Consider the following 46,064-nt stretch of genomic DNA (forward strand, 5'->3'; position numbering starts at 1 on the left):
CCGGCGTGCTCGGCCACCAGCTGCGCCGGATCGCGCCCGCGGATGCCGTCGAGACTGACGCGCACCAGCCGGTCCGCCTGCTCGACGAGATCGCGCACCGTCGCGGCCATGCGGCGGTTCCCCGACGCCTCGGCCAGCGCGATGTGGAAGGCGCGGTTCTCCGCGATGAAATCGGCGCCGTCGTCCGCGGTGCGGTAGGCGTCGAGCGCGGCGAGGACGGCATCGGGCGCGCTGGCCGCCGCCTCGGCCGCGCAGGCCGGCTCGAGGGCGAGGCGCATGCGCAGCAGATCCCGCGCATCGGCGACCGAAATGGCGTTGATCTGATATCCCTGCCGCGCGTGAACCGTCACGAGCCGCTCGCGCTCCAGGCGCAGCAGCGCCTCGCGGACCGGCTGGCGGCTGACGGCGTAGCGCTGCGCCAGTTCCTGCTCGCGCACCTCGGCGCCGGGCCGCAGGATGCAGGCCAGGATGTCGGCGCGAATCGCCGCGTAGATGTTGTCGCGAAGCAGCACGGATATCCCCGCTCGATCGACACATGCTGCCATTCGTGAAATATCACGTCAACCGGATTGCGGCTGAACGCGCCGAATGCGACAGCCTTATGAAACGGTCCGGCCGAGGCAACGGGGAGGTCAGGGATGCAGGCGCTGTTCGCGGACAAGCAGGTGGCGATGACCGCATCGGGCGAGGGGCCGCCCCTGGTCCTGCTGCACTCCCTCCTCGCCGATGCCACCAGCTTCGATCCGGTCGTCACCGCGCTCGGCCGCGACTTCCGGGTCCTGGTTCCCGAACTCCCCGGCTTCGGCCATTCGGCACCCGCCCCGGGCGGCCTCGAAGCGGTCGCCGACCGGGTCGCCGCGGCGGTGCGCGAGGCCACGGGGGGGCGGCCGGCGGCCGGGCTCGGCAACGGTTATGGCGGCTTCGTGCTGCTGCTCTGCGCCCTGCGCCACCCGACGCTGTTCGAGCGCCTCGTCTTCGCGGATTGCGGGGCCTGCTTCTCCGAGCCGGGCCGCGAGGCGTTCCGCGGCATGGCGCGCGTGGCGGCCGAGAAGGGGCTGCCGGCGATCGCCGATACGGCCATGCGCCGCCTGTTCGCGCCCGCGTTCCAGGCCGCCCATCCCGCCCTGATGGCCGAGCGGCGGGCTGCCTTCCTCCGGACCGATCTCGCCGTCTTCCAGGCTGCGTGCGCGGCCCTGGCGGGGCTCGATCTCCGGGCGCGTCTCTCCGAGATCCGTGTGCCGGCGCTCGTGCTGGTCGGCGAACATGACGAGGCCACGCCGCCCGCCATGGCACGCGAACTCGCCGCCGGTCTCTCGAACGCCCGGTTCGTCCTGCTTCCGGACTGCGCGCACGTCCCGCAGCTGCAGAGGCCCGAGATCTTCGAGGCGGAGGTCGCCGCCTTCCTTCAGCCGCAGGTTCAGCCGCTGGTTGAGCCGCATGCCGTGAGCTGAGGCCGCGTTGGCCGGCCCCGCGAGCGGTCACGCAGCGCCGGTCCGTGCCGAGCCCGGTCAGGGCCGGATCCCGGCGCGGACCGGCGCTTGACGCTGGGATACCAAGCGTGCCTCCTGGCCTGAACAATAATCTTTCGCGGAGGACGGTCTGCCATGGCGTTGAACCGGTGCTGCCTGATCTCAGCCGCGATCAGCCTGGCCGCCCTGGCGTGGCCCGCCCTGGCCGAGCCGCTCCACGTCAAGGTCGGCGTCCTCAACGACATGTCGGGCGTCTACGCGGATACCGGCGGCAAGGGCTCCGTCGTCGCCGCCCAGATGGCGGTCGAGGATTTTGCCAAGACCAACCCGGACATCCAGGTCGAGATCGTCTCGGCCGACCACCAGAACAAGCCGGATGTCGGCGCTGCGATCGCCCGCCAATGGTACGACCGCGACGGCGTGGACGCGATCCTCGACGTGCCGACCTCCTCGGTGGCGCTGGCGGTGAGCCAAGTCACCCGCGAGAAGAACAGGATCTTCATCGATTCGGGGGCCGGGACCACGGAACTCACCGGCAAGCAATGCTCGCCGAACACGATTCAATGGACCTACGACACCTACGCCCTGGCGCACGGCACGGCCGGCGCCATGCTGAAGCGCGGGGGCGACACGTGGTACTTCCTCACGGCCGACTATGCCTTCGGCCTCTCGCTGCAGAACGAGGCCACGGCGGTGGTCGACAAGGGCGGCGGCCGGGTCCTGGGCGCCGCCCGGGTCCCATTCCCCGCCACCGATTTCTCCTCGTTCCTCCTGCAGGCGCAGGCTTCGGGCGCGAAGGTGGTGGGTCTGGCCAATGCGGGCGGCGATACGGTCAACGCCGTCAAGCAGGCGCACGAGTTCGGCCTGACCGACGGTGGCCAGAAGCTCGCCGCCCTGCTGATCTACGCCGTCGACGTCCACGCGATCGGTCTGCAGACCGCGCAGGGGCTGGTGCTCACGGAATCGTTCTACTGGGATCTCAACCCGGGGACGCGGGCCTTCTCCGAGCGGTTCTACAAGCGCAACGGCAACAGCATGCCGACGATGAACCATGCCGGCGTGTATGCCGGTCTCCTGCACTACCTGAAGGCCGTCGCGGCGACGAAATCGACGGACCCGCAGGCGACGATGGCCTGGATGAAGGCCAACCCGACGGACGATCCGCTGTTCGGCAAGGGGATTGTCCGGGCGGATGGGCGCAAGACCCACCCGATGTACCTGTTCGAGGTGAAGGCGCCGTCCGACTCGAAGGGCCCGTGGGACCTCTACAAGCTCCTCGACACGATCCCCGCCGACCAGGCTTTCCGCCCCCTGGCCGACGGCGGCTGCCCGCTCGTGGGCAAGCCGTAGGGACGGGGCCGCGGGCACAGGATCGACCGACATGATGCGCGATCTCACCGGGCAGGTCGCCTGGGTCACAGGGGCCGGATCCGGCATCGGCCAGGCGGCCGCTCTGGTCCTGGCGCGGGCCGGGATGCGCGTCGCGCTCACGGGGCGGGGACGGGACAACCTCGAGTCCACGGCGGATCTCGTCCGCGCGGCGGGCGGCGAGGCGCTGGTCGCGCCTGCCGACATGGGCATGGCCGACGCCGTGCAGCGTGCCTGGGAGGCCGTTCACGGCGGCCTCGGACGCTGCGACGTGCTGGTGAACGCGGCGGGCCTCAACGTGCCGCAACGGGGCTGGAGCGAGATCACGCCGTCGGGCATCGACGCGGTTGTCGGTGCCAACCTCAACGGCCCCTTCTACGCATCCCGGGCGGTGCTGCCGACGATGCGCGCCCAGGGGGGCGGCCTGATCATCCACATCTCCTCGTGGGCCGGCCGTTACGTGTCCAAGCTGACGGGACCCGCGTATTCCGCGGCCAAGCACGGGCTTGTGGCGCTGTCGGAGAGCCTGAACCAAGAGGAATGCGGACACGGCATCCGCTCCTGCTGCATCTGTCCCGGCGAGGTCGCGACGCCCCTCCTCGAGAAGCGGCCGGTGCCTGTGACGGCGCAAGACCGCGGGCGGATGCTGCAGGTGGAGGATCTCGGCGAGACGATCCTGTTCGTCGCCCGCCTGCCGAACTCCGTCTGCATCAACGAGATCCTGATCAGTCCCACGTGGAACCGCGGCTATCTCGAAGGCATCAAGCTCTGAGCGATCGAACTGAGGATTTGCGAGCAGAATCCCGGGGCGCGCGGGCTGACCGGGGCGGGGTGGCGAGCCTGCGCCGAACCGATCCTGACGGATCAGCACGATCCAAGCGGATGATTGGTCGATCCTGAGCGCGACTTTGGCCATTGACCTGTTCCAGCGGATCGTGTGGCGCCATCCAGCCCCGAAAGGGAGCACCGTGCTACCCGAGCTTCAGCCGCGACATGGTGCTGAGGTTTCCGCATGCCCGCCTCGCGTTCGCCGAAGGTCGGCGGGGCGCGGAGGATTTGACGCGCCGCACGCGGGTTCGCCGATCATGCAGCAACGCGATTCGGTGCAGCTTCGGCGCTCGGGCCCGCCATCCCGTCACGACCGGCACCATGGAGGCGGGCGGGTCCCCCAGGAACCGCCGGGACGTGTTGATCCAGCGCAAGGCCTCCCGAGCCGGGCCAGAGTCATCTCGGAGGTTGGAACGGACGGGAACGGACATGACGACGGCGGCCGTGGACTTGCCCGGGACGAAACGACCGGCGTATGCGGCATGGCTGCCGGGCCTGCGCGGATGGTTGGCCCTCCTGCCTCTGGCCGGTCTCTGCGCCGGCGTCGCCGCGCAGGCCTTCGGCCGGGTGGACATCGCCGCGGCGGCCTGGACCCTCGCGACGCTGGCGGTCCTCGGGGTCCTGATGATCCAGGTCGTGACGAGCCTGGCGAAGGGAGACGTCGGCCTCGACCTCGTCGCCCTGCTCTCGATGGGCGGCGCGCTCGCCCTGTCGCAGCCGCTGGCCGGTGCCGTCATCGCGCTGATGTATGCGGGCGGCCAGTCGCTGGAGGCGTACGCGTCCGGCCGCGCCGGTCGGGCGATGACGGCGCTGGTCGCGCGCCAGCCGCGCACCGCCATGCGCGAGGACGGCGGCGTGCTGACGGAGGTGCCACTCGCGGCGCTGGTCCCGGGGGACCGCATCCTGGTGCGCGTCGGCGACGTCGTGCCGGTGGACGGACGGGTCGCCGGGGGCCGCGCCGTGCTCGACCGTTCGAGCCTCACCGGCGAGGCGCTGCCCGTCACCGCCCGCGCGAACGAGCCCGTGCTGAGCGGGACCGTGAACGCGGGCACGCCGTTCACGCTGGTCACGGAGCGGCCCGCGGCGGAGAGCACGTATGCCGGGATCGTCCGCCTCGTGGAGGCGGCACAGGCCCGGAAGGCGCCGATGGCCCGCTTGGCGGACCGGTACGGGCTCGCCTTCCTCGTGCTGACGCTGCTGCTGGCCGGGGGCGCCTGGCTCGCCACCGGCGACCCGCTCCGGGCGCTGGCCGTGCTGGTCGTCGCCACCCCCTGCCCGCTGATCCTGGCGGTCCCCGTCGCCCTCGTCTCCGGCCTCTCCCGCGCGGCCGGCATCGGCGTGCTGATCAAGGGCGGCGGCGCCCTGGAGATGCTGGCCAAGGTGCGCGTGCTGGTCATCGACAAGACCGGCACGCTCACCCACGGCAACGCCCGGTTGACCTCCGCGCGCACCCTCGGCGCCCGCGACGAAGGCGAGGTCCTGCGGCTCGCGGCGTCCCTCGAACAGGCCTCCGGCCACCCGCTGGCCCGGGCCTTGATCGAGGAGGCGGCCCGGCGCGGCCTGCCACTCGCGCAACCGGGGGGCGTCGAGGAAATGCCCGGGGAAGGCGTGTCCGGCTCGGTGGAGGGGCGCTCGGTCGCCGTCGGGGGGCCGCATCTCATGCAGATTCATGGAATCGGCTTCCCGGCACCGGTCGAGCCAGGAAGCATCGCAGCGGTCACGTCGACGGTGCTGGTCGCCATCGACGGCGCCCCGGCCGCCGTGTTGGCGTTCGCCGATCCGCTGCGGGCGGACGGCGGGAACGCGCTCCTGGAACTGCGCGCGTGCGGCATCGAGCGTGTGGTGCTCGCGACCGGGGACCGACGGGCCGTCGCGGAGGCGCTCGTCACCGGGCTGCCGGTCGACACGGTCGTCGCCGACCTCGATCCAGTGGCCAAGACCGAGACCGTCGCGGCCGAGCGACGCAACGGACCGGTGATGATGGTCGGCGACGGGGTCAACGACGCGCCCGCCCTGGCGGCCGCCGATCTCGGCGTGGCCCTCGGTGCCCGGGGCGCGGCGGCGGCAGCCGAGGCGGCCGACATCGTCCTGCTGGTCGACAGCCTGGCGCCCCTGCCACGGGCCATCCGCATCGCCAACCGGACCCGCACCATCGCGCTCCAGAGCGTGTGGGTCGGCCTCGGCCTCTCGCTGGCCGGCATGGTCGCGGCGGCGCTGGGACACCTCTCGCCCCTGCAGGGAGCGCTCCTCCAGGAAGCCATCGACGTCGCCGTGATCTTCAACGCCATGCGCGCGCTCGGCGGCGCCGGTGACGGGCGCGCGCACGACGCGTCGACTGCCCCGGACCTTCCGTAAGGCCCGCGGAGCGGCACCGTCGGGCTTGCGCTGGATCAAGGTCGGTCGATCCGCCCCGGGCCAGGCTTCCCGCGCCGGGACCGGCGCACGGTGGAGGTGGCCATGGACTTCGCGAACATCCTCGTTTCCGCCGACCTCGGCGACGCGGCACCGGACCGGGTGCGTCTGGCCGCAGGGTTGGCGCGACGCTTCGCGGCGACCCTCACGGGCGCGTCGGCCCATCAGGTGCCGGCCCCCATCCTGGTCCGCGACGTCTACGACGCCGCCCGGCAGGAAGAGCGCAACGAGGCGCTGGTCCGCGAGATCCTCGAACAGGCCCACGCCATGTTCGAGCGCAGCGCCGGGGAGGAGATCCGCACGGGGTGGCAGGCCGCCCTCGCCGGGCCGATCACGCATCTCGTCGAACAGGCGCGCGCCGCCGACCTCGTCGTCGTGGGCCGACGCGGGCGGGGCGACGCCGACCCAGGTCCGCTGGGCGTGCCGCCCGGGCCGGTTCTGATGGAGGCGGGCCGGCCCGTCCTCGTCGTGCCGCCCCGGCTCGTGCATTTACATGCGGCCCGCATCGTCGTGGCCTGGAAGGACGGCCCGGAGGCGCGGCGGGCCGTATCGGCGGTGCTTCCCTTCCTTCACGGTGCCGACGAGGTCGCGGTCGTGACGGTCGGAGGCGACGGGCGGCACGAAGGGACGAAGGCCGTGGCCGGTCATCTCGCGCGGCACGGCGCGCATGTCACGACCCACCTCCTGGAGGCGACCGGCAGCGACGGCGGCGAGATCCTCGACTTCGCCCTGCGGCAGGACGCAGACCTCATCGTCATGGGCGCCTACGGCCATTCGCGCCTGCGGGAATGGATCTTCGGGGGCGTCACGCGCGAGGTCCTCGAACGCGCGCAGGTCTGTTGCCTGATGTGCCACTGATGCGCTGGTCCCCCGCCATCCTCAGGGTATCGGCGCCGATCATCCTGGCCCTCGCCGCACCGGAGGCCTCGGCCTCCCCGGCGGACCGCGGCCTGGCGTTCGCCCGGGCGCATTGCGGGCGCTGCCACGCGGTCGGCCCGACGCAGACCAGCCCGATGCGCGAGGCGCCGTCCTTCCGCAGTCTCGCCGACCACCTCCCCGTCGGCGACCTCGCCGATGTGCTTGTGGAGGGCGTCGACCGCCGGCATCCCGCCATGCCCGACTTTCGGCTCGCCCCCGCCGATGCCGCCGACCTGACGGCCTGTCTCGAAGGTCTGCGCCATGGATGGCGCCCATAACAGAGGCCGCCGCGGATGCGGTCCGCGGCGGTCTCGATGACGGCGTGCACCTCACTCGACGAAGCCCCAGCCAGCCTCCAGCGCGGCGCGCTCCTCGTCGTTCAGCGGCCCCGGCCATTCGATCCTGTTCGGCGCCTGCACCGGGGGTGGTGCCTCATCGGTCTTCGACCGCGCCGCAGCCGGCTCGGACAGACGACCGCGTCGTCGCGACCGCAATGCCGGGTCGGGCGCGACACTCCGTCGAGGATCTCGCTCGGTCATCGTCAGCCTCCCGGAATCAGCGGGACAGGAGCAGGGGTGCCGGGCTGCCCCGCAGGAAAGAGCGCGTCACGCCACCGAAGAAGTATTCGCGGATCGGGGAGTGCCGGTAGGCGCCCATCACGATCATGTCCGCCCGGAACAGTCCGGCCTGGGCGCGCAACGTGTCGGCGACGCTCTCCCCCCGCGGCAGGTCGTTGACGCTGACGTTGACCCCATGCCGGGCGAGATGGGGCGCGAACTCGGCGCCCGGCACCGCCTCATGGATCTCCGCCTCGGTGCCGACCGAGACGATCTCGACCGACTCGGCCGAACGCAGGAACGGCAAGGCGTCGTTGGCCGCCCGGGCTGCCTGCGCGCTGCCGTCCCAGGCGACGATGATCCGCCGTGCCGCGAAGGCGTCGTGTCCCGGCGGGACGGCGATGACCGGCCGGCCGCTGTGGAACAGCGCCTTCTCGATCATCTCGCGATCGAGGTCGTAGGTCCTGGGGCCGATGTCCAGGACCGTCAGATCGTGCAGGCGCGCACGGGCGGCGAGTCGGTTCACGATCTCCGGATAGGGCAGGCTCGGCGCCTCGGTCGTGCAGACCACGCCGGCCTGCGCGGCATCCCCGGCCGAGCGCTCGGCGACGGAGCGGGCCAGGGCGTCGAGCCGGCGGTCCACGACCGAGACGCCTTCGTAGTCGAACTCGCCGAGCCAGGCGTCGTCGCCCGAGAGCCGCCACGAGGCCGATTGGACGGTGAGGTGGGCGCCTGCGGCCTTGGCCAAGGTCAGGCCGTAGCCGATGGCCGACGAGGCCTCCTCGCGCTCGCCTTCCACGGCGGTCCCGACGAGGACGTCGCGGATGCCCGCGAGGGGCGAAGGGCTGGGTCTGGACATGGGAGTTCTCCGGATTGAGCCGACGCGAAGGTTCCTCCCATCGTGGCGGCACCGCGTTGATCCACCTCAAGCGGCTCCGGCGACGCGGTATCGGTGCCGGCTCGGGCCGAAGAATTACGCGGCGTCGGCCGCGGATACGCACCGGCGGCTGTTCCCCGTAGCGGAATCGCGGTAATGACCGGATTGCGATTCAGACGCCCCACGGGCGACACAGGCGAGATCCATGACGGCCGCGCGCAGGACCTTTCCGGGTGCGCTCGATGACGGACCCCGTCGACATGCCCAGCGCCGACCATTGGCGTGACGTCACGCAGGCGAACGACGAGCTTCGGAAGACCCTCGACGAGGTCGGCATCTGCGTCTGGTCGCTGGACATCCCGACCGGACGGGCCACCGTCTCGCCGACCTGCGCGCGCCTGTTCGGGGTGCCGCCCGAGCGGCTGACCACCTTCGCCGACTCGCAGGCCCTGGTGCACCCAGACGACCGGCAGGCCCGGGCGGACGCAATCCAGCGGGCATTGCGGGATGGCGGAAGCTACGAGGTCGATTACCGCGTCGTGCGGCCCGACGGGCACGTCTGCTGGCTGCGCTCGCGCGGGCAGGTGAGCCTCGACGCGGACGGCCGTCCGGCGCGCCATCGCGGGGTCGTCCTGAGCATCGACGCGCAGAAGCGGGCCGAGGAGGACATCCGGGCGCGCGAGGCGCACCTGCGCTCGATCCTCGACACCGTGCCGGAGGCCATGGTCGTCATCGACGAGGCGGGCCTGATCCACTCGTTCAGCGCCGCGGCCGAGCGGCTGTTCGGCTATGCGGCCCCCGAGGCGGTCGGGCGGAACGTCCGCATCCTGATGCCCGAGCCGATGCAGGGCGAGCACGACGGCTACCTCGAACGCTACCGCCGAACCCGCGAGCGACGCATCATCGGCACCAACCGGGTCGTGACCGGCCGGAGGCGGGACGGCTCCACCTTCCCGATGGAGCTCGCCATCGGCGAGATGCGCTCGGGCGAGCAGGTGTACTTCACCGGTTTCATCAACGACCTCACGGAGCACCAGCGCACCCAGGCCCGCCTCCAGGAGCTCCAGTCCGAGCTCGCCCACGTCTCCCGGCTGAGTGCGATGGGCGAGATGGCCTCCGCACTCGCACACGAACTGAACCAGCCGCTCGGCGCCATCGCGAACTACACCAAGGGTTGCCGCCGCCTGCTGGCACGCCCTGGTCCCGAGGCCATCGCCAAGACGGTGGAGGTCCTCGACAGGGCCGCCGAGCAGGCGCTGCGGGCCGGCCAGATCATCCGGCGCCTGCGCGAGTTCGTTGCCCGCGGCGAAACCGAAAGGCGAGTCGAGCCGGTCGCGAGGCTGATCGACGAGGCTTGCGCGCTGGCGCTGGTCGGGGCTCGCGAGCACGGCATCGTCGCGCGTGTCGCCGTGGACCCGCAGGCCGGCTCCGTCCTCGCCGACCGGGTGCAGGTGCAGCAGGTCCTGGTGAACCTGCTGCGCAACGCCCGGGAAGCCATGCAGCAGGGCGACAGGCGCGAGCTGACCGTGGAGGCGAGACCCCTCGGCCGGGAGACGGTCGAGATCACCGTGTCTGATACCGGTCCCGGCATCGCCGCGGAGGTCGCCGACAGGCTGTTCCACCCCTTCGTCACCACGAAGCGAAGCGGCATGGGCGTCGGGCTCTCAATCTGTCGCACCATCGTCGAGGCGCATGGCGGGCACCTCGACGTCGAACGCAACGGCGTCGGTGGAGCCACCTTCCGGCTGACGCTCCAGGCCGCGCACGAGGGAGACCCGCCCGATGGCAACTGACCTCGTGCACGTCGTGGACGATGACCTCGCCATGCGGGACTCCCTCGGCTTCCTGCTCGGGACCGGGGGGTTCGAGGTGCGGCTCTACGAAGCCGGAGCGGACCTGCTCGACGCGCTGTCGAAGCCGGCCGCCGGATGCGTCCTGACCGACATCCGCATGCCCGGCATCGACGGTTTGGAACTGCTGCGCCGCTTGCGGACAGCCGGGCATACCCTGCCGGTAGTCATGATGACGGGGCACGGGGACGTGCCGCTCGCGGTCGAGGCGATGAAGCTCGGCGCCTGCGACTTCATCGAGAAGCCGTTCGACGACGAGGCGCTCATCCAGGCGCTCAGGTCGGCCTTGGAGCGCGGCGGGGCCGCAGGAGCGGTCGACCCGACGCTGCGGGAGTTCGTGCGACGGGTCGGAACCCTGAGCGAGCGCGAGCGGCAGGTCCTGGACCACCTCGTCGCCGGCCGCACCAGCAAGGAGATCGGTCGGACGCTCGACATCAGCCCGCGCACGGTCGAGATCTATCGCGCAAAGCTCATGGCCAAGACACGCGCGGAGAACCTTCAGGAATTGGTGCGCTGGTCGGTGCTGGCCGGGCTCGCCTGACGCGGGCTTGAGGCAGGTCAAGGCGAGCGCCCGATCCGCGAGCGCATGGTGGCCTCCACTGCGAGCCAAACCGAACGGCGACCGCCATGCCATCGGCCCCTCAGAGCCTGATCTACGTCGTGGACGACGACCCGGCCGTCCTGCACTCCACGCGCTTCCTGATCGAGTGCGAAGGTCACCGCGTCAGGACCTTCGCCGATGGGAGCGCGTTGCTGGCAGCCTTTCCCGGCCCGCGCCCGGCCTTCGTGTTGATCGACCAGGTCATGGCGGGGATGGACGGCCTTGAGGTGTTCGGCCGTCTGCGCAGCCTCGACGCGCAGGTTCCGGTCGTGCTGATCACCGGCCATCCCGACCCGGGCATCCGGACGCGGGCCAGAACCGCGGGCATTCCCGTGATCGATAAGCCGCTCGCGTTCGACGTGCTCCTCGGCCTGCTCGCCGGGAAGCCGATGGTGTTTCGGTCCCCCGAGCCTGAGCGGGAGCGCCGGAGCGGACCCCTTGGAATTGCGTCAGATCAAGGTTGCCCGGTGGCCTCTGTAACAGCCTGGATACCAGCCGGAACGGGGAAGGCGCACGCGGTCCCCTCAACGTGGGCCCTGGGCCGTTCCGCGTAAGCCGCCGCGCCCGCGAAGTCCCGCGGTGGGCTGCACGCGTGAACACCGCCAACCGTCGGCATGATCCGGGCCGGGCCGCCTTCGAACTCCGGCGGCACTTCGTGTCGCCCCGGGCCCGCTCGGTGTGAGGCGCCGTCCCTCGCCGGAGGAGCCGCCCCGGTCCATCCGCCGGGCGCGGCCCCTCCCGGAATCGTCCGACCCATCGCCACCGGAGCGGCGCCATGTCTCCCGACCCCTCGGCGATCCTCCTCGCTTCGACGTTCACCGCCGGCTGCCTCGCCATACACGCCCTTCGGCGTCGCGCCGACGCCGTGACGCTGGTTCTGGGCGTCGTCGCGTACGGGCTTGCCACGGCCCTGTGCTCGCTGGCCGCGGGCCGCAACGGCGTCTTCGTGCTGCACGACCCCATACAGCCATGGGGCCTCGTGACGGTCGCGCCCCCCTGATCGCCGAGCACGCATACGTAATTGCCCTTACGCGGACCTCCTTAAGCGACCGACCGGAATTTTTCAGGACGCCCGGCCCCGGCAATCTCCCGCCATCCGATGTCGGACGAGGAGAGATGCGATGGCCGCCGAGATCACCCAGTCCCCGACCTCGCCTTCGCCCGCGACCGCGCCCGCGACTGCGAGCGTCACCGTCGGCGGCAAGCCCGGGATCGCCCTCTTCGCCGGCTGTCCCGAGCTCATCGGCACCCCGTTCGCCTACGACCGCGAGGAAGAGATTTACGGCGAGGGCGAGGACGCCGAGTTCGTCTACAAGGTCGTCCGCGGCGCGGTGCGCACCCACAAGGTCCTGAACGACGGCCGACGCCAGATCACCGGCTTCCACCTGCCCGGCGACCTGTTCGGCCTGGAGCAGGGCGAGAGGCACCGGCACACGGCCGACGCCCTGTCGGACACCCAGGTGCTGATCTTCAAGCGTCGCGGGATCGAACGCGCCGCGACCCGCAGCGCCGAGGTGGCCTGCCAGCTCTGGGCCTTGGCGGCGAGCGGCCTTCGCTACGCCCAGGACCACATGCTGCTGCTCGGTCGGCGTTCGGCGGTGGAGCGCGTCGCGACCTTCCTGATGGAGGTGGACGAGCGTCTCGGCGGCACCGGCACCTTCGCGCTGCCGATGACCCGCCGCGACATCGCGGATCACCTCGGCCTCACCATCGAGACCGTGTCGCGGACCTTCTCGCAACTGGAGGAGGACGGGGCGCTTCTGCGCGCGGGCGGACGTCAGGTCAGCCTCCGCCGCGCCCGGCTCCGACGCGTTGTCGAGGATTGAACACCACCCAAGCCGATATCGGGGAGGAGACCATGGCCACGACATTCGACGCGCGCGAGCGGGCCTACGAGCAACGTTTCGTCCTGGAGGAGGAGGCGCGCTTCCACGCCCGCAACAGGCGCAACCGGCTGCTGGCCACCTGGGCCTGCGAACGGATGGCCCTGAGCGGACCGGCGGCCGAAGCGTACGTCACCGCCTTCACGGATTGTGCCGTCGTGGCCGACGACGAGGCGGTGATCGCGCGGCTCCAATCGGACCTGGCGGCCGCGGGCATCGGGGCGACGCTTCCGCACCTGCGGACGGAGATGGAGCGCTGCGCCGCCGTGGCGCGGGCCGAGCGGCGCGTGGGTGTTGCGCTGGATCAAGGCTCCTCCGCCTAGGCCGGGCAGGATCACCCGGCCGCAGCCCGCCACGCCGCCCGTCAAAAACGGGAGAGACGCCATGAGGAGAAGCGCCATGACCGACAAGGACCTGCGCCGCGACGTTCTCGACGAACTCGACTTCGACCCCAGCCTCGACGCGGGCGACATCGGCGTCGCCGTCTCGGACGGCGTCGTGACGCTCACCGGCCACGTCGGCAGCTACGCCGAGAAGGTCGAGGCCGAGCGCGCCGTGCGCCGCGTCCGGGGCGTGCGCGCCATCGCCCAGGAGATCCAGGTCCGATACGCGGACGCGAAGCAGGTCGCCGACGACCAGATCGCCGCGCGGGCGCTGGCCATCATCGACTGGTCCGTCCACCTCCCGAAGCGGGCCATCCAGGTGACGGTCGCCGGTGGCTGGGTCACGCTCACCGGCGCGGTTCACTGGCAGTACCAGTCGGCGGGCGCCGAGGCGGCGGTCCGCAAGCTCACCGGTGTGCACGGGGTGACGAACCACATCGAGGTCCGGCCCGAGGCCCGCCCGGATGCCGTCAAGGACAAGATTCTGGAGGCGTTCAGGCGCAGCGTCATGTTCGAGGCGGACGGGATCAAGGTCACCGTCTCGGGCGACAAGGTCACGCTGGAGGGGGCGGTGTCGGCCTGGACGGAGCGCGACGCCGCCGAGCGCGCGGCCTGGTCGGTGCCGGGCGTCCGCGCCGTCGAGGACCGCATCGTCGCCCTGAGTTGAGGAGGACCTTCATGTCCGTGGAGATGCGCGGGACCGATGCCGCTGCCCCGGCCGCGATGTTTCGCGTGACCCTGACGCTGGCGCGCGGCCCGGAGCATCCGGACGGCGGCCTCGGTCGGGGCTAGCCGAGCTCGCCGCCCTGGTGGATGGAGCCCGGCAGCTCCGGCGAGGCGTGGCTCGGGATGACCCCGGGAAATGAGAACTGCCGGAACAGACGCGCCATGCCGTCGAGGTCCCGGGCGACGCCGGGATCGATCTCGCTGCAGGTGCCCTCCAGGTATGCATTCGCCACGAGCCCCGGCGCGCCGTGACCCGGCCCCCAGACCGCGATCATGTCGAGGTCGCGCTGAAGGATGATCCGGTTCAAGTGCGCGTCGATGAAGCTGAGGCCGGGCGTCGTGCCCCAGTGGCCGAGGAGCCGCGGCTTGACGTGCTCGGCTTTCGGCGGCTCGCGCAGGAGCGGGTTCGCCCTGAGGGAGATCTGGCCGACCGACAGGGCGTTCGCGGCCCGCCGGCAGGCGTCGATCCGCCGGAGGCTGTCAGGTCCGAGCGGTCCTGGCACGAACGTCGGCGCGCCTTGGTCGCCCTGATGTCCGCCTTCGTGGCGCTCCCTCGTCCCGTGCGTCGCATCCAGGCCGGCCTCCCGGGGGTGTTCATCCCGGCGTCGACGGTGCCGCGGGGCCGGAACGGCGGCGTTGAGGTGGATCAAGGCGCGCCCGGCGATGGCCGGCAGGATGGGCTCCGTCAGGCAAGACGGGAGCGGACGATGACCCTGGTGCTTCGAACCACCTACATCCGGACGGTGCGCCGCGTGCGGGTACCGGTCGGGCTGGCGCCGCGGAACGATGCGGGCCAACGGGTCGTCGCCGATGGCTATCGCTACAAGAGCATCGGCAGCCTCCAGGCCCTGGCCCTGGCCATTGCGGCGTCGGCGGTGACGCCGGCGCTGCTCTGGCTCGCCCTTTGAGACCCACCGAACCAGGGAGACCGGCGATGGACGACATCACCGTGCACCGGCACGTGCTCGACGAGTTGGAGTACGCCCCGATGATCGACGCGGCCCAGATCGGCGTCACGGTCGAGAACGGCATCGTGACGCTGACCGGGCATGTCCGCAACTACGCCGAGAAGGGCATCGCCGAGCGCGTCACGCTCCGGGTCCGAGGCGTACGCGGCGTGGTCGAGCGGATCACGGTCCGTTACCCTGGCGACCCGGCCGTCGCCGACGAGGCCCTGGCCGAACGCTGCGCCCGGGTCATCGAGTGGGACACGCGCGTCCCCCGGGACTCGGTCACGCTCAAGGTCGAGACGGGCTGCGTCACGCTGCAGGGATGCGTGCCGTACTACCACCAGAAGGCGGCCGTCGATAAGGCGCTGCGGCGGCTGGCCGGCGTCACCGACATCGTCAACCTCATCGCGGTGAAGCCGCCGGCACGGGCCGCCGAGGTGAAGGACAGGATCCTCGCGGCCCTGCGGCGCAGCGCCCGGGACCCGGACACGATCCGCGTCCACGTCGAGGGCGACACAGTCACCCTCGACGGGTGCGTCGATGTCTGGCGCGAGCGCGAACTCGCCGAGCGTGCCGCGTGGTCGGCCCCGGGGGTCCGGGCCGTCGACGACCGCCTGACCCTCGGCTGCTGAGGCCGGCCTCGGGCCAGTCCTGTCCCTTGAGATGGATCAAGGCCGGCGCCACGGACCGGGCCCAGGCTACCCGAAGGGAGCCGGATGTCCGGCGGCGGGAGACGGTCATGAAGATCTCCAACATCATGGTCTCGGTCGACCTCGGGGCCGCGGCGGCGGACCGTGTCCAACTGGCGGCAGGCCTCGCCGAGCGTTTCGAGGCCACGCTGATCGGTGTCGCGGCGCGCCCGGTCCTGGCTCCCATGCCGGTCGGCGATATGATCGAGGTCGAGCGCGTCTGGGCCATCGAGGAGCGCCTGGCGGACGAGCAGCTGGCGGCGGCCAAGGCCCTGTTCGAGCGCGAGGCCGGGGCGGCGCACAGGACGGACTGGCGCTCGGCGCCGACCAGCCCTTTGGCCTACCTCGCCGCACAGGCACGGGCCGCGGACATCGTCGTCGTCGGACGGCACGGCCCCTCGGACGGCGACCCGGGCCCGATGGGCGTGCCGGCCGGGGCACTCCTGATGGAGGTCGGGCGTCCGGTCCTGATCGCGCCGCCGGGCGTGGAGAGCCTCGCGGCGAAGCGGGTCGTCGTCGCCTGGAAGGACACGCGCGAGGCGCGCCGGGCCGTCCACGACGCATTGCCGTTCCTGACCCGGGCCGACGAGGTCCACGTGGCGGTCGTGGGCCCCGGGGCTGACGACGAGGGCGCCGAGGACGTCACCGCCTACCTCTCCGGCCATGGCGTCACCGTCACGACGCACCTGCTGCACAGGCCCGAGATCGGCGCCGCGGACGAGATCCTTCGGTTCGCCCGGCGCGAGGATGCCGACCTGGTCGTGATGGGCGCCTACGGGCACAGCCGCCTGCGCGAGTGGGTCTTCGGGGGCGCCACCCGCGACGTCCTGACGACGACGCCCGTCTGCTGCCTGATGAGCCATTGATGCGCTCGGCAACCATCCTTCCGGCGGCCGCTCTGGCGCTGCTCGCCATCCTTCTTCCCGCCCAGGTCGCCACGGCCTGGGACCGGCAGGTCAAGCAGGGCGAGACGCTCGCCCGGACCAACTGCGCTCGCTGCCACGCCGTCGGCCGGGCCGGCGCGAGCCCCCTGCGGGTAGCGCCGCCCTTCCGCGAGTTGCACACGCGCTACCCCGTCGAGGACCTCGGCGAGGCTCTCGCGGAGGGCATCCGCACGGGCCATCCGAGCATGCCGGAGTTCCGGTTCGACCCGGACCAGGCCGAGGCCCTGATCGCCTACCTCAAGAGCCTCGAGCGCTGAGCGAGGAGATCCCGATGTTCCTGCGCTGCCTCCTCGTCCCCACCGCCCCGGGCATCGACGCCAACCCGGCGGCTTGATGCTGCCCTGCGACTGGGCCGGCGGCTGCACGCGCATATCGGCGTCAGCCTCAAGGCGCCGGGTCCGGAGCACGTGCTCGCCGGGATGGCGGGCCTCGTGCCGATGGACTGCGCCACAATCGAAGCCATTGAGCGAGGCGTGCGGGAGTCCGCGGCCGAAGCCGAGGCGGCCTTGCGCACGTGGTGCGCCCGCGAGGGGGTAGCAGTCGGGACGTCGGGCGGGCGGCTGGACGCCACCTTCGCGACCTGGACCGAACTGTCGCGAGGTCGAGCCGCTCCTGACCCTGGCGGGCCGCGTCAGCATAACGTCATCGTCGACCGGCCCGACCCGGCGCGTCCGTTCACCGGGCGGGCGCTCGACACGGCGCTGTTCTCGGGGGGGGCGCCCGACGCTGATGGTCGCCGAGACCGTCCCGCACGACCTGCTGGACCACGTCATGATCGCCTGGAACGGCAGCCTGGAGGCGACGCGCCTGATCGGGCAGTCGATTACGCTCCTACACGAAGCGGCCGGGGTCACCGTGGTCCACGCGCGGTCCGAGCGCTTCGAGGAAGCACGGGCGGCGGACCTGTGCGGCGACCTGCGCTGGCACGGCATCGCGGTGGAGGCGGTCACCCTCGACGTCGGGGACGGCTCCTCTGTCGGTGCGGCCGTTCTGGCCGAGACGGAGCGGCGATGCGCCTCGATGTCGGCTCTGGGGGCCTACACCCACAGCCGCGTGCGCGAGTTGCTGCTCGGCGGCGTCACCCGCCACGTCGACGAAAAGGCGCGCATTCCGGTGCTCATGGCCCACTGACGTGTCAGGCCGTGAAGGCTGCGGTCGCGACGATGGGCATCAGTGGCTCATCAGGCAGCAAACGGGACAGCCGGCGAGCAAATCGCGGGTGACACCTCCGAAGGCCCATTCCCGAAGTCGGCCATGCCCGTAGCCACCGGCGACGATCAGGTCCGCCGCTTGCTCGGACGCCGCCTCGACCAACGCCTCCGCGGTCGAGGCACCATAGGCATGTCTATGGACCGCCGTGGCGTGGACGTCGTGTGACTGCAACAGGCCGATGACGTCCCGCGCGTCGTCCGCTTCCGTCCCGTCGTCGACCGAGATCAGCACGACGCCGGAAGCCCGCTTCAAGAGCGGCAACGCATCACGGACGGCGCGGCGCGCCTCGCGGGTGTTCTTCCACGCCACCGCGACCCGCCGGGCTTCGAGATGGTCGACCCCAGGCGGAACGATCAGCACCGGCATGCCGAGCCGCATCAAGGCGTCACCGGGGTCGACGGACATGAGCGGGCTGCCGTCGTCGCCACGCCCTGTGACCAGCAAGTCGCCGGCGGCCGACTGCCTCCCGAGGAACGCCGACGGGAAGTCCAGGGCGGAGCGCCATTCGACCCGGCTCCGGCTTCCGACGGCCTCCTTGAACGTCTCGTGCGCCAGCCGGAGGTCGTTCAGGACGTCCTCCTGGACAGAAGCGATGCAGTATCCGCTACCCGCAATCGGGCCGGAAGGCGCCCCGTCGTAGGCCGGCATCTCCGCCGCGACGCCGATCAGGCGGGCCTGCAAATCGTCGGCGATATGCGCGGCCAGCCGGACGCGATCCCGCGCATGGTCGCCGAGGTCGACCGCCACCATGACGCTCTTGTAGGACATGGATGTCTCCAGGCTGGTTGGTAACGAGGTCGGGCCGGGCCTACCGGTCGAACGGAGCTTACGGCCCGGCCGCAACGCGCTCAGGCCAGCGTGAGGTGGTCCTCGACGGCGCGCACGCCCGGGGCCGACCACGCGGCGTTCTCGGCGATCCGGCGCTCGCGGCAGGCGTTCACCTTGCCCTCCAGGACGACCTTGCCGTCCTTGACCGTCACCTTGATCGCGTCCGCCTCGAGCTCGGCGCTGCGCTTGAGCGCCGCCATGATCTTCGCGCGCACGTCGGGAACGCTCGCCTTCGGCGTCACCTCGATGGCGTTCACGATGCCCGCCACGCCCGCGAGCCGCCGGATCGCCCGGTAGGCCTCTTCCTTCTGGTATTGCCAGCCCAGCTTGCCGGACAGCGTCACCCAGCCATCCTGGACCTTCACCTGCACGGCGTTCCGCGGCACGGTCACCGACCAGTCGAGCATCTGCACGGCGCGGCGCGCCAAGTCCTCGTCGCGCGGCGGCGTCTCGCCGGCGAAGCGCACCTTGATCTCCTCGACCACCCCGCGCACGCCGCGCACCTTCTGGGCGGCCTTCTCGGCGGCGACGCGTTCCGTGTAGCTACCGACATGACCGGTCAGGGTGGCGATGCCGTTCTCCACGGAGACGCCGACATGGGCGGCGTCGATGCTCGGGTCGAACGCAAGCTCGTCGATGATGTTCTGGCGGATCTGCTTGTCGCCCATCGCTCGTCTCCTCGATCAGGGCTGGGCCGTCGCTGGCCTCGACGGAGGCTAGGACCGGCAGGCTGGGGGGCATTGATCCAGCGCAACGTCCTCGCCCGCCGCGATCCGTGCGGCCATCGGGCAGGCCCGTCGGTCGATCCGGGCCGGGCAGCGGGCGGTCACGGCGGCGACGACGTCCCGCGCATCGAACGGGCGGTCGAACGTCGGCACGTCCGAGAAGGCGCTCGGCACGCTCGCGTCGCCCGCGATCGGCGCGAAGGGGATGCCCTGGCGGCGCAACGCACAGGCGAGCGGGAAGCCGGGCCCCCGGTTCGGATCGGTGCTGATCACCGCGTAGTCGGGCGGAGCCTCGTCCAGGGTCTCGGACGCCTCCGCGCACGTGCCGTAGGGGCCGCTGACCGCGCAGCCGGCGTCGGTGAGGACGTCCTCCAGCCACATCCCCGGCAGCGCCTGGGGCTCCGCGACCCGCACGACCGGCCTTGTGACCGGTTCCTTGTGCACCGCCCGTTTCCCGCTTCCGGTTGCCGGGGCGAGGATGGAGGCGGTCCGCCGGACCGCGTTGCGCTAGATCAAGGGAAGCGCAGCGGTCGCCAGCATGGCGAGGACCGCGAGCGACATGCAGGCCGTGGCGACCCAGCCGAGCATCTTGAGCCACCCGCGCACCGCGAAGGCGCCCATGACGTCGGCCCGTGCCGCCGCCAGCATCATCACGGCCATGACCGGGACCGCGATGACCCCGTTGACGACCGCGCTCCAGTAGAGGGCCCGGATCGGATCGACCGCGCCGAGGCTGACGGCCATGCCGACCAGGGTCGCGAGCGCGACGGTGCCGTAGAAGGCGCGCGCCTCCAGCAGGCGCCGGCCGAAGCCCACCGGCCAGCGTCGGGCCTCCCCGACCGCGTAGGCCGCCGAGCCCGCGAGCACCGGGACCGCCAGCAGCCCGGTGCCGATGATGCCGAGCGCGAAGACGCTCGCCGAGAACGGGCCGGCGAGGGGGCGGAGCGCCTCCGCGGCCTGGGCGGATGTCTGGATGTCGGTGACGCCGTTCGCGTGCAGGACGGCCGCCGTGGTGACCATGATGGCAAGCGCCACCACGTTCGAGAAGGTCATGCCCACGAGCGTGTCGACCTCGATCCTGTGCAGGGCGTGCCCGCCTTGCTCGGGCGCGTGCAGGAGATCGCGTCGGCGCGGGAAGGCGTGCAGGTCCTCGGCCTCTTCGGCGGCCTGCCAGAAGAACAGGTACGGGCTGATCGTCGTCCCGAAGAGCGCCACCAAAGCCGTGAGGCCGCCCCCGCCGAGGTCGATGCGCGGCAGGGCGATGGCCAGGCCGAGGTCCCACCAGGAGACGCGGGCCAGGATCACCACCCCGAGATAGGCGAACAGGCTCAGCGTCAGCCACTTCAGGACGGCCACGTAGCGCGCGTACTGCAGGGCGAGCTGCATGAAGGCGCAGGCGCCGGCGAAGAGGACCACGTACAGCCAGCGTGGGCCCGGCAGGAGCATGGCGAGGGCGTCCGCCATGGCGCCGAGATCGGCCCCGAGGTTCAGGACGTTGGCGGCGAGCAGCAGGATGACCACGCCCTGAAGCAGGCCGTTCGGGTAATGCTCGCGCAGCACGCCGGCGATGCCGTGGCCGGTGGTGCGTCCGATCCTCGCCGAGACCATCTGCACCGCCGCCATGAGCGGCAGGGTGTAGAGCATGGTCCAGCACAGCCCGTAGCCGAACTGGGCGCCGGCCTGCCCGTAAGTGGCGATGCCGCTCGGGTCGTCGTCGGAGGCGCCGGTGATCAGCCCGGGCCCGAGCACCCGGAGAAGGCGCGGCTTCGAGGGACCGACGGCGGGGCTCGGAGCCTCCGGGTCGTCCATCTCCCCGGTCGCGGCGGACGGGACGCTCATGACCCCGGCTTCGAGGCCGTGGCGTTCGCCCCGGCCCGGACCATGCGCGCGACCCCCAGGGCCGCCGACAGGTCGTCGCCGCCGGTGCCGTAGCGCCGCAGGAGGGCGTCGAGCCAATCCGGGCGCGCCGTCCCGGCGTCCGGGATGTCGGCGAACGGGACGTGGTACATGCCGTCGAGCGCCTCGATGCCGTAGCCGGTGACGGCCCATTGCCGCCCCTGCCAGTGCACGGGTTCGGTCGGTCCATGGCTCATCCTCGCCTCCTCAGGCCGCATGCTCGCCGAGTTCGCGAACCTCGCAGGTGTCGGCCCGCAGCCGCCAGTCGACGACCCCGTCGGCCTCGCACAGCATCGCCTTGGCCGCGTAGATGGCCGCCATGTCCGAGCAGGCGGTCACCACCGCCTGCCGTTGCAGCACACGGTGGTCGTGGCCGGTGTCGTCCGGGACGGTCTTGTGAAAGGTGACCACGTAAGTGCGCATCGCCCGCCTCCGCCTGTCGGTCGAGGCGGACCTTGGACCGGCCGGGCCGGCCGGCCTTGATCCAGCGCAAGGGCGCCCGCGCTCATGTCCCCGCCGTCGGCGGGAAAAGAGGTTGGCGACCGGGCTCCCCGTCCGCCGGGTGGCGGGCCGAGGCGGCGCGGTGGGCGTGCGCCTTCCCGTGCAGGGGCCAGTAGCGCTCCATGGCGAGATAGGTGAACGAGGCGGACCAGCCGATCAGCAGGAGTCCGTTGAGCGCCTCGACGCCGGTGAGCAGGCGGGCATGGCCGAGCGGGGCGTGGTCGCCGTAGCCCAAGGAGGAGTAGGCGACCACGGAGACGAAGAGGCAGTCCTCGAAGGTCTCGATGGGCACGCCCGAGAAGGCACCGAGCCCGAGCCTGAGGACCAGTAACCAGTAGGCGACGGCGTAGATCCAGACCGCGGCCGTGTGTCCTGCGAAGGCCGCCAGCACCACGGCGACGATGCGCCAGCGCGGAGGCATCGGAAGCTCCGAAAGGTGCTCCGACGTGAGGCGAAGGGTCTCGTACAGCAACAGGATGGTGGCCATGACGAGGACGATGCTGGCGGCCAGGACGACGAACATGGCTTCGGTCCCATGGACGAGGCCCGAGGGTCGTGCCCGACCTCACCGAGGGCCGCGTTGACCTGCCTCAAGCGTGACGCCTCGGCGACCTTGATCGTGCCGGTAACGCCGTGATCCGGGGCGCAGGAGGATCGGAGGTGACGCCGGCGCTCCCCCTCTACCCGGGCCCGGGACGAATGCTTGAGGCAGGTCAACGCCGTCCTGTCCGGATGCCCCACCGTAACGGCCGCCCGATCCGGGTCGAGGGAGGCTCCGATGTCCATTGCCAGCATCATGGTCGCGGTCGATGACGGGCTTCACGCCCCGGCGCGGGTCCGGCTCGCCGCGGGACTCGCGGAGCGCCTCGGGGCCCGCCTCGTCGGCGTCGCCGCCTGCATGCCCGATTACCCGCGGGGGTACGGCGAGACCGCCGTGCCGATGGGGATGGTCATCGAGGAGATCCGTCAGGCCGCCCTCGGCAAGCTCGCCGACGCGGAGCAGGCGTTCCGCACGGCCGCCCGCCTGATTGACCGGGTCGAATGGCGCTCCGACGTCGCCGCCCCGGCCCCGTTCCTGGAAGGGCAATCCCGCGCGGCGGATCTCGTCGTCGTGGGGCGCCCCGCCGACGACGAGGGCGTGACGCCCGGTATGGCGGTCGGCGTCGGCGATGCGCTGATGGGGCTGGGGCGGCCTGTCCTAACCGTCCCGGCCGGCATCGAGCACCTGGAAGCCAAGCGCGTCGTCATCGGCTGGAAGAACACCCTACAGACGCGTCGGGCGGTGTCGGATGCCATGCCCATCCTGCGTCGCGCCGAGGCGGTGCAGGTGTTCCGGGTCGGCGATGGTAAGGACCGCCACGAGGTCGAGGACGTGGTCCGCTACCTCGCGCTGCACGACGTGAGCGCCAGCGCGCACCTGGCGGGGCCCTCCGGCTGGACCGTCGCCGATGACCTGAGGGGCGCGACGCGTATGTTCGGCGCCGACCTGATCGTGACCGGCGCCTACGGCTACAGCCGCCTGCGGGAGTGGTTCTTCGGCGGGGTCACGCGAGACCTGCTGGATAAGGCGTCCGTCTGCTGCCTGATGTCCCACTAGATGTTCGGTCCCGGCACGAGTTGATCCGCGAAGGCGCCGAAAGTCGTGGTCGGGGCTGCAGGGGCCCCATTGCTTGGTCGCGCATCAATCGGGTTGAGCCCGTCGGCGAGCAGTCGCCGAGCCCCATTGCGCGCTGCTTTCCGGTGCAACGAAAGAGGAAGATCCAGCGACGGGCTCCGCTGGGATCGACAATGAGGTAGAGGCCGTCGCCGTCGCCGAATCGGCCAGCACCTGCCGTTTGCACAGTGCGGACTGTGAGCTTGTTGACTGCGCGCGCCATCGTGTCCGCCAAACCCCCAGCGGTTGCCGCGGATCGTAGCGAACGTGGGCGGACGTCGACGAATAGCGCAGCCGCTTAGCGGCTTAAACGTAAGGCGTTTTCGAGCTGGGGTGAACAGGGGTGAACAACGAGCTGGCGGAGACGGAGGGCTTAGACGACCAGGAGCGGTTAACCCATTCTAGCCATTGCAAGCCCAGGGAATCGCCCCCGATTCCGGGTCGTGTTACGGTTCAAACCGGTTACAAACCCGCCCCCAGGAGAGGGTCTACCGGTGCCACGCAAGGCCGACAAGGAACTGGGCTACCTGACGGTACACGACGGGCTCTGGCGCGTCAGCATGGGCGTGCCCCGGGAGCTGCGCGACCAGCTCGGATCCCGTCTGGTCAAGTCGACCGGCACGGCGTCCAAGGCGCAGGCCAAGCTGATCCGGGACATGGTCGTCCCCCAGTTCAAGAAGAAGATTGAGGACGCCTGGAAGGCGCGAGGGGGCAAGCGCAACACGCTGCTGCACATCGCCCTGGAGCACCGGCGGCTGATGGAGGAATCCGACGAGAACCTGCAGTGCTTCATGGAGCAGGGCGCCCGGGAGCGCATCGAGGAGATCCTCAACGAGGGCGCGTCCTACGTCGACGAGCACACGCCTGACGGGATCGTCGAAAGGCGGATCCCGCGGCCGGACGCCGTGCAGGCGGTGGCTGAGTTCAAGCGCGTCATGCGCGGCGATACGCCGATCGCCTTCCATCACGAAGAGTTCGTTAAGGAGCTGAAGACCAAGGCCCGCAGCAAGCTTGACGAGCCGCGCGCGCTCGGGATCCTTCTCGACTGGTTGGAGTCACAGGACATCGAGCCGTATATCGAGAACGTGAACAAGCGAGCCGCGCTCCGGTTCATGAAGTACATGGACGCGCACAGCGATCTGTCTTGGGCGAGCAAGGCAAAGTATTTTGGCCGCATCAAGTTCTATTGGTCGTGGCTCGTCCGAAACGAATACGCCAAGGAGAACCCGTTCCACGACCTCGGTCTTGAGAGGCCCGAGACGGCGAGGGCGGACGACGAGCGGCCCTACACCGACGGCGAGCTGCAGAAGATCCTGATGGGCAAGCCGCTGGAGGGTGACAAGCTGCTCGACGTCGTGAAGGTGGCCGCGCTCACCGGCGCTCGCCTGGACGCCGTCGTCGACCTGCAGGTGGGCGGCCTCGCTGACGGGTATTTCACGTTCAAACCTCAGAAGAAGGAGCGCGACGAGCGGGACGTCCCAGTTCACCCAGACCTCATGGAGATCGTCGCACGCCGAATTAAGGGCAAGTTGCCCGAGGATGACTTCTTTCCTGAATGGCCCGCGCCGCCGAATACTTCAGTCAGGGCGCGATCGGCCTATTTCTCGAAGCGGTATACCAAGTATACCTCTGACATTGGCGTCCGTGACGAGCGGGATGACAAAAGAAGGTCGCTTACCAATTTCCACAGCCTGCGGCGTTGGTTCATCACAGAGATGGAGCGCGCCCGCGTCCGCGAGGGCCTCATCTCGGCAATCGTCGGCCACCGGCGCAAGGGCCTGACGTTCGGCCTCTACAGCGACGGCCCCGAGTTCCAGGAGGCGACCGAGGCGATCGCCCGCATCAAGCTGCCGCCGATCGACGGGACGCCCGTCGTCGAGCGGCGCGCCCTCAGCCCACGCCGCAGGAGGCAGTCGTGAAACCCCGGCCCCGTTCGAATCCCATACCCTCCGTCGAACCCTAGGACCCCCGGCGCGGCCGCGGGGCGAGGACCCCGCCATGGCCACCATGTTCACCGCCGACAGCCACTTCAGCGACGACTCCATCCGTCGGGTCTGCCGCCGCCCGTTCGACACGGTCGACGACATGAACCGCACGATGATCGAGCTTTGGAACTCGCGCGTCCGGCCGGGCGACACGGTCTGGCACCTGGGCGACTTCTCCATGCACGCGAAGGCGTCGGAGCTCGCTGGCATCTTCGCGGCGCTCAACGGGCGCAAGCTGCTCGTGCGGGGCAACCACGACCGCAGGCGCGTCCTCGACCTGCCCTGGGCCGCCCCGCCAGTCGACATCGCCGACGTGTCCGTGGACGGCAGCCGCCTGATCCTCTGTCACTACGCCTTCCGGAGCTGGAAGGGCGCGTTCCGGGGGGCGCTCATGCTCTACGGGCACACGCACGACCTGCTGCCCCCTAGCCGGCAGTCCTGCGACGTCGGGGTCGACAGCTGGGCATACGCCCCGGTGACGCTGGACCAGATCCGCAGCCGGCTCGCCAGCGTCTCCGAGGAGCCCGAGGAGATCCAGCTGGCCCGGGCCCGGGCGGCCGAGCGCGGCGAGGCCTAGCGCCGGACCGGTGATTGATACCACCCGACGTGGCTCGACCACACCGCGATAGTCTCGACGGGCGGAGGGACGGGCATCGCCTCCTCGCCCTCGATCGGCCCGGAGGGCCCGGCCTCCAGCACCCGGTCCATGAAGCCGTCGAGGTCGAACTCGACGTCGGGGGCGGCCTCGGCCGCGGGCGGTCCGGATTCGAGCGGTGGCTCGCCGTCGGCCTCGGGCTCGCCTTGGGCCCCGGGAGGGGCCCCTCCCTCCGGGAACATGGCGTCGAGCTCGTCGGCCGCCACGCGCAGCCGGGCCGCCCCCTCTCGGGCGATCCCGGGCAGGAGATCCATGACCCACATGGGCACGGGCTTGGGGGTCGTCTCCTGGAACCACTGCGAGACCCGGGCCCGGCCGAACGAGCGTCCAGTCGCCTCCGCGATCGCCTCTGCGAGCGGGGTCTGCCACATGGGGCCGTACACCCTGGAACCTACCGCCCCGACGAGCGTCATGCGACGCAGGCGCTCGTCTCCGTCAGTGAACTCGCGTGCGCCCATGGATGCCTCTCCTGATGTGCGAACCCCGGGAGCGGTGCCCCCGGGGTAAACGGATTGTATCACTGAACCTTGTGAAGTGAACGCCTTCGTTCACTCTTGGGATGCGGCCGCCCCGGGGCCCGCGTATCCCGGCCAGCGGATCTCGCCCGGCAGCCAACCCGTCGGCATCACCTCGGCGACGGCGAGCTCGACGATCTGACCCTTCTTGAGCTTGGCGGCGCGCGCCGCCGCCTCGGCCCCGCAGGCCTCCTCAATCGCCGCGATGGAGACGGTCTTGGGGGCCGAGCCGAAGAAGGCGGCGGCGTCGAATCGCTCCTGCACCCGCGCCGCGAGCACATCGGCCTCGATGGCCCCGGTGAGCAGCTGGATGGCCCGGCTGTCCGCGGGACACCCCGCGGTGGCGCCCGAGCCCGGCGTCCGGGTCCGGAGATCCAGGCTGCCTGCCAGGATCTTCCCCGCCGCTGACAGCAGGTCGGGCATGGGCATCGCGACGAAGCGGGCGAACAGGGCCTCGAACGACTCGTTGTTCCGGGCGGCGGACTCGGCCGCCCCGATGCCCTCGTTGCGGATCCGGACCGGGGACTGCCACGGGTTCTTGCACGTCATGCCGGCGAGCAGGGCGGCGATCGCGGTCCAAGGGGACACCGCGAAGGCGTCACCGACAGCCTCAGTCATCTGGACCGAGAGCCGATCGATGAGCGCCGAGGACAGCCCCTTGGCCTCGGGCTGGGCCGGGGCATCCGCCTCGGCGGCCGGTGCGGGCGGCTTCGCCTCGCCCGGGCGCACGACATACTCGCGCACCTCGATCTCGCCCTTCCATCCCTAGTCCAAGATGCACCCCGACCGCGCCTTGTCCTCGGGCCCGAGCTCGACGACGAGTGCCTTCTCGATCGTGCGGTGCTCCTCCTGCGCAGCGTCGATCTCCGCGTCCGACATCGCACCGTCGTCCTCGGCGTCCAACAGCGCCTCGATCTCGCGCATGCGGGCAGCCTCTGCCTCGGTGGGCTCGCGCCTGACCTCGCGGAGGGTGGGCCAGGAGTAGCGAGACTCCGGCGGCAGGTCGGAGTAGATCTCCGCCCAGCCCCACCCGTCGGCGCGCAGCTCGTCCCGGCGGGCGAGCAGGCGCTCGTCCGAGAGGCGCTGCAGGAGCTCCCGGTCGGAGACGGCGGTGGTGTCGCCGAACAGGTCCGCGATGACCTTGCCGCCGGCGGCCTTGTAGGCATCCAGGCCCACGCGCTTGAGTAGGGCGGCCGTGCTGTTGCCGGCGCCGAGCTCCTCCCGGATCGCGTAGGTGTAGATGCTGCCGCCCTTGGCCAGCTTCTCGAAGACCCGCTCCTGGACCTCGATCGACGGGGCCAGCGTGAAGGCCTGGACCTCGTGGATGCCGACGCCGTTCTTGCCGGTCCGCCAGGCGTCGAGGATCACCGGCGCGACGCCGCCGAGCGCCAGCAGCTTCTTCACGTGGGGGACCGAGACGCCGAAGTGGCCCGCGATCTCCTTCGGCTTGGCGCCCGAGGCTGCCAGCTGCGCGAAGGCCTGGACCTTGTCGGCCTCGTGCATCGCCTCCTGGGTGATGTTGGCGGCGAGCCCGGCTTCGCGGGCGTCGGCGGCCTGCCGCTCGACGACGTCCGTCTCCGTGTCGGGCGGGAGCGTGCCCTTCTCGACCAGGGCCTGGATCGCGGCGAGGCGGCGGTTGCCGTCGACGACGTAGCGGTAGCCGCCGGGCCCGGCGACGACGACGAGGGGCTGGAGCAGGCCCAGCGCCCCGATGGACGCGGCCAGCGCGTCGAGGCCGGCGTCGCGGCCGATCTGGCGGACGTTGGCCACGCCGGGCGGGGCTTCGGGGTGGTGCCCCGGGCGGAGCATGGAGAGCGGGATGGCCGTCACGAGCGTGTTCCTTCTGTTGGTGGATCCCCTTTCGAGGTCGTTGCCGTGGCCGGCCCTCGGCCGGGACGCCCCTTGAGGCGTCCGGCGAAGGGCCGGGGCGCATTGCCCCGGCGGGTCAGCGGGCGTGGGCGAGCATGTCCAGCGTGGGGAGGTCCTCGGCGAGCTGGCGGGCGGCGCGTGCCTTTTCGCGGGCGGCCTTCACGGCGGCCCGCTCACGGGCCTTCTCGGCGCGCTCGATGATCCCCGACGCGACCTCGGCGGCGGGACGGTCCTTGGCGCGCTTCCGCTCCCCGGCGGTCATGATGACCATGAGCGTGATGCCCCGGGGCCCCTTCGTGCGCTCGACGTAGAGGGCGGCGGACTGGAGGCGGGCGACGAGGGCTTCCCGGCTCGCGGCGTAGCTGCCGCCGCTGCGGGCCGCGGCACCCTTGAGGTCGGAACCGGCCCAGGACTTCTGACCCCAGATGAGGCCTTCCTGGTAGTAGCCGCGCGCACAGCAGAGAGCGGTGTCCCGGGCCTTGGGGGTGAGGAGCGTGTACGACATGTCGCGATCTCCGGTTCAGAGGACCGTGGGGAAGGGGATGACAACGGCCGGCTCGGGCAGCTCAGCGAGCTCGGCGGCCTCGGCGGTGACGATCACCACGAGGGCATCGAGCATGGCCTCCAGTGCGGTCTGCTCGGTCTCGGGGGTGGGGGTGGGCTTGGTCATCGTGGCCTCCGCGAGAAGCGTTCTGCTCTCTCAGTGAACATTATAGTTCACTAAAACGGAGGCAAGGGTTCGGTGAACATTTTTGTCCACCATGCGCTCAGGGTCCGCCCCGGCGCTCCGCCTCCTCCCTGGCCAGGCGGTTGAGACGCCGGGTCTCGGCGCCGCGCAGGGCGGCCTCGCGCCGTCTCTCGGCCCTAAGCAGATACTCAGCCTCAACGACGTCGAGCCGATCGAGGGCACGGCGGGCGTCGCCGGTCGCGAGGGCGAGCTCCGGGTAGCGCCGCCAGACTCCTTGAGCGCGATCGAATCCGATCGGGGCCTGGCGCCCCCTGTCGAGCCACCGGACGAGCGGGCGGCCCCCAAGCACGAGCGGCAGCGAGATCTGAAGGGTGGCGCGGCCGCCGTCGAACAGCACGACCTCGGCACGGATGTCGCCGAGAGCATCGTGCTCGGTGGCCGTCACGACGACGATGGGGAGGTGCGCGCCCTCCGGCGCCCATGGCACCGCCAGGCGGAGCAGGCCCCTGACGATGGCCTCCTCGCCGGGGGCGACGCGTTCGACGATGATGAGCTCGTCGAGCTCGGGGATGAGGGATTCCTGCGGCATGGCTACTCCCCCCAGCGGATGCCGGTGCGGACGCCGGCGAGCCAGGCGAGGACGCCGAGCGCGAAGTACGCCCAGCCCCACGTCCCGACCCAAACGACCGCGATCAGCTGCGGGTTGTCGGGGTCGAGCAGGGCGACCCCGGCGGGCGTAAGCGTGCCGGCCGACAGCAGCCTGTCGATCGGCTCGCCGGCCGCGGCGGAGATGCCCTCCTTCAGGGCGGCGCGGAGATCGGCCATCATCGGACCGCCCCCCGCTCGATGGGGACGTACCGCCGCGGCATCTCCTGCAGCCCGAGCGCGGCCAGCACGCGCGGGCTCGGCGCTTGGTCTCCGCGCAGGACTTTGCTGACGTAGCTCTGCGTGAGCCCGTGCAGGTCCGCCCAGGCACGCTGCCCCGCGGCGAGCCGCACCGCGGCCGACAGGCAGGCGAGGACGTCGCCGTCCGACAGGGGGCGGCTCACGGCCGGGACTCCCGCAGGGCCTCGCGGCCCCGCTCGTCGGTCGGCAGGCCCATGCGGCGGGCCGCGCTGTGGATGGTGCTCGCCTTGACGCCGAACGCCCGGGCGATCTCGCGGACCGGAATGTCGGCGTGCGCCAGGGCCATGGCGAGCGCGTCCCGGCCGGGAGCCATCCCCCTGGGCTTGCCGAGCCCGAACCTGCGGCACCGGTACCGGACGCAGTGCTCCGGAACCTCGTGCAGCCGGGCAATCGACGCATGCGTCTCCCCGGCCTCCAGGAGCCTCCGCAGGACCGCCCGCGGCGGCCTGTACTCCCCGTCGATCATGTACGCCACTTGACCCTCCACACCTCCGCCTCGTCGGGAAATCCGGCGGAGGTCGGTCGCATATGGAGTCCCTAAAAGGACTTTCGGATCAATCCTGGCTACACAAAACGGGTCAAATTTTTCATTAGACGCCCTTCTGTATCGCTGTTAATGCTGAATCGTAGGCAGTCCGAAACAGGACTCCATGCGGAGGCTTGGGCATGGTAGGAACGCTGCGCGTGATCGTGCGGGTCGGCGACGACATCAGGCCGGCCATCGTCTGGGCGGGGACCCGGACGCACCTGGAGGACCGCCTCGTCGGCGGATTCGAGCGCTACGCCCGCGAGCAGCACTGGATCGACGAGGCCCGCACGCGCTGGAAGATCGCGGTGCACGTGCCGATCGGCAGCGTGGTCACGACGACGAAGGCGCGCTTCCCGATCGACGGCGAGATCTACCTCGCCACGCCGGACGGCCTATCCCCTCTGAGCTACGCCGACGCCATGGACGCCCTCGACCCGGACCCGCTCCGCATCGCCAATCGGGACGCCCAGCGCGAGCACGACCGCCTCGCCGACGCGGCCGGCCTGCCGATGCAGCTCACCCGATTCGTCGGCCGCCACGACCTCCAGAACGGGGTCCACCGCGTCGGGAATTCCGCATATTTTGCAGAGCGATGCACCGCGAGGCAGGCCTACTGGCGGAGGGCGACCAGGGCCGAGGTGGCGGCTTTGGCCTGAGCTGCGCGCCTGCGCGCTTTGTGGCTTGCAGGGCCGAGTGCTCGAATCCCGATGAGGGGCCGGCGACACGGATCGGACCCCCATCGCACAGGGGTTCACGCATGTCCTTCTTCGCCCGCCTCGCCTCCATCCTCGCTCGCATCATGGGCGGCCTGGGCACCGCCGTCGGCTACGGCCTCCAGGTCCCGGGCGCGCTGCTCCGGAGCGTCCTGCCGATGCCGGCGCTCACCCCCCGCCGCGTGGCCGACGACGCCGTTGCGCAGGACGACGCCTCGGACCCTGACTTCAACTTCAAGCCGCCGACCTTCGGGCTCTTCATCCAGCACGCCGCCGTCGCGCTGCGCGACGGCGGGGAGCAGACCTTCGCCAAGCACGTCGGCCACATCTCCGAGCCGGTCGCGGACTGGCTGCGCAGCCTCTCCAAGGGCGAGCTCGCCGTCGCTTGCAAGATCCCGGTGCCTGAGCTGACGCGCCACGTCGCCGCCACCACGGCCGCCGAGGGCTCGCCCCTCCTGCCGTCCTACGTCGGATTCGTGCAGCAGAAGTCGGCGGAGGATGCCCGTCGCACGGTCGAGATCGCCCTGATGGCCTCGAAGGCGCGGACCTCTTTCAAGGCGATGCAGGCCGAGGTGGCGGCGATGGCGACCCGTGGGCCGCGCCCGATCGCGGAGCCGTCATGGGACGAGCGCCACGACCTCGGCGGGCCGCGCCCCGCATTCCGCTGAGCCATCGCCCAGGAACGCAGAAGGGCCCGCCGGTCATCCCGGCGGGCCCTTCTCTTTGGGCGGTCCCCGGCGCCTTAGATGCCCAGGGCCTCCCGGAGGGCGGTCGTCATGTGGCGCTCCTGCACCAGGGCCTGCCGCAGGGCCGCGATCTCGACCTGGGCGGCACCGAAGCGCGCCTCGGCCTGGGCCGCCCTCCGGAGCGCGCCGCGCTGCGCCTGCCGGGCCTCCTGCAGGCGGATCGCCAGCTCCGAGACCGAATCGACGGCCTGCTCGCGGCGGATGCGGTGATTGGCCTTCGCGATAGCGATGCCCAGGCCGATGGAGCTGCCGACCCGGGCCATCGTACCGGTGACCTCGATCGCCGCCGCCGTCCCCATGCTCATGGCCGTCTCCCCTCGAACCTGAGCCCAGGAGAATCGAGGCGGTCTGCCCGGTCAATGGGGTTCCCACGGCGACGGTTAAGGGATCTTTGGCCGGGCCGCGGGCCGACGTGCGCCCGACGTCGGCCCATCTGTAATTTTGTATTCAATCTTGCAAGCGACTCTCACGACTTGGGAAATCCGGGTTTTCTCGAAGAGCCCCGGTACGAGTTCCTCGTTACCAGGGACCCAGTGCGTTCCGCGGGGCGCAGCCCAGGGGTGTTCCGTATTGAATCAGAAAAGCTTGGTCGATGATCCGCAAGATGCCGTTACTCGTCTGTGGAAAAGACGTGTGTTGCAACGGGGGGGAAGACGTGTGTTGCAATGAGGGTTCTCGGTGTTCTACTTCCTCGTTGCAGAGTGAACCAGTAACGGTAGGACAACTCGTCGGGGCAAATTTCACTCGCCTCCGAAAAGAGGGCCTAGACGTGTATGCCGGCGATCCCGAGCGAGATCGCCGTCGCCTTGATCGCCGGGCCCGCGTTGACGAGGTCGAGCAGGTCCCCAGGCCTGAGCACGACAGCCCCCGCCCCGATGAGGACGGCGTGGTCCTGCCCGGGCGGGATCGTCAGCGTGGCGACCGTCGTCCCATTGACGCGCAGGGCGAGGACGACGGCGGCCGAGGAGGTGTTCCGCGGTTGGATGGTGCCCCCGGAACCGGCCCATGCAGGTGGGATCGACATGGGCGCGCCGAGGCGCCTGGACGCGACCCGCCCTCCGGCTGCCGTGTCAGGCGGCGCGAAGCCGCCCGGCGCCGTCCGCATCGAGAGTTGACGCGAGCGCAGGGCGACGGTCTCCTCGCTCCAGTACGGGGCGCCCGTCGCGTCGTCCGTCCCAGGGGCGGAGCCGACCGGGATCACCCTGGCCGGGTCGTCGCTCGCCGACGCCCGCCACAGCTGCCAGCGCATGCCCGAGTCGGGCGAGTAGAGCACGGCGTCCCCCGACTGAGTACGGGACGGTCGGGTCGTACACGCCCCGCTCGGTCATCCAGTCCGCGGCCGCGGTGTCCTGCACCCACAGGCCCGCCTTCAGGTCCGCCGCGTAAGTCGAGGCGACGTGCGGAGCGGTCGCCACGGCCGAGATCTCCCCGACCGTGACGAGGTCGCCCCGGGCGTAGGTCGCCCCGGCCGCCCAGGCGCCTGCCGGGTTGAACTCGTTGAGCGGGAGGTTGTGGGGGCCGGCGCCGGTGCCGTCCGTGAGCGGAACGGAGACGGCCTGCCCGCCCGACGCGACGGCGATGTCGCCGAGGTTCGGGACCGTGTCGCGCAGCGCCTCCAGGGCGGCCACACGGGCGGCAAGCCCGGCGATGTTGTCGTCCCACTGGTCTGTCGTGAGCGGGACGGGCGGCTGGCCGGGGACCTGGAGGTCGGCCCAGAGGACGGGCTCGGTCATGTCATAGGTTCCCCAGGATGGCCGAGCGGAGGTCGGACGCCTGGGCGTCGAACTGCGAGGGTCCCTTCACGACGAGGGCGTCATCGGCCTGCATGGCGAACGCCGGCGTCGTCGCCGTGCCCATCGTCGCGTTGGCGGCCCAGTTGAGCGTGCCCTGCCCGACGACGAGGTAGGACGGGGGCTGCCCCGATTGCGGCGGATTCGGCCGGAGCTGCTGGATGGGGAGCGACAGCGCGTTGGCGGGCCCCTGCAGGAGCGAGATGACCGATCCCGAGAGGTTCGCCGGGAGCGTGTACGGTAGTCCTGCGCGACGGTGTCCGAGGACTGGCCGCGGCCGATCATGGAATCGGCGAGGGCTATCTGGTCGTCGGCCTGGTTGGTCAGCTGCACGGACAGGACCGCGTAGTTGGGGTTGTTGAGCTGGCGCGCCTGGACAGGCTCCAGGAGCGGCGTCGCGGTCAGCGCATATTCGATTTCCCGCTCCCCCGCGCCGCCGAACGTGGCCGGGCCGGTCCCGTCCGCGGAGATGTACTCGCCCCGGTTCGCGGCCGTGTAGGCGGGCGAGACGTAGCCGGACTGGGCGTAGGCCCCGTCGACGACGGGCGTCTTGGCAGAAGTCCCGGTGCCGACGCAGACGCCGATCGTCACGTCGACGCTCGCGACGCCCCCGCCCTCGACGCGCCGGACGAGTTCGGTCACGTGGGCCTGCACGGCGAGAGTGGCGTCGCCGTTGCGCACGAGGAACCTGACCTCGTCCGCCAGCGACACATCCCGCGCATCCAGCCAGTCGAAGGTCTTCGTGTACCGCATCGCCTGCATCCGCTTGAGGGCGGCGGTGCGCATCCTGCAGAAGCCGGCCGCGACCGATCCCCGGCCGCGGTTGCCCTCGAAATACGTCGGGCTTGTCGGGTCGCCCATCGGCGTCGACGCGCCGAGGCTGCGCCAATAGGGCGTCGTGAATGTTGTCGTGGGGACGCCGTTGCGGACCTGCGTCACGGGGAATCTCGGCATGGTCTGCCCCTTGGATTGCGGCGTTGGATAGGGTGTCAGGCAGCCTCATCCATCAGGCGGCCCATGGCGTAGGACGGCACGTAGCCGTCGAGGACGTTCCCGTTCGGCCTGATGGCCCGCATCAGGGACGTGTAGACCTTGCCTTCCAGCCTCCCTCCGGCCTTGCGGTAGGCGAACAGGAACGGCCGCACGTCGTCGGGCTGGAACCCGAGAGATCGGCCGAGGTCACGGTCGGAGAGGTGCTGGACGGCCTTGGCCGCTGCCTGGATCCGGGAGGCCAGCGCCAAGGCACGGGCCTTGAGTATCGCGACGATCGCGTCGAAGTCCTCCCAGAACTCCTCGGGCAGGTCGCGGCGCATGTCGTCGAGCGGCAGCCCGGCGTTCATCACGTCCCACACGGCGAGCGGGGTGCAGCGCGAGATCAACGCGTGGATGCGCTTGTACTCGGCCCCCTTGATCTTCAGCCGGGTGCCGTCGCTGAACCGGACGACGAAGCCCTCCAGGGTGCTGGGCATGTCGCCGGCGATGCGGACGAGCTCCGAGATCGACTGGAACGGGTGCCTCCACGAGACGGTGAATCCCGTGGCCTCGCCGACCTTCAGCAGCTCGGACCAGTCGATCTCCCGGCCGGTGTCGTCGTAGGCGCCCAGCAAGACCAGCCCGGTCGTGGTGTAGCGGATGACGATGACGTTCTCTGGGTAGATCGCCTCGAACAGGTATGTCGTGCCGGGCATCAGGGCCGAGGTGTCGCGCGCATCGAGCCGGGCCTGCGCGCCCATGCCGCCTGCGTCGAAACGAAGGCGCCCTTGGTCGCCGTGCGCCAGCGGCCGGCATGGTGGAAGACGATGATCAGGCTGCCGTCGAGCTTGTCGAAGGCCTCGAAGGGCAGGTCCGGCGCCACGCCACGGCGCTCGCCGAGGTTGAAGAACTTCGGGAATGGCGTGGCCACGACGGCCTGCGCCACCGGGTCGAGGACGAGGCCTCGCGCCACCAGCGAGAACGCGTCCCAGGCGTCGTCGTAGACGCAGCGCTGGGTGTAGCAGTAGATGTGCAACCCGGTGTCGGGGCACGTCTTGCGGCTGACGAGGCCGCGTCCGCGCGCAGCCTCCAGGCCAGCGACGAGGTCGGCGTACGGGATCGTGCGAGCGGGGTGCATCTCAACCTCGTGCTTCAGGGATGACGGTGGTGTTTGCGGTGACAGCCGGTGCCATCCCGAGCTCGGCGCGCAGGTCGTCCCGCGCGGCGAGCAGGCCATGCCGGTAGGCGAGGTGCGCCCACGGCAAGATCCCCTCGGGCGGGGTCGGCTGCCACGCGGCGAGGTCCCGCTCGTAGCCGTCGAGCTCCTGCCTCGCCGTGGCTGCCTGCCTGGTGGCGAGGCGTTCCTGTGCCCGTGTCATGGATCGCTCCTGGTTGAGGGGCCCCGATTGAGGCCCCTAGTCGGTCCGCTCGGAGGCCGGGATGCCGAGCTGGTCGCGCAGCTCGTCCCGGCGCTTGACGAAGCCTGCGAGGTCGAGGGCGACGAACTTGGCCGGGACGCCCTCCGGCGGCTTGGAGCGGATGTTACGGATGGTCTCCTCCCAGAAGCGCAGGTCGGCGCGCAGTCCGGATTCTACGAAGATCTCGTGGGCGGTCTTGGTGGTCACGGCAGGTCCTTCCTAGTGGTCTCGGGCTTGCGGAGGATGTCGGCGATGCGGCTGCTGCGCCGGGGACGCTCGGCCTCGGCCAGCGCGCCGACCGCGGCGACGGCGAGGACGAGGATCACGCCGGATCCCCACAGGATGAGCGAGAGAGCGGCGTCAGCCATGCCGGCGCTTGCTCCAGGCGATGCCCTTGCCGATGGCGATGCCGGCCGGGATCGAGGCGACGGTCCAGACGGAGAGGTAGAAGCCAAGATCGGTCACGGACGGCCATCCTGAGGGCGGTGCGTCAGCATCAGGGCCAGCGAGACGGCGCCGACGAGCAGCGTGCCCCACGGCACGGTGACGATGAGGAGCAGAGCGAGGCCGGCCGGGATCACCACGAGAGGCTCCACGCCGGCTCGGGCTCGGCGACGTTGCCGAGGGCCTCAAGCCGGGCCGCGATGCGGTCCTCGATCTCCACGATGCGGTCCTCGACCGCCCGGGCCCACACCGGGTCCTCTCAGTAGGGATCGCGGTCGCCCTCCCAGACCGCGAGCTCGGCCTGCAGCTGGGGCAGGGTCCGGCCGTCGAACCACGGGTGCGGGGGAAGCGAGCTACGCATCGACGCCCACGACGACGTAGGTCACGCGTCGCTCGACCCCGATCGCGGACATCACGCTCGGGCCCGGCCGCTTGCGCCCCGTGATGCAGTCCCGGACGTGGACCTCGCTCAGGGCCGCCTTGCGCGCGAAAGCCCGGATGCCACCGGCCGCCGCGACGTGGCTAAGCAGGCGGGCGATGACGGCGGTGTGGTCCATGGCTGGGCCGGGATCCTCGGTGCCGCGAATCCTCGTCGTCCGCGGCGTGCGAAGAAGCTAGCAGGCTCGCACGCCTGGAACAGCGGCATCGGATGCATCGATTCCAGAGTTGACACGACGGCTCCTAGGAAGTCCGCGTATCGGATGGCTACATGTGTGTCGGAACAGCATGGCGCGTTGCCGGAATAACACATGCGCATGTGCGCAAGCCCCGGCATGTACATAGTACATATCCGAGATGCTTACGAGACCGTCCAGGTTTTCTGTGGAATGCCTGGACGAGGGGCCTCAATCGGGGCCCCTACCGTCCCTTGCGGGCCATGTGTTCCAGGCGATCCGTGAGCTCCCTGGCGAGCCGGTCCGGCATCGTCTCGGCGGCCTCCTGCATCGCCCGCTGCCACGACTTCGTGGCCACCGGCTTCATCTTGGCGCGAGGTGCCGACAGGAAGAGAAGCCGGGGCACGTCGTTGTTCACGACCTTGGGGACCGTGACCTCGGTGCCGTCGCGCCGGGTGAACTCCGTCGTCGGGGCGGCCATCCTGCCCGCTTTCACGGCCCGGGAGATCCGCTTGCGGCCGACGCTCGCCACGACGCGGGGCGGGCGCGCCCAGATGCCCGGCTGGTCGGTCCAGCCGTTGAGAGCCTTGTCCCCCGGCTTGACCGTGAACACCCCCTAAAGGTCGCTGCCCGCCGTGATGCCCGGCGTGCCGGTGTTGCGCTGGTAGCCCCGGGCGGCCATGCGGGCGATGTTCTTGGCGTCCTGGGAGGGGAGCTTGCGGCCGGGTCCGGGGCGGCCGAGACCGGTGTAGGAGATCTGCTGCGGGTTCGCGATCTTCAGCGTCGTCTGGTCCGCGAAGTAGCCCTCCACGCCGACGTCGCCGGGCAGCCGGACCTAGTCGCCGTCGCCGAGGGTGTACTTCATCCAGATGGACTGCAGCGGCAGCACGAACACCGCGGCCGAGGCCTCGCCCACCGTCGTGACCTTGTTCAGCAGGTCACGGTCCACGGTGTAGCGGAAGGCGTCCCTCGTGGCCTTATTGGGGTGGTCGAAGGTCGTGTCGACGGCCCGGCGCCACCGGTTCACGCCGTCCATCACCGTGCCCGTCAGGGCGAACTGCAGCGCCCTGGGGAGCGGTCGACGCCGAACGCTTCGAACGCTTCCTGGGCCTCGCGGACGGCCTTGGCGACGTCGAACCGGACGGACAGGGACACGGGGCGGCTCCGGGGATGGGCGCGGCCGGAGGAGGTCCTCGACGGCCGCCGCGTGAGTCTACGCCGCCCCCCGGAGGGAACAAGGCCGGGATGGCTCAGGCGGCCTCGGCGACGGACGCGGCGGGATCCGGCGGGGCGCCGAGGCGCAGCCGCTCGCGGACGGCCTCGCGGGCCGAGACGGGATCCATGCCGGCCTCCTGCAGCCGCTCCCGGGCCCGACGGACGACGTCGACGAGGGGCAGGGCGGGATCCCGGCGGCCGGTGGCCTCGCGGGCCTCGATGTGCAGCCGGACGAGCGTCGCGACCACGGCGGCGTCCACCGCGGCGACGTCGGCCTCGGCTTCCAAGGTTGCGAGCCGGGATGCGCGGGCCTCACGCCACCGCCTGTTGCGCTCGCGGCCGCGCTCCAGGCGTGCCTCGTAGATGGCCTGTGCGATAGGGGTGCGGAGCTTCTTCCGGGTCTTGGCCATGGCGGGGTCCGACGGCGTTGCAACGCGCGCAGCATCGGATGCCGTCATGCAAGGATCAAAGGACGGGAGGCGGGGGCCCAGAAACACGAAGGCCCCCGCGGTAGTCCGCAGGGGCCTCACACGTGTGGTGCACGTCCCAACCAGCGACGGCCGGTGAAGGGATTCTAGCGGACCGCCATGCCCGCCACAAGGGCGTTCAGCGACCGGACGCCCGGCGGTAGTCCTCGGCGGAGGCGGCGATTTCCTGCGGGGTCATGGGGCGCCGCGCAGCCGAGGAGCGGGACGCATCGGCTGCGCGGCGCCGGGTGAAGGCCCGGACGGGGCGGGGCTGCCGGACGGGGCGGGGCGGAGGAACGGCGAGCGGCTCCAGGTGCTCCGGGAGGCTCGTCCACTCGTGGGTCAAGGTGAAGACGATTCGACCGTAGAATCGGTCCTTGGGATCGTCGATGACGATGTAGCCGACCTCCGGGGCGACCTCGATCATGACCGAGATGTCGGATATCCGCCTCACCCGGGGCTCGGCATAGGGTGTCGGCGAGACCGCGGGGGAAGCCGGGGGGGCAGGGGCCGGGGCGGAGCCCCCGATAAAGCGTGACGGAAACCGAACCCCCAGATACTCGGACTCGCGGACATCGGACGGCTCGATGACGATCTCGACCGGCTCGACCGGGCCGGGCTCCATGGCGACCGGTTCGGCGAGGGTCTCGGCCGGGGCAGCCGACGCTAGCTTCATGGCCTCGATGGCCCACGTCCGGCCACGTCCCGTTGCAGCCCGGATGGCGTCGATCGCCGCGTCCGCCGTCCCGCCCTCGGACCGGATGGCGACACCCTGCCGGCCCGCCTGGAGCTTGGCATCGGCCCGGTCGGCGCGGGTGATGGCGCCGTCACGGACGCGCTTGGCCGCCTGTCGCTCGCGCGGCGGTATCGCCCTGGCGCGGCCGGGGCGGACGAGGTTGATGCCCGCGGCGTCCGCCTCTTCCTCCGTGACGCCGAGCAAGTCGGCCATCTTGGACCCGCGGTGGTGGAACAACACGTTCCAGACTTCGTCCTTGTACTCGGACGTCTCGCCGGCCTCGTGCCGCCGCATCCTCCGGCCGAGGCTCTGCAGGCAGTCCAAGGCGTCATGGACCGTCAGCCCGGCCATGTGGGCGTACAGCGCCGCCCAGGTCTCGGGGTTGCCGCCATGGACATGCGCGTGGCAGTTCGCGACGAGGAACAGCCAGCAATGGCGATGCCCCTTCGCGATGCCGCCGCGGTGCTCGTGGAGGCGCATCAGGTCGGCGAGCATCCGATCCCGCACCCCGGCGGTACCGGCGTACTGCCGGGCGCGGCCGGCGTTCCGCTGCTGCCTGGTCCGAGGGTTCTGGGCCTTCCACGGGGCCCTCTCGACGAGGCGCCTGCGCAGCTCGACGGTCGTGATCGGCAGCACCGAGTCGGCGAGGTCGTCGAAGCGGCACCTCTTGATGTCATCGATGCAGTCCGGCCAGAGCCGTTCGCAGTACGAGTTGGACGCCTGATTGTAGCTGCCCCAGATCCGGAGCACGCGGCTGGCATCCTGCGTGCCGCGGTCCAGGCCGGCGTCGCGGAAGGCCCTCCACATCCCGACGAGCCGGTTCTCCTGGGCGTCGCGGTCGGGGTCGTCGTACCGCCTCGCCGGGACGCTGCCGTCATCGGTCAGGGTCGGGCCGTAGAGCGCGTCCATTACCTTCTGCACCTTGCCGGCGGCCTCGCCCGGCAGGGCCTCGCAAACCCAGGCCGCGTGGAGCCCGCGGCCGCTCCGCGTCCAGTAACTCGGAGCCGGGACGCCGGCAGCGGTGATCGCTGCTGTGAGCAGGACCTGCAGGTCCTCCAAGGGCATGTCGCGGTAAGGAAGCGGATTGCAGTTCTTGTCCTCGGCGTAGGGGTCGAACTCCAACCACGCGTGCCCGACTGAGCACAGGGCATCCCCCTTCCGGCTCCAGGAGAACCTATTCATGCTGACGAACTGCGCGTCCCTCAGGATGTCGTACGGGATCTCGCCGCGCGCGTGGATCAGGGGGAATTGGCGGTAGGTGCCATGCCACTTCGAGGATAGGACGATGTATCCGTCCGAGCCGTTGGGATGGAGGATCCGGATGTGCTCAAGCATCTCCATCACGTCGCGCGGCAGAAGGCTGTGCTTGGCGTTGCGCGGCTTGCTACCATCCCGCGTGGCTAGCAGGAACGCGGGGACGACGGGACGCCGCACAGCCACGGCCTCGCCCTGCAGGCTGCCTGCACCCACGTTGGGGATGGCTTTCGGGGAGACAGGGGTTCGGGGCGCCATCTTCCGTCGCTGTGGGTTAGGCGCGGGCACCACTCCGCGCGTCGAGCCATGAGGCTAGCCCCGGACCCAGCAATCTCCAAACGGGCACCGACACGGAGAACTACCGAGGCCGCTTCCCCTAGGGGGAGGCCCATGTCGGGGGCATGCCGAGCCCGGATCCAGCCCGCCCGGCGCGCGAATCGACGGCCACGATTCGGTCCCAGGGCCGGCAAGATCCGGATGGCCTATCCGCGGCCCGATCAATTATGACTGAGCTACTGGTCAGACGGTAATTACCGTGTACTTGACATGCGCCTCCCTCTCGGAGGGCGGGCCGCAGTCGCGGTTTCGGTAAAGCCGTGAGAGCTTCAGACGAGGTGTGGTCGCGAGGGCTGGCGGACTAGTTTTCGTGTGTGGTCAACAGCAAGGAGGTTGAGGTTAGCGCATCAAGTCGCCAAGCTTTTCGATGTCAGACCTGCATCCAACGATCGGTCGGCGCGAGGATTTTGGAGGCGTCATAGTCCCCACTAAGATGTCGCCAGCTACGCCGAGGATTTGACTAGCTCGATGCAGCCAAATGCGTTCAGTTGTGAGCAGGATACAACGATCATCGTTCGCTAATATTACATGCTCTGGGCGCCTAGATACCAATCTTGACCTGATTGCGAAGGCCCAAGCTCGCGGCGGCGTGACTGTAAGCAGCAGCGCAAATGGATTATCTTCGTTGTAATTGAACATATGGACTGATTTGATGACATTGTAGGGTATGAATTTTCTTGCATCCTTTGTTAATGGTGCGAAATTCCAGATCGGTTCATCGGATAAGTTGCATGTAACAGGTTCAATTTGGATTTTAATTTTAGGGTCGTAAGTCGCCCCATTCTGAAAAGGAAATCGGTTAGGTTTAATTGATCGCCAGATTCGAGCCATTCCGCTTTATCCCAAACTATTAATCCTTCCGCCCGCCTCAGAGGAATATCTTCATCATGACCATTTTGCCTTGCGTAAGCGAGATTTTTGGCAGGGATCAGCCTGAAGCGGTGAATGACTAGCATGCGCTCATACGTAGAATGGGATTGAGAGGCCATATGATTCCAGATCTGACGCGACGGCTACTGGTCGAATCGTGCAACGCACGTTCACAGACGTATCGGAACGTTAAGTCGAGTTGCTGTGCGGCAACACCTCTGAAAGCGTTCAACGCTTAGGAGCTTAGCGCCGCGTCCCGTTTTTCTCGCTAAGCATTATGGCAAAGGTCACAGCTAGAGCCATGCCCGCTCACATGGCGACGCCAAGTTGGTATCGTGCCCGGCGGCAGCGATGCAGTTGCTGCACTCGTCGACCGTGAACCGAGTGAAGGCCTGCTGGATGGTGTGCCACAGGTCGGGGATAGTCCGGGCCACCGCAGTTCGGAGCAGGACCTTCAACTTAGCGAAGATCTGCTCGATCGAATTGAAGTCCGGCTGTTGGGCGGGAGGTAGAACAGCCTCGCCCCCACGGCCTCTATGGCCTTCCGCGGAAGACTCACGGAGTTAGCCAGGAACAGCTTCTCTGTTGCGCAGGTCGTTCACGGTGGGTGCCTCTCCAAACCGCGAACCCGTCCCCATGATGCAGCTTGTCATCCCGGGACGGGATGGCGCCGCAGGAAACCGAGCAGGATCGCGTTGAATCGCTCGGGCTGTCGGAATGCAGACAGTACGCCCGACGCGATCATCGTCTGCTTACTGGATCTCGCTTGGGCCAACTGAATGGCTGTGATGGGCACCAAGCCGAACGTCCGGTTCTGCGCGCGTTAGCGATCCGGTGTGATGGGGTCTGGCCGAAAGCTGCCGGTCTGCTTCGTAGAAAGTCCGCGGGAAAAGCGGACGGCCTGCTACCGACCCAACTCGGTCGCCTGGACCGCCATCAGCGCTCCTCGGAAGCGGTCATTCATTGGTAGACCGGCAACTTCGGCTTGGGGGTGGCAAGCGGACCCTGGCCTTTCGCCCTAAAGCAGATGGGATGGATGGCTCCCGCTCCCGGCGCTGCGGCCGGTCCTCGACCAGGGGTGGAGAGAGCGGGAGCGGCCACGCACGACCTCTCGATTAGGAGCGAGGATTACTTCTTTGCTCCGTCCTTCGCCATGCTGTCCTTGTGCAAGCTGTCCTTGGCCATGCTGTCCTTGTGCATGCTGTCCTTGTGCATGCTGTCCTTGTGCATGCTGTCCTTCGCCATGGGGTCGACAGCAAGGGCGGGGGTCGCAGCGATGGCTGACGACACGACGAGGGCGGAGGCGACGCGAGTGATGAGGCTCATGTATTGCGTCCTATGCGTGTAACGGCTCGAAGCGAGCGTGCTGTACTTCGGCCAGCACGCGGTCTGGTTACATCTCGGCGCTCTGCATCGTTTTCGCGATTACGGATCGCACAATGCTCAGCGACAGTTGCCTCGGATGGTAATAAGCCGCCCGTCAAGAGTATCGGTCGCACCTATGCAACCCGCGCTTGGGCACGAGTAACCGCCAGCGCTTGCGGAGCGAACACTCTCGGTGCGTCAACTCGCGGTAGTGATGCTGCGCCCGTTGGCCAATTGTCGGGAGGCAACATGAATGATCCTCATTCCGCGATAAGCCGGCGCATTCTTTTGAGCACGGGTAGCGCCGCTCTGGTGTCGAATGTTCTTGTAGCGAAGGCTCAAGCTGCGCCTCTCGCTCCAGAATTTGTTGGAATTGACGGATGGCTTAACAGCAACGCGCTGACTATGCGGGGCTTGCGCGAACAAGTGGTGCTAGTAAATTTTTTTGCACGTGCTTGTTCCAACTGCATTGCGGCCATGCCTTATATTCGCGCATGGCACTCGCGTTATCGGGGACGAGGATTTACCGTGGTCGGTGTCCATACTCCGGAATTGCCGGCTGAGAAGTCGCGACCGGCTTTAGAGAGTGCGGTGCAACGCTTCGGCCTGACCTTTCCCATCGCAATTGACAATGCTTCGGCCACTTGGAACGCATGGGGCAATCGGTACTGGCCTGCCGAGTATGTCGTCGATAAACGGGGCAGAATTGTCTATTCGCATTTTGGTGAAGGTGCGTACTCTCAGACCGAAGCGCTTATCCAACGCCTGATAACCACTTGATGATGTAGCAAGCCCGCGTTGCGAGACGACAAGAATGCGCGTGAAGCTTATAATTACTGCTACTCCACAAACGCCCGCTTCTTCGGGTTTGCCACTTGGAAGCAGACTGGCAAAAATCCACCCCGAGCAGCCATTCCGACAGCGACCCAAATCGGACGCCTCAAACAGCGCGTCAGCTTTCCGAAAGCGGACGATACCTCTTTAATGCCATGAGCGTCGAGATCAAAGGTAGTCGGGTGTCAAGCTGGCCAGGAAATTGGCGAAGCTGTTCTCCACGACGCCGATGGAATTCCAATCGTAACCCCGCGCTCCGAAAGTCTTGCCCTTGATGACGATATAAAGAATGCGCCCATGATGTTCGGGCGTGAGATCAATCAGGCAATGACCATAGCCGTCGTCGAACGTCAGCGGGTAAAGTGCCTCGGGGAGACGTGGTCCGGAGTTGCCGTAGAGCGGGTCGAGATACCGCTGCCGTGTTTCCGCGAGCGCATGTGGACCACCGATCGCACCGACGTCGATCCTCTTCTTCTTTCCGTTCGGAAAGGTGGTTTTCGCTTTGAAGCAGAAGATCGATTTGCTGCTGAGTTGACGCGCCCCGTAGGTGAGCCAGAATGCCTTGAGGTCTTCCGGCATGTGCACGTTCTCGGACAGTTCGAAGTCCTCGATATCCTTCGGGGTCACCGGTTTGGGAGGGCGTCCCATCTCGTCCTGCAAATCGAGAAGCGAGCGCAACGCCTCGTGCATCGTGATGTTTGTCAACCCAAGATCCGATGTCTGCCTTCTCGCATTATCGCCCGAAAGCGGGCTGCCTGAAACCCACCCAACCCCGCCGCTCAGCGGCGCCCATCAACGCGACGGGAGCTGGCCGCAAGCGGAACGGCCGCTTCGGAGACGGTTGGCCGGAAAAGCAGACGGCCTCCTAACGACCCAACCCAGCCGCCCAAGATGCCGTTGGCGCTTCCCGAAAGCGGTCGTTCGTCAGCCCTCCAGCAACTTCGGCTCGGGGTGGCAATCAGACTTTGATGTTTCGTCCCGAAGCTGACGTGCCACATCCGATTGCGCCGGACGTCCGAGCCCGACGGCGCTCCCGCCCGGAGAAGCTCGACCTGATGTCGCCTTTGTCAGTGTAAGACAGTTTGGGAGCGTGGTACCGTCCGATATGGCCCTGCGCGAAACCATCACCGTCTCGATCACCCCGGAGCTGAAGGCGTTCATCAAGGAGCGCCTCGCTACCGGGCGCTACGGCAGTGCCAGCGAGGTCGTCCGGGCGAGCCTGCGCGCCCTCGAACGGTTTGAGGCGACGACATACCCCAAGGCACGCGGTCCTCGATCGAGCACGACCGATGTCTGAGATCGCGGTCCTGGCGGCTCGACACAGCGGGCCCGAGGGGGCGGACGCGACCTATAGCGAAGCCGTACTCAAGGGCATCCTCGCCGCCAGCCCGGACTGCGTGAAGGTCTTGTCGGCCGAAGGACGCCTGGAATTCATGAACGCCCGCGGTGTCGAGCTGAACCAGCTCGACACGGCCGACGACGTGATCGGGCTGAACTTCGCGGACCTTTGGCCGGAGCAGGAGCGCGATAAGATCCGAGCGGCCATCCGCAAGGCTGCCGACGGCGAGATCGCGCGGGCGGAAGGGTTCTGCCCCACGGCCAAGGGCGAGCCACGGTGGTGGGAAGCGAGCTTCGCGCCATTCCGACCGGTAGCGGCGGGACCGCTCAAGCTGATCGGTATCTCGCGCGACATCACAGAGCGTGTCCGCGCCGAGCAGGCGTTGCGCGACAGCGGGCACTACCTGGACGCTCTGGTCCGCTCGTCCTCCGAGGTGCGGTTCTCGGTCAACGCCGACTGGAGCGACCTGCATCACCTCGCGGGCGGCGGCTTCATCCCGGACACGGCTGCCTCCGACAGCGACTGGCTGAGCG

Annotated in this window: 64 protein-coding genes and 2 pseudogenes (1 of these 66 only partly in view); 26 read left to right on the top strand and 40 right to left on the bottom strand. The window is 69.6% G+C overall.

Annotated elements, in window-relative coordinates; all coding sequences use genetic code 11:
• On the bottom strand, nucleotides 1-512 hold the 5' portion of the coding sequence (locus tag AAHG09_RS17230) for a GntR family transcriptional regulator (protein WP_342108675.1). 121 nt of this gene lie to the left of the window's left edge; only the first 512 of its 633 coding nucleotides appear in the window; the start codon lies at nucleotides 510-512; its stop codon lies beyond the left edge, outside the window.
• A gap of 126 nt (nucleotides 513-638) precedes the next feature.
• Between AAHG09_RS17230 and AAHG09_RS17235 the strand changes: the two genes are divergently transcribed.
• From AAHG09_RS17235 to AAHG09_RS17260, 6 genes are all read left to right on the top strand, one after another.
• The gene (locus tag AAHG09_RS17235) at nucleotides 639-1,451 is read left to right on the top strand and encodes an alpha/beta fold hydrolase (RefSeq protein ID WP_342108676.1); all 813 of its coding nucleotides are present in this window, start codon (nucleotides 639-641) and stop codon (nucleotides 1,449-1,451) included.
• Nucleotides 1,452-1,604: 153 nt separating this feature from the next.
• Nucleotides 1,605-2,819: an ABC transporter substrate-binding protein gene (locus AAHG09_RS17240; protein WP_342108677.1), complete on the top strand. Its 1,215-nt coding sequence runs from the start codon at nucleotides 1,605-1,607 to the stop codon at nucleotides 2,817-2,819.
• Nucleotides 2,820-2,850: 31 nt separating this feature from the next.
• The gene (locus AAHG09_RS17245) at nucleotides 2,851-3,609 is read left to right on the top strand and encodes an SDR family oxidoreductase (RefSeq protein WP_342108678.1); all 759 of its coding nucleotides are present in this window, start codon (nucleotides 2,851-2,853) and stop codon (nucleotides 3,607-3,609) included.
• A gap of 485 nt (nucleotides 3,610-4,094) precedes the next feature.
• Nucleotides 4,095-6,020 carry a heavy metal translocating P-type ATPase gene (locus tag AAHG09_RS17250; RefSeq protein ID WP_342108679.1) on the top strand — a complete coding sequence of 642 codons (1,926 nt, stop codon included), beginning with the start codon at nucleotides 4,095-4,097 and terminating at the stop codon, nucleotides 6,018-6,020.
• A 102-nt stretch (nucleotides 6,021-6,122) separates the two neighbouring features.
• Entirely contained in the window at nucleotides 6,123-6,935 is an 813-nt protein-coding gene (locus AAHG09_RS17255; protein ID WP_342108680.1) for a universal stress protein, read from the top strand.
• Nucleotides 6,935-7,273 carry a c-type cytochrome gene (locus tag AAHG09_RS17260; RefSeq protein ID WP_342108681.1) on the top strand — a complete coding sequence of 113 codons (339 nt, stop codon included), beginning with the start codon at nucleotides 6,935-6,937 and terminating at the stop codon, nucleotides 7,271-7,273. Before AAHG09_RS17255 ends, AAHG09_RS17260 begins: the two co-directional genes overlap by 1 nt.
• A gap of 51 nt (nucleotides 7,274-7,324) precedes the next feature.
• Here the strand turns inward: AAHG09_RS17260 and AAHG09_RS17265 are convergent, their stop codons facing one another.
• Both AAHG09_RS17265 and AAHG09_RS17270 read right to left on the bottom strand, forming a co-directional pair.
• Nucleotides 7,325-7,534: a hypothetical protein gene (locus AAHG09_RS17265; RefSeq protein ID WP_342108682.1), complete on the bottom strand. Its 210-nt coding sequence runs from the start codon at nucleotides 7,532-7,534 to the stop codon at nucleotides 7,325-7,327.
• 16 nt (nucleotides 7,535-7,550) lie between these two features.
• A complete protein-coding gene (locus tag AAHG09_RS17270; protein WP_342108683.1) occupies nucleotides 7,551-8,411 on the bottom strand; it encodes a universal stress protein in 861 nt (286 codons plus the stop codon).
• 260 nt (nucleotides 8,412-8,671) lie between these two features.
• Here AAHG09_RS17270 and AAHG09_RS17275 point away from each other — a divergent pair, with 260 nt between their 5' ends.
• The 7 genes from AAHG09_RS17275 to AAHG09_RS17305 all read left to right on the top strand — a co-directional run bounded on the left by AAHG09_RS17275 (nucleotide 8,672) and on the right by AAHG09_RS17305 (nucleotide 13,813).
• A complete protein-coding gene (locus AAHG09_RS17275; protein ID WP_342108684.1) occupies nucleotides 8,672-10,222 on the top strand; it encodes a PAS domain S-box protein in 1,551 nt (516 codons plus the stop codon).
• Nucleotides 10,212-10,820, top strand: a complete 609-nt coding sequence (gene fixJ / locus AAHG09_RS17280) for a response regulator FixJ (RefSeq protein ID WP_342108685.1) — start codon at nucleotides 10,212-10,214, stop codon at nucleotides 10,818-10,820. Before AAHG09_RS17275 ends, fixJ begins: the two co-directional genes overlap by 11 nt.
• A 119-nt stretch (nucleotides 10,821-10,939) precedes the next feature.
• Entirely contained in the window at nucleotides 10,940-11,434 is a 495-nt protein-coding gene (locus tag AAHG09_RS17285; RefSeq protein ID WP_342108686.1) for a response regulator transcription factor, read from the top strand.
• Nucleotides 11,435-11,655: 221 nt separating this feature from the next.
• The gene (locus AAHG09_RS17290) at nucleotides 11,656-11,880 is read left to right on the top strand and encodes a hypothetical protein (RefSeq protein ID WP_342108687.1); all 225 of its coding nucleotides are present in this window, start codon (nucleotides 11,656-11,658) and stop codon (nucleotides 11,878-11,880) included.
• 121 nt (nucleotides 11,881-12,001) lie between these two features.
• Entirely contained in the window at nucleotides 12,002-12,706 is a 705-nt protein-coding gene (locus tag AAHG09_RS17295; RefSeq protein WP_342108688.1) for a helix-turn-helix domain-containing protein, read from the top strand.
• Between the two features lie 32 nt (nucleotides 12,707-12,738).
• Entirely contained in the window at nucleotides 12,739-13,086 is a 348-nt protein-coding gene (locus tag AAHG09_RS17300; protein ID WP_342108689.1) for a DUF1476 domain-containing protein, read from the top strand.
• Between the two features lie 76 nt (nucleotides 13,087-13,162).
• The gene (locus tag AAHG09_RS17305; protein WP_342108690.1) at nucleotides 13,163-13,813 is read left to right on the top strand and encodes a BON domain-containing protein; all 651 of its coding nucleotides are present in this window, start codon (nucleotides 13,163-13,165) and stop codon (nucleotides 13,811-13,813) included.
• Nucleotides 13,814-13,937: 124 nt separating this feature from the next.
• Here AAHG09_RS17305 and AAHG09_RS17310 read toward each other — a convergent pair.
• Nucleotides 13,938-14,447 (bottom strand): annotated as a pseudogene (locus tag AAHG09_RS17310) (phosphoketolase family protein); the annotation flags it as partial.
• Nucleotides 14,448-14,579: 132 nt separating this feature from the next.
• Here AAHG09_RS17310 and AAHG09_RS17315 point away from each other — a divergent pair.
• The 5 genes from AAHG09_RS17315 to AAHG09_RS17335 all read left to right on the top strand — a co-directional run bounded on the left by AAHG09_RS17315 (nucleotide 14,580) and on the right by AAHG09_RS17335 (nucleotide 17,586).
• A complete protein-coding gene (locus tag AAHG09_RS17315; protein WP_342108691.1) occupies nucleotides 14,580-14,780 on the top strand; it encodes a hypothetical protein in 201 nt (66 codons plus the stop codon).
• 26 nt (nucleotides 14,781-14,806) lie between these two features.
• Nucleotides 14,807-15,454 carry a BON domain-containing protein gene (locus AAHG09_RS17320; protein ID WP_342108692.1) on the top strand — a complete coding sequence of 216 codons (648 nt, stop codon included), beginning with the start codon at nucleotides 14,807-14,809 and terminating at the stop codon, nucleotides 15,452-15,454.
• 107 nt (nucleotides 15,455-15,561) lie between these two features.
• Nucleotides 15,562-16,377 (top strand): universal stress protein, encoded by an 816-nt coding sequence (locus AAHG09_RS17325; protein WP_342108693.1) that lies wholly within the window; start codon nucleotides 15,562-15,564, stop codon nucleotides 16,375-16,377.
• Entirely contained in the window at nucleotides 16,377-16,712 is a 336-nt protein-coding gene (locus tag AAHG09_RS17330; protein ID WP_342108694.1) for a c-type cytochrome, read from the top strand. The genes AAHG09_RS17325 and AAHG09_RS17330 overlap by 1 nt, the downstream gene beginning before the upstream one ends.
• 472 nt (nucleotides 16,713-17,184) lie before the next feature.
• Nucleotides 17,185-17,586: a universal stress protein gene (locus AAHG09_RS17335; protein WP_342108695.1), complete on the top strand. Its 402-nt coding sequence runs from the start codon at nucleotides 17,185-17,187 to the stop codon at nucleotides 17,584-17,586.
• Nucleotides 17,587-17,625: 39 nt separating this feature from the next.
• Here the strand turns inward: AAHG09_RS17335 and AAHG09_RS17340 are convergent, their stop codons facing one another.
• The 7 genes from AAHG09_RS17340 to AAHG09_RS17370 form a co-directional block, all read right to left on the bottom strand.
• Nucleotides 17,626-18,435: a universal stress protein gene (locus AAHG09_RS17340; protein ID WP_342108696.1), complete on the bottom strand. Its 810-nt coding sequence runs from the start codon at nucleotides 18,433-18,435 to the stop codon at nucleotides 17,626-17,628.
• Nucleotides 18,436-18,515: 80 nt separating this feature from the next.
• On the bottom strand, nucleotides 18,516-19,163 hold the full coding sequence (locus AAHG09_RS17345; RefSeq protein WP_342108697.1) for a BON domain-containing protein: 648 nt from the start codon (nucleotides 19,161-19,163) through the stop codon (nucleotides 18,516-18,518).
• A gap of 48 nt (nucleotides 19,164-19,211) precedes the next feature.
• Nucleotides 19,212-19,601, bottom strand: coding sequence for a response regulator (locus AAHG09_RS17350; RefSeq protein ID WP_342108745.1), 390 nt, complete (start codon nucleotides 19,599-19,601; stop codon nucleotides 19,212-19,214).
• A 126-nt stretch (nucleotides 19,602-19,727) separates the two neighbouring features.
• Entirely contained in the window at nucleotides 19,728-21,059 is a 1,332-nt protein-coding gene (locus AAHG09_RS17355; RefSeq protein WP_342108698.1) for an NRAMP family divalent metal transporter, read from the bottom strand.
• Nucleotides 21,056-21,313 (bottom strand): hypothetical protein, encoded by a 258-nt coding sequence (locus AAHG09_RS17360; RefSeq protein ID WP_342108699.1) that lies wholly within the window; start codon nucleotides 21,311-21,313, stop codon nucleotides 21,056-21,058. The genes AAHG09_RS17355 and AAHG09_RS17360 overlap by 4 nt, the downstream gene beginning before the upstream one ends.
• A gap of 10 nt (nucleotides 21,314-21,323) precedes the next feature.
• Complete coding sequence (locus tag AAHG09_RS17365; RefSeq protein ID WP_342108700.1) at nucleotides 21,324-21,539, bottom strand: hypothetical protein; 216 nt, start codon at nucleotides 21,537-21,539, stop codon at nucleotides 21,324-21,326.
• 82 nt (nucleotides 21,540-21,621) lie between these two features.
• Nucleotides 21,622-22,140, bottom strand: coding sequence for an ion channel (locus AAHG09_RS17370; RefSeq protein WP_342108701.1), 519 nt, complete (start codon nucleotides 22,138-22,140; stop codon nucleotides 21,622-21,624).
• A 255-nt stretch (nucleotides 22,141-22,395) separates the two neighbouring features.
• Between AAHG09_RS17370 and AAHG09_RS17375 the strand changes: the two genes are divergently transcribed.
• Nucleotides 22,396-23,214 carry a universal stress protein gene (locus tag AAHG09_RS17375; RefSeq protein WP_342108702.1) on the top strand — a complete coding sequence of 273 codons (819 nt, stop codon included), beginning with the start codon at nucleotides 22,396-22,398 and terminating at the stop codon, nucleotides 23,212-23,214.
• On the opposite strand, the gene AAHG09_RS17380 is transcribed toward AAHG09_RS17375, so the two are convergent.
• Nucleotides 23,162-23,494: an Arm DNA-binding domain-containing protein gene (locus AAHG09_RS17380; protein WP_342108703.1), complete on the bottom strand. Its 333-nt coding sequence runs from the start codon at nucleotides 23,492-23,494 to the stop codon at nucleotides 23,162-23,164. The two genes, AAHG09_RS17375 and AAHG09_RS17380, sit on opposite strands and share 53 nt — an antisense overlap.
• Before the next feature lie 271 nt (nucleotides 23,495-23,765).
• Here AAHG09_RS17380 and AAHG09_RS17385 point away from each other — a divergent pair, with 271 nt between their 5' ends.
• Complete coding sequence (locus tag AAHG09_RS17385) at nucleotides 23,766-25,190, top strand: tyrosine-type recombinase/integrase (protein ID WP_342108704.1); 1,425 nt, start codon at nucleotides 23,766-23,768, stop codon at nucleotides 25,188-25,190.
• A gap of 79 nt (nucleotides 25,191-25,269) precedes the next feature.
• A complete protein-coding gene (locus tag AAHG09_RS17390) occupies nucleotides 25,270-25,833 on the top strand; it encodes a metallophosphoesterase family protein (RefSeq protein ID WP_342108705.1) in 564 nt (187 codons plus the stop codon).
• Here the strand turns inward: AAHG09_RS17390 and AAHG09_RS17395 are convergent.
• The 9 genes from AAHG09_RS17395 to AAHG09_RS17435 form a co-directional block, all read right to left on the bottom strand.
• Complete coding sequence (locus tag AAHG09_RS17395) at nucleotides 25,830-26,369, bottom strand: hypothetical protein (RefSeq protein ID WP_342108706.1); 540 nt, start codon at nucleotides 26,367-26,369, stop codon at nucleotides 25,830-25,832. The two genes, AAHG09_RS17390 and AAHG09_RS17395, sit on opposite strands and share 4 nt — an antisense overlap.
• A 90-nt stretch (nucleotides 26,370-26,459) precedes the next feature.
• The gene (locus AAHG09_RS17400; protein ID WP_342108707.1) at nucleotides 26,460-27,170 is read right to left on the bottom strand and encodes a hypothetical protein; all 711 of its coding nucleotides are present in this window, start codon (nucleotides 27,168-27,170) and stop codon (nucleotides 26,460-26,462) included.
• Nucleotides 27,171-27,191: 21 nt separating this feature from the next.
• Nucleotides 27,192-28,256 carry a ParB/RepB/Spo0J family partition protein gene (locus tag AAHG09_RS17405; protein ID WP_342108708.1) on the bottom strand — a complete coding sequence of 355 codons (1,065 nt, stop codon included), beginning with the start codon at nucleotides 28,254-28,256 and terminating at the stop codon, nucleotides 27,192-27,194.
• A gap of 115 nt (nucleotides 28,257-28,371) precedes the next feature.
• Complete coding sequence (locus AAHG09_RS17410; protein WP_342108709.1) at nucleotides 28,372-28,800, bottom strand: hypothetical protein; 429 nt, start codon at nucleotides 28,798-28,800, stop codon at nucleotides 28,372-28,374.
• A gap of 15 nt (nucleotides 28,801-28,815) precedes the next feature.
• A complete protein-coding gene (locus AAHG09_RS17415) occupies nucleotides 28,816-28,965 on the bottom strand; it encodes a hypothetical protein (protein WP_342108710.1) in 150 nt (49 codons plus the stop codon).
• 97 nt (nucleotides 28,966-29,062) lie between these two features.
• Entirely contained in the window at nucleotides 29,063-29,572 is a 510-nt protein-coding gene (locus AAHG09_RS17420) for a hypothetical protein (RefSeq protein ID WP_342108711.1), read from the bottom strand.
• A 2-nt stretch (nucleotides 29,573-29,574) separates the two neighbouring features.
• A complete protein-coding gene (locus AAHG09_RS17425; protein ID WP_342108712.1) occupies nucleotides 29,575-29,811 on the bottom strand; it encodes a hypothetical protein in 237 nt (78 codons plus the stop codon).
• Entirely contained in the window at nucleotides 29,808-30,032 is a 225-nt protein-coding gene (locus AAHG09_RS17430; protein ID WP_342108713.1) for a helix-turn-helix domain-containing protein, read from the bottom strand. Before AAHG09_RS17430 ends, AAHG09_RS17425 begins: the two co-directional genes overlap by 4 nt.
• Nucleotides 30,029-30,355 (bottom strand): hypothetical protein, encoded by a 327-nt coding sequence (locus AAHG09_RS17435; RefSeq protein ID WP_342108746.1) that lies wholly within the window; start codon nucleotides 30,353-30,355, stop codon nucleotides 30,029-30,031. The genes AAHG09_RS17430 and AAHG09_RS17435 overlap by 4 nt, the downstream gene beginning before the upstream one ends.
• 200 nt (nucleotides 30,356-30,555) lie before the next feature.
• Here AAHG09_RS17435 and AAHG09_RS17440 point away from each other — a divergent pair, with 200 nt between their 5' ends.
• Both AAHG09_RS17440 and AAHG09_RS17445 read left to right on the top strand, forming a co-directional pair.
• Complete coding sequence (locus AAHG09_RS17440) at nucleotides 30,556-31,074, top strand: hypothetical protein (protein ID WP_342108714.1); 519 nt, start codon at nucleotides 30,556-30,558, stop codon at nucleotides 31,072-31,074.
• A gap of 101 nt (nucleotides 31,075-31,175) precedes the next feature.
• Nucleotides 31,176-31,799, top strand: a complete 624-nt coding sequence (locus tag AAHG09_RS17445) for a hypothetical protein (protein ID WP_342108715.1) — start codon at nucleotides 31,176-31,178, stop codon at nucleotides 31,797-31,799.
• Between the two features lie 74 nt (nucleotides 31,800-31,873).
• On the opposite strand, the gene AAHG09_RS17450 is transcribed toward AAHG09_RS17445, so the two are convergent.
• The 18 genes and pseudogenes from AAHG09_RS17450 to AAHG09_RS17535 form a co-directional block, all read right to left on the bottom strand.
• A complete protein-coding gene (locus AAHG09_RS17450) occupies nucleotides 31,874-32,182 on the bottom strand; it encodes a hypothetical protein (RefSeq protein ID WP_342108716.1) in 309 nt (102 codons plus the stop codon).
• Between the two features lie 458 nt (nucleotides 32,183-32,640).
• Nucleotides 32,641-32,901, bottom strand: coding sequence for a hypothetical protein (locus AAHG09_RS17455; RefSeq protein ID WP_342108717.1), 261 nt, complete (start codon nucleotides 32,899-32,901; stop codon nucleotides 32,641-32,643).
• A 46-nt stretch (nucleotides 32,902-32,947) separates the two neighbouring features.
• Nucleotides 32,948-33,610, bottom strand: coding sequence for a hypothetical protein (locus AAHG09_RS17460; RefSeq protein ID WP_342108718.1), 663 nt, complete (start codon nucleotides 33,608-33,610; stop codon nucleotides 32,948-32,950).
• Nucleotides 33,611-33,676: 66 nt separating this feature from the next.
• On the bottom strand, nucleotides 33,677-34,606 hold the full coding sequence (locus tag AAHG09_RS17465) for a hypothetical protein (protein WP_342108719.1): 930 nt from the start codon (nucleotides 34,604-34,606) through the stop codon (nucleotides 33,677-33,679).
• 50 nt (nucleotides 34,607-34,656) lie between these two features.
• On the bottom strand, nucleotides 34,657-35,400 hold the full coding sequence (locus AAHG09_RS17470) for a hypothetical protein (RefSeq protein WP_342108720.1): 744 nt from the start codon (nucleotides 35,398-35,400) through the stop codon (nucleotides 34,657-34,659).
• Nucleotides 35,355-35,777: an RNA ligase gene (locus tag AAHG09_RS17475; RefSeq protein WP_342108721.1), complete on the bottom strand. Its 423-nt coding sequence runs from the start codon at nucleotides 35,775-35,777 to the stop codon at nucleotides 35,355-35,357. Before AAHG09_RS17475 ends, AAHG09_RS17470 begins: the two co-directional genes overlap by 46 nt.
• Nucleotide 35,778: 1 nt before the next feature.
• Entirely contained in the window at nucleotides 35,779-36,018 is a 240-nt protein-coding gene (locus tag AAHG09_RS17480) for a hypothetical protein (RefSeq protein ID WP_342108722.1), read from the bottom strand.
• Between the two features lie 36 nt (nucleotides 36,019-36,054).
• Complete coding sequence (locus AAHG09_RS17485) at nucleotides 36,055-36,264, bottom strand: hypothetical protein (protein WP_342108723.1); 210 nt, start codon at nucleotides 36,262-36,264, stop codon at nucleotides 36,055-36,057.
• Nucleotides 36,261-36,425, bottom strand: a complete 165-nt coding sequence (locus tag AAHG09_RS17490) for a hypothetical protein (RefSeq protein WP_342108724.1) — start codon at nucleotides 36,423-36,425, stop codon at nucleotides 36,261-36,263. The genes AAHG09_RS17485 and AAHG09_RS17490 overlap by 4 nt, the downstream gene beginning before the upstream one ends.
• A 93-nt stretch (nucleotides 36,426-36,518) precedes the next feature.
• Complete coding sequence (locus AAHG09_RS17495; RefSeq protein ID WP_342108725.1) at nucleotides 36,519-36,653, bottom strand: hypothetical protein; 135 nt, start codon at nucleotides 36,651-36,653, stop codon at nucleotides 36,519-36,521.
• 201 nt (nucleotides 36,654-36,854) lie between these two features.
• Entirely contained in the window at nucleotides 36,855-37,058 is a 204-nt protein-coding gene (locus AAHG09_RS17500) for a hypothetical protein (protein WP_342108726.1), read from the bottom strand.
• Between the two features lie 301 nt (nucleotides 37,059-37,359).
• The gene (locus AAHG09_RS17505; protein WP_342108727.1) at nucleotides 37,360-37,728 is read right to left on the bottom strand and encodes a hypothetical protein; all 369 of its coding nucleotides are present in this window, start codon (nucleotides 37,726-37,728) and stop codon (nucleotides 37,360-37,362) included.
• Between the two features lie 3 nt (nucleotides 37,729-37,731).
• On the bottom strand, nucleotides 37,732-37,926 hold the full coding sequence (locus AAHG09_RS17510) for a hypothetical protein (RefSeq protein WP_342108728.1): 195 nt from the start codon (nucleotides 37,924-37,926) through the stop codon (nucleotides 37,732-37,734).
• 24 nt (nucleotides 37,927-37,950) lie between these two features.
• Nucleotides 37,951-38,142, bottom strand: a complete 192-nt coding sequence (locus AAHG09_RS17515; RefSeq protein ID WP_342108729.1) for a hypothetical protein — start codon at nucleotides 38,140-38,142, stop codon at nucleotides 37,951-37,953.
• Nucleotides 38,143-38,365: 223 nt separating this feature from the next.
• Nucleotides 38,366-38,740: a hypothetical protein gene (locus AAHG09_RS17520; protein ID WP_342108730.1), complete on the bottom strand. Its 375-nt coding sequence runs from the start codon at nucleotides 38,738-38,740 to the stop codon at nucleotides 38,366-38,368.
• A 196-nt stretch (nucleotides 38,741-38,936) separates the two neighbouring features.
• Nucleotides 38,937-41,003 (bottom strand): hypothetical protein, encoded by a 2,067-nt coding sequence (locus AAHG09_RS17525; protein WP_342108731.1) that lies wholly within the window; start codon nucleotides 41,001-41,003, stop codon nucleotides 38,937-38,939.
• A gap of 1,283 nt (nucleotides 41,004-42,286) precedes the next feature.
• Nucleotides 42,287-42,537, bottom strand: a pseudogene (locus tag AAHG09_RS17530) (hypothetical protein); the annotation flags it as partial.
• A 584-nt stretch (nucleotides 42,538-43,121) separates the two neighbouring features.
• The gene (locus tag AAHG09_RS17535; protein ID WP_342108732.1) at nucleotides 43,122-43,319 is read right to left on the bottom strand and encodes a pentapeptide MXKDX repeat protein; all 198 of its coding nucleotides are present in this window, start codon (nucleotides 43,317-43,319) and stop codon (nucleotides 43,122-43,124) included.
• Between the two features lie 288 nt (nucleotides 43,320-43,607).
• Between AAHG09_RS17535 and AAHG09_RS17540 the strand changes: the two genes are divergently transcribed.
• Nucleotides 43,608-44,138 carry a redoxin family protein gene (locus AAHG09_RS17540; protein ID WP_342108733.1) on the top strand — a complete coding sequence of 177 codons (531 nt, stop codon included), beginning with the start codon at nucleotides 43,608-43,610 and terminating at the stop codon, nucleotides 44,136-44,138.
• A 222-nt stretch (nucleotides 44,139-44,360) separates the two neighbouring features.
• Here the strand turns inward: AAHG09_RS17540 and AAHG09_RS17545 are convergent, their stop codons facing one another.
• Nucleotides 44,361-44,897 (bottom strand): SMI1/KNR4 family protein, encoded by a 537-nt coding sequence (locus tag AAHG09_RS17545; protein ID WP_342108734.1) that lies wholly within the window; start codon nucleotides 44,895-44,897, stop codon nucleotides 44,361-44,363.
• A 385-nt stretch (nucleotides 44,898-45,282) separates the two neighbouring features.
• Between AAHG09_RS17545 and AAHG09_RS17550 the strand changes: the two genes are divergently transcribed.
• Nucleotides 45,283-45,489 carry a type II toxin-antitoxin system ParD family antitoxin gene (locus AAHG09_RS17550; RefSeq protein ID WP_342108735.1) on the top strand — a complete coding sequence of 69 codons (207 nt, stop codon included), beginning with the start codon at nucleotides 45,283-45,285 and terminating at the stop codon, nucleotides 45,487-45,489.
• A partial coding sequence (locus AAHG09_RS17555; protein ID WP_342108736.1) for a PAS domain-containing protein occupies nucleotides 45,482-46,064 on the top strand: 583 nt, incomplete at its 3' end. The genes AAHG09_RS17550 and AAHG09_RS17555, both read left to right, overlap by 8 nt.

The organism is Methylobacterium guangdongense (assembly GCF_038442355.1).
In the GTDB taxonomy this organism is placed as follows: Bacteria; Pseudomonadota; Alphaproteobacteria; order Rhizobiales; family Beijerinckiaceae; genus Methylobacterium; species Methylobacterium guangdongense.

Excerpts from the sequence above, each read along its gene's own strand:
- AAHG09_RS17355 (WP_342108698.1), bottom strand. The coding sequence starts at position 21,059 with ATGAGCGTCCCGTCCGCCGCGACCGGGGAGATGGACGACCCGGAGGCT.
- AAHG09_RS17245 (WP_342108678.1), top strand. The coding sequence starts at position 2,851 with ATGATGCGCGATCTCACCGGGCAGGTCGCCTGGGTCACAGGGGCCGGA.
- AAHG09_RS17365 (WP_342108700.1), bottom strand. The coding sequence starts at position 21,539 with ATGCGCACTTACGTGGTCACCTTTCACAAGACCGTCCCGGACGACACC.
- AAHG09_RS17235 (WP_342108676.1), top strand. The coding sequence starts at position 639 with ATGCAGGCGCTGTTCGCGGACAAGCAGGTGGCGATGACCGCATCGGGC.
- AAHG09_RS17250 (WP_342108679.1), top strand. The coding sequence starts at position 4,095 with ATGACGACGGCGGCCGTGGACTTGCCCGGGACGAAACGACCGGCGTAT.
- AAHG09_RS17420 (WP_342108711.1), bottom strand. The coding sequence starts at position 29,572 with ATGCCGCAGGAATCCCTCATCCCCGAGCTCGACGAGCTCATCATCGTC.
- AAHG09_RS17375 (WP_342108702.1), top strand. The coding sequence starts at position 22,396 with ATGTCCATTGCCAGCATCATGGTCGCGGTCGATGACGGGCTTCACGCC.
- AAHG09_RS17350 (WP_342108745.1), bottom strand. The coding sequence starts at position 19,601 with ATGTGGCTGGAGGACGTCCTCACCGACGCCGGCTGCGCGGTCAGCGGC.
- AAHG09_RS17440 (WP_342108714.1), top strand. The coding sequence starts at position 30,556 with ATGGTAGGAACGCTGCGCGTGATCGTGCGGGTCGGCGACGACATCAGG.
- AAHG09_RS17305 (WP_342108690.1), top strand. The coding sequence starts at position 13,163 with ATGACCGACAAGGACCTGCGCCGCGACGTTCTCGACGAACTCGACTTC.
- AAHG09_RS17325 (WP_342108693.1), top strand. The coding sequence starts at position 15,562 with ATGAAGATCTCCAACATCATGGTCTCGGTCGACCTCGGGGCCGCGGCG.
- fixJ (WP_342108685.1), top strand. The coding sequence starts at position 10,212 with ATGGCAACTGACCTCGTGCACGTCGTGGACGATGACCTCGCCATGCGG.
- AAHG09_RS17270 (WP_342108683.1), bottom strand. The coding sequence starts at position 8,411 with ATGTCCAGACCCAGCCCTTCGCCCCTCGCGGGCATCCGCGACGTCCTC.
- AAHG09_RS17320 (WP_342108692.1), top strand. The coding sequence starts at position 14,807 with ATGGACGACATCACCGTGCACCGGCACGTGCTCGACGAGTTGGAGTAC.
- AAHG09_RS17335 (WP_342108695.1), top strand. The coding sequence starts at position 17,185 with ATGGTCGCCGAGACCGTCCCGCACGACCTGCTGGACCACGTCATGATC.
- AAHG09_RS17275 (WP_342108684.1), top strand. The coding sequence starts at position 8,672 with ATGACGGACCCCGTCGACATGCCCAGCGCCGACCATTGGCGTGACGTC.
- AAHG09_RS17360 (WP_342108699.1), bottom strand. The coding sequence starts at position 21,313 with ATGAGCCATGGACCGACCGAACCCGTGCACTGGCAGGGGCGGCAATGG.
- AAHG09_RS17370 (WP_342108701.1), bottom strand. The coding sequence starts at position 22,140 with ATGTTCGTCGTCCTGGCCGCCAGCATCGTCCTCGTCATGGCCACCATC.
- AAHG09_RS17240 (WP_342108677.1), top strand. The coding sequence starts at position 1,605 with ATGGCGTTGAACCGGTGCTGCCTGATCTCAGCCGCGATCAGCCTGGCC.
- AAHG09_RS17330 (WP_342108694.1), top strand. The coding sequence starts at position 16,377 with ATGCGCTCGGCAACCATCCTTCCGGCGGCCGCTCTGGCGCTGCTCGCC.
- AAHG09_RS17475 (WP_342108721.1), bottom strand. The coding sequence starts at position 35,777 with ATGCACCCCGCTCGCACGATCCCGTACGCCGACCTCGTCGCTGGCCTG.
- AAHG09_RS17520 (WP_342108730.1), bottom strand. The coding sequence starts at position 38,740 with ATGGCCAAGACCCGGAAGAAGCTCCGCACCCCTATCGCACAGGCCATC.
- AAHG09_RS17500 (WP_342108726.1), bottom strand. The coding sequence starts at position 37,058 with ATGGACCACACCGCCGTCATCGCCCGCCTGCTTAGCCACGTCGCGGCG.
- AAHG09_RS17490 (WP_342108724.1), bottom strand. The coding sequence starts at position 36,425 with ATGGCTGACGCCGCTCTCTCGCTCATCCTGTGGGGATCCGGCGTGATC.
- AAHG09_RS17340 (WP_342108696.1), bottom strand. The coding sequence starts at position 18,435 with ATGTCCTACAAGAGCGTCATGGTGGCGGTCGACCTCGGCGACCATGCG.
- AAHG09_RS17345 (WP_342108697.1), bottom strand. The coding sequence starts at position 19,163 with ATGGGCGACAAGCAGATCCGCCAGAACATCATCGACGAGCTTGCGTTC.
- AAHG09_RS17315 (WP_342108691.1), top strand. The coding sequence starts at position 14,580 with ATGACCCTGGTGCTTCGAACCACCTACATCCGGACGGTGCGCCGCGTG.
- AAHG09_RS17390 (WP_342108705.1), top strand. The coding sequence starts at position 25,270 with ATGGCCACCATGTTCACCGCCGACAGCCACTTCAGCGACGACTCCATC.
- AAHG09_RS17380 (WP_342108703.1), bottom strand. The coding sequence starts at position 23,494 with ATGGCGCGCGCAGTCAACAAGCTCACAGTCCGCACTGTGCAAACGGCA.
- AAHG09_RS17290 (WP_342108687.1), top strand. The coding sequence starts at position 11,656 with ATGTCTCCCGACCCCTCGGCGATCCTCCTCGCTTCGACGTTCACCGCC.
- AAHG09_RS17255 (WP_342108680.1), top strand. The coding sequence starts at position 6,123 with ATGGACTTCGCGAACATCCTCGTTTCCGCCGACCTCGGCGACGCGGCA.
- AAHG09_RS17300 (WP_342108689.1), top strand. The coding sequence starts at position 12,739 with ATGGCCACGACATTCGACGCGCGCGAGCGGGCCTACGAGCAACGTTTC.
- AAHG09_RS17435 (WP_342108746.1), bottom strand. The coding sequence starts at position 30,355 with ATGATCGACGGGGAGTACAGGCCGCCGCGGGCGGTCCTGCGGAGGCTC.
- AAHG09_RS17395 (WP_342108706.1), bottom strand. The coding sequence starts at position 26,369 with ATGGGCGCACGCGAGTTCACTGACGGAGACGAGCGCCTGCGTCGCATG.
- AAHG09_RS17480 (WP_342108722.1), bottom strand. The coding sequence starts at position 36,018 with ATGACACGGGCACAGGAACGCCTCGCCACCAGGCAGGCAGCCACGGCG.
- AAHG09_RS17260 (WP_342108681.1), top strand. The coding sequence starts at position 6,935 with ATGCGCTGGTCCCCCGCCATCCTCAGGGTATCGGCGCCGATCATCCTG.
- AAHG09_RS17425 (WP_342108712.1), bottom strand. The coding sequence starts at position 29,811 with ATGATGGCCGATCTCCGCGCCGCCCTGAAGGAGGGCATCTCCGCCGCG.
- AAHG09_RS17410 (WP_342108709.1), bottom strand. The coding sequence starts at position 28,800 with ATGTCGTACACGCTCCTCACCCCCAAGGCCCGGGACACCGCTCTCTGC.
- AAHG09_RS17460 (WP_342108718.1), bottom strand. The coding sequence starts at position 33,610 with ATGACCGAGCCCGTCCTCTGGGCCGACCTCCAGGTCCCCGGCCAGCCG.
- AAHG09_RS17445 (WP_342108715.1), top strand. The coding sequence starts at position 31,176 with ATGTCCTTCTTCGCCCGCCTCGCCTCCATCCTCGCTCGCATCATGGGC.
- AAHG09_RS17450 (WP_342108716.1), bottom strand. The coding sequence starts at position 32,182 with ATGAGCATGGGGACGGCGGCGGCGATCGAGGTCACCGGTACGATGGCC.
- AAHG09_RS17415 (WP_342108710.1), bottom strand. The coding sequence starts at position 28,965 with ATGACCAAGCCCACCCCCACCCCCGAGACCGAGCAGACCGCACTGGAG.
- AAHG09_RS17470 (WP_342108720.1), bottom strand. The coding sequence starts at position 35,400 with ATGGGCGCGCAGGCCCGGCTCGATGCGCGCGACACCTCGGCCCTGATG.
- AAHG09_RS17535 (WP_342108732.1), bottom strand. The coding sequence starts at position 43,319 with ATGAGCCTCATCACTCGCGTCGCCTCCGCCCTCGTCGTGTCGTCAGCC.
- AAHG09_RS17295 (WP_342108688.1), top strand. The coding sequence starts at position 12,002 with ATGGCCGCCGAGATCACCCAGTCCCCGACCTCGCCTTCGCCCGCGACC.
- AAHG09_RS17455 (WP_342108717.1), bottom strand. The coding sequence starts at position 32,901 with ATGTCGATCCCACCTGCATGGGCCGGTTCCGGGGGCACCATCCAACCG.
- AAHG09_RS17265 (WP_342108682.1), bottom strand. The coding sequence starts at position 7,534 with ATGACCGAGCGAGATCCTCGACGGAGTGTCGCGCCCGACCCGGCATTG.
- AAHG09_RS17540 (WP_342108733.1), top strand. The coding sequence starts at position 43,608 with ATGAATGATCCTCATTCCGCGATAAGCCGGCGCATTCTTTTGAGCACG.